Raw genomic sequence first — 57,671 nt, 5'->3', positions numbered from 1 at the left:
AAAGCCTATGACGTCACCTGGAACAAACCCTACCTGATGAAAGAAAGCTTCGTGAAAAAGCAATTTCGGATTTGCTTTTCATCAGTGTGTTACCGTCGTCCGTCACGAACCATCCTGTTCCATAAAAAAGGCCACGAGGATTTTTTATTCCTCTATGAATTATTCGACCAGTATAAACAGGCAAGAGTGATTGAACGTAATCTGGTCAATTATTATGAGCTGGGTGACTCACTGTCGCGTAACAAAAATAAGGCCGCGAAGTGGCATCTGGATTTATTAAGATTTATCTATAAAAACAATCCGCTAAAAGTGTATTACTATTATGCTTGGTACATGGTTAATGGGGTTCTGTTCACTTTGAAGCACAGATAAGTTGCCAGCTTGAAACGTTTCAGTCTTGCAATGACAAACGCAGTATCTGCACCTGGTCGTCGCCCCTGGCAGCGGTACGGGACAGATTTTTACATTGATGTGATTGAGGTGGCGAGTCCGCGATGAAAAAAATAGTGCTGGTGATAAAAGATGCTTATTCCTGGGCCGGAACCGAGAATATTTGCAACTTCATGTCGGAGTGTCTGGGCGACGAGCATGAGGTATTTGTTTATTCGCTGGAGGGGGCGGGTGAACCTTTTTATCCCTTCGAAAAGGTGAAGCAGATTGTCAGTTTTGCAGGTGAGAAGAATCCGATCCGCAGCGCAGTCCAGCGTATTAATCAGCAGAATTTTGATGCGGTCTTTTTGATCAGCATGGGTCGCCTCAGCGTGATGTTTGCCCTCTGGAGCCTGCTTTCTTTACGCAAGAAGAAAGCGAAAACCTATGCCTGCGAACATATTGCCATTAACTCCTTCAGCAAACCCATTAAGTTGCTTAAATACCTCTTCCTGCGTTATTACGACCGCGTGCTGGTTCTCACCGACAAAGATGAAAAGGTGTTAACGCAGTGGGGCATACCTGCGAAAACCATCCCCAATCCCATTGTTTATAAAAATTATCAGCGCACTGAACGCACGTTTCAGGCGCTGGCCGTCGGGCGTCTTGATTTTCAAAAAGGCTTTGACCTGTTACTGGACGTCTGGAAGGGGTTCCAGGCCACTAATCCACAGTGGAAACTGGTGATTGCCGGTGACGGCGAACTGAAAAATGAGCTGGTGGCGAAGGCGTCAGCGCTCGATATCAGTGACAGCGTCAGCTTTGTCGGCAAGGTCGCGAATATCAACGACTATTACCGGGACAGTGATATGGCGTTGATGACATCGCGCTATGAGGGGCTGCCGCTGGTATTGCTGGAGGCAAAATCCTGGGCACTGCCGGTGGTGGCTTACGACTGCCCGACCGGCCCACAGGAAATTATCAACAATAATCAGGATGGCTTTCTGGTGGCGATGAACGATCGTGCAGGCTTTATCGAAAAGATGAATCAGCTTGCTCATAACGACGAATTGTTCTTTGCCATGAGTGAAAAAACCAGAAACACTGCGCTGAAATTTGACGGCAACGTGATTAAGCAATCCTGGCTCGCGCTTGTTTAGTTTAACTATCTGAATCTCTGCCTTTAATTGCCAATATACTCATCTTCACTCCCTGTTCCGACAGGCGTCCGCCAGCAGGCGCATCGGTATGGGCGGGTGTGGCAGTTAGCAGGCGAGAGTGCCTCTGGAAATCACATTTATGCTTATCGGCACATGACTACTATGGGATTACATCAATGAAAAGAAGAGAATTAATTACCGGGTTCTCGTCGATTCTTGCAGCCCTTTCTGTGAGTTCGTTTTCCAGCCAGGCCGCAAAAAAGGACGCTTCCGTCTCCCTGACCGACGTGCAGGCGGGTGATATACCCAAGGGAGATGTCCCTGTCCTCACGCCGGAATCGGTGTACGCCATGCCACAACGTTTCTGGCAAAACTTCAGCGGCAAACTTTACATTGGCAAGGTCGGGACTGACCCAACCCAGCCGGGTAATCTGACCGACCTGTTTCTGCGCAGTGCCAGCGGCAAACTGTCGAAAATTGCCCAACCCGTTGCGTTAAATAAAGGCAACTTTGAGCATTTTATTGCCGATAACGCGGCACTGATCGCTAACCCTGCGCACTCGATGGCGGTGGTGGATGATTCCGGTAGCGTCCTTTTCAATATTCCTGACGTCACCAAACCCGATGCGTCCGGGTTCAGCCAGCGTCTGTCCCAGCCAGCGGGCTACCAGCTGATTGGTGAGATCGCTTCTGTCGCCGACCTGCGTAAAACACGTCCGCTTTTTGAAGGCGCGAAAGTTAAACTGAGCAGCTGGCATGAAGGTCTTGAAGTGGGCGGCGGTGAATTTATTGGCAGCCTGAGCAATGGAACGGATGATGGTGGGCTGAATTTTGCCGGGGCAGGCTTTCACTGGCGCCGCGTTGTGCATGACTTTAACCGTCTGACACTGTTTGATTTTGGTGCCAGAGATGACGGCAAAACCGACACCGCACCGGCGATTAAAGCGATGTACAACTGGTCGGTAAAAGCCGATCAACCTATCTGTGTGCAATTTCCTGCCGGGACTTTTTTTGTCAGCAGCTGTGATTTTTCAGCGGAGTCAACGCGCTTTTTCCGCGTCTCCGGGGCGATGGTTAACTTTGGCTATTTCCCTGCCACTACGCTGGTTTCAGACGGTAAGTCTGAGTTTATTTTCCAGGTTAATTCACGCTGGGTAGAAATCAGTAATCTGATTGTTAACGGTCATACGGATAAACAGCCAAACAGTCAGGGCTTCTTCAGAAACAAATGCGCGGGTGGGCAGTTTTTCCGCGGCGCCTGTCTGCGTTTTGACAATATTGGCGGCACCTCGCTGCACCTGATGGATACGCTGGATTGTAAAATTGACCAGTGGTACGCCAGTAAATGTACCGGAGATGTGATTAAAGCCGTCTGGTCAGGTCAGAAACAGGGGAACTGGGATCACAGCACGGCGATTGAGCTCTCTAACTTTAATGCCCAGTACTGTACGAAAGGGATGGTGCTGAATCTGGATCGCTGTAGCCAGTCAATCATTCATAACGGCTGGATTGAGCATTCAGATAATCCGGGCAACATCTCCAACGGACAGTGGATTATTGATGCGCTGAGCATTGAAACCTGTAAAAACCCGCTGATCGCACACAATTCCCGTCTGAATATGCGCCAGACCAATTTGCAGGCTGGCAGCTGGATTGATAACTCTTCTGCCGAAGGTGCCTGGCTCTCGGCCTATGAACAGGGTTCAACCCGGGTTGAATCCTACGGCGTCGCTGTAGATGGCAGCATGAAGTACAACTATCTCACCTCACGCTTTCGCCTGGTTAACAACACCAACCAGGAAAAATGGTACGAACTGGGCAACATTTTTACGCCGGATGTGGGTGACAGCTGGGAAATTGAGATCTTTGGTCAGGCCGCTTTCAACAACGGCACCGATAAGTCAGCGTTGCAAAAAGTGGTTGGTGGAAGTACCACCGGCGGTAAAGCGATCATCAGCCTGCAACGCAAGGCTCACCGTGCTGAAGGAAGCTGGCATGCTGAAGGGTCCAGCCCGGTCCTTGATGTGATGATTGAAACCCCCTACGACACCGACACGCGGGTGTTTATCAAACTGGCAGGTTGGGTGGCTTCAGCGGGTGTGCTGATGAAGTCGACGGCGAAAGACCGTTTTCTGACCGGCAAATGCGCGCATTTTGTCAGCAAAATGCAGGAAGTCGCAAAGCCTTCCGGCTCCAATATGCACGACCTTGTGCAACGCTTTACGCTGCACAATGGTAAAGCCGGTATCGGCGCGAATGAGCAGGGCGATCTGCTGATGCAGTCGCGCCTGTTGAAAGCAAGTGAAGTGGATACGTCGCAGGCGCAGGGCTTTGTCTCGATGGTCATTAATGGCCAGCAGGTAGCAGTGCCCTATTTTGCCTTAAAAAAATAATCAGGCCGGAGCGGCGACCTTCTGGTTGCCGCGCGTCATGCCACGCAGTTTAACAGGGCTGCATGGGCTTTTTCAGACTCTGACTACGCCGTTATGTCTGGCTACAGAAGTAACCGGGTTAAAAAAATACTTATTATTTAGTTATTTATTATTTGTTCTTATCTGCGGTATAGCAGCTTTCTGGAGTGTTTTATGAAGATTTTATTAGTCGGCAACCATACCTGTGGTAACCGTGGTGATGGTGCTATTTTGCGCGGTCTAATCGATTCTCTCGGGCAGGTAAAAAACGATCTTGAGATTGATGTCATCAGCCGTTATCCCGTCAGTTCCGGTTATTTGCTTGGGCAAACTATTTTGCCGGATGAGCTTTTTCTGGAACTGAAAAAAGGTAAAAACAAGCTGGCTGACAAAGTCAGACGGCGGCTGATGCCAAAAATTATGATGGCGCATATCAGTGGTCGTGGCTGGCATAAACTTCTGCCCGTGCCGAAATATCTGCGTGATTTCAGCGACAAACTGCAACAGTATGATGCGGTGATTCAGGTGGGTGGGTCTTTCTTCGTTGATCTCTACGGTCCACTGCAATTTGAACATTCGCTTTGCGCTTTGCTGGCTAAAAAACCACTTTTTATGATCGGTCACAGCGTCGGGCCTTTCCAGAAAAAAAGTTTTAATGAGATTGCTAATTTTGTCTTTTCCCGCGTGGATCGTCTGGTGCTGCGTGAAAGCGTTAGTCTGGAGATGATGAAGCGGGGCAATATTACCACTCAGAAAGTTATTCCCGGTTCAGATACCGCATTTCTGGTACGCGCCCGTCAGGTTGAACAGCCCGGCCACAATCTGTTGCACTGGCAGCAGGTCATTGCCGCAAATAAAACCATCGCAATTACCGTGCGTAAGCTCGCTCCTTTTGACAAACGTCTTGGGGTAACGCAACAGCAGTATGAGATGGCATTTGCCAGGGTTGTTGATGCAATGATTGAACGCGGTTATCAGGTGGTTGCGCTCTCCACCTGTACCGGCATCGACAGCTATGGTAATGACGACCGTATGATAGCCATCACCTTGCGCGACCACGTAAAGCAAAAAGATAAATATCATGTGGTGATGGATGAGTTTAACGACCTCGAACTGGGTATGCTGCTGGCACAGTGTCATCTGACTATTGGTACGCGTCTGCACTCCGCCATTATCTCGATGACTTTCGGTACGCCAGCCGTTGCAATCAACTATGAACATAAGTCGCTGGGTGTCATGAACCAACTGGGACTGCCTGATATGGCGACAGATGTGAAAAGCCTGATGGATGGCACGATTATTAATAAAGTAAACGGCATTCTTGATAATTATGATGCCGTTAAACAACAAGTTAACAGCGCTGTTTCCGAAGAGCAGAAACGGGGCAATCAGATAACTGAAGATATCCTGATGGTGGGTTGACCAGATGAAAATAACCTTTTTCACCATGCGTTTTCCGGTGTCGTCTGAAACATTCGTCCTCAACCAGGTGACGTATTTCATCGACCAGGGATACGATGTGGAGATTATCTCCGTCTTTCCTGGCGATTTTGCCAACCGGCATGGTGCTTTTGACAGCTACAACCTGGCAGAGAAAACGCATTATTTGCTGCCGGAAGATAAGTCTTCCAACGCGGATAAACTCAAACAACGTCTGCAAATCGTTCTGCCGAAGATGCTGAAAGCTGACACGTTGCGTTCACTTAATTTCCGGCGCTACGGCAATCAGTCGAGCAAACTGCTGCTTCCGGCCATCGTCGCGCAGGCCGAAAAGCATTTCACTGCCGATCTTTTCCTGGTGCATTTCGGCTATGCCGGGGCGCTGGCGAATAAGCTCCGTGAACTGAATGTCCTGCGTGGCAAACAGGCCACGGTATTTCACGGCGCGGATATTTCCCGCCGTCATATTCTCGAAGAGCACAAGCTGGATTACAGCAATCTGTTCAGACAGAGTGAACTGCTGTTGCCAATCAGCCATTTATGGGAAAACAAATTAATCAGCATGGGATGTCCCCCGGAGAAGATTCATGTTTCACGGATGGGCATCGAGCCGGAAAAATTTAACTTCCAGCCGCGTGCAGGTTTGCATTCGCCACTGCGTATTATTTCCGTTGCACGCCTGACCGAGAAAAAGGGGCTGAATATTGCGGTGGAAGCCTGTCGCTTTCTGAAAGAGCAGGGGGCCAGTTTTGAGTACACCATTATTGGCAGTGGGGAGATGGAGGATCAGCTGCGCGACGCTATTCGTGCTGCCGACCTTGAAGATTGCGTCAGTCTGGTTGGTTTCAAGCCACAGGAAGAAATTAAACGCTATCTTGATCAGGCTGATATTTTCCTGCTGCCTTCACTGACCGCAGCGGACGGCGATATGGAGGGGATTCCGGTGGCGCTGATGGAGGCAATGGCGGTGGGACTGCCGGTGGTTTCCAGCGATCACAGCGGTATTCCTGAGCTGATTGAACATAATGTATCGGGCTGGCTTGCTCCTGAAGGCGATGCCCGTGCGTTAGGGGCGTTGCTGTTCAAACTGGCCAATAATGAGGTGGATATTGCACCGGTTGTTGCGGCGGCACGCAAAAAGGTAGAAACGGAATTTAACCAGCATATTGCCTGGCGACAACTGGCAACACTTCTGGAGCAATTTTCGTGAGTAGTTTTAAATCCCAGGCCGTATGGCTGTTCGGCGGTACCTGCTTTTCCGCCGTATTACAGGTAGCTCAGCTGAGTGTACTGGCCCGCAGACTGGAAGCCCATGAACTGGGTATTCTGGCGATCATCAATGCTATTCTGGCGGTGGCAATGGTGTTACAGGATATGGGGATGAGCAGTTATATTGTTCACCGCCAGAATATCACCCGCAAGGAACAGAGCACCATCTATTGGGTTAATGTCCTGCTCAGCCTGCTAACCGGTTTATTGTTAATTGCTCTCGCCTGGCCGATAGCCTGGTTTTATCACATTGCGCAGTTAACCTGGCTGATTATGTTGACCAGCCTTAACTTTTTGGTGCTGGGTTCATTATCACAATATCAGGCACATTTTATTAAAGCGAAAAGAGTGGTGACGCTGGCTAAAATAGAAATGGCGACGAAGTTGCTGGCATTTTTATTTACCGTCGCTTTGCTTTATTTCTCTTCGCTCACGGTTGCTGCGGTTATTCTTGGATTATTCGCCAGTGCGGCTATGCGTATTCTGTGCATGATTTGGTTTGGTGAAAAATCATGGCGTCCGACATTTGAATTTGATAAGGTGACCTTTTTCAGTTCTGTCAGATATGGCGTTTATCAGCTGGGTTCACAGACAATTAACCAGCTACGCACCCAGGCCGATTCATTGATTGTCGGCAAAGTGATGGGAGCGGATATGCTGGGGGTCTATTCTCTGGCTAAAGAGCTGATATTGCAGCCGTTGAAACTGGTGACGCCAGTGATCAATCGCCTTGCATTGCCGCGTTTTGCTGAGAAACAACATGAACCTGCGCAGCTTCAGCAGCTGTTTCTTAAAGGCACCTTTATGATCATGCTGTTCAGCAGCCTGATGTATCTGGCGATTGGCATCATGTCACCGGTGATTGTTCGGGTGCTCTATGGCAGCGCGCATGAGGCCGTCGCGCAGCTCATTCCGCTGATGCTGTTGTTTGGTATGCTGCGCCCAATGGGGGGACTGACGGGGGCTATTTCTCAGGCCAACGGACAGACCAATGTGGAATTCTGGTGGAACGTGGTAGCAAGCATCATCGTGGTGCTGGTGCTGGCAACCACCTGGATTTATCCTAACGTCTGGTATGTGGCGTTGACCCTCTCCATTTCTCAGATATTGATTTCTGCTTTTGCTCACCCGTTTTTTATCAAACCGGTGATCGGCATTCGTTTTATCCCTTACGCACGTCAGTGGATGTCGGTATCTGTGGTGTTTGTTGGGATAATGGCGCTGATTAATTATTGCAATTTATTTATCAGACCCGAATGGTTTAGTGGCTGGTTTTAAGTTGTCGTTAATATTAAAAGTGACTTCATTTCAGAAGTCACTTTTTTTTGCTGATGTCAGATACTTAACTCAAATGGCTTCAACAGAGAGCTTAATTTACGGACCAGCCGCTTCTAAATTTTCAGATTAAGATTATACTTGCTAATCATCTCTTTATTGCATAATCGCTTAACGTTTTTTACTTCATTTATATGGAAAAAATATGACCAAGCTTAAAGCAGTTATCCCCGTTGCGGGTCTGGGTATGCACATGCTCCCTGCTACAAAAGCCATTCCTAAAGAGATGCTGCCTGTCGTTGATAAGCCGATGATCCAGTACATCGTCGATGAGTGTGTGGCAGCGGGTATCAAGGAAATCGTTCTGGTCACTCATGCATCCAAGAATGCGGTTGAAAACCATTTTGACACCTCTTATGAGCTGGAAGCCTTGCTGGAGGCGCGCGTTAAGCGTCAGCTGTTAAGTGAAGTCCAGTCTATTTGCCCACCGGGCGTAACAATTATGAACGTACGTCAGCCTCAGCCGCTGGGTCTGGCAAACTCCCTGCTTTGCGCCCGCCCGATGCTTCACGACGACGCCTTTGTGGTTATCCTGCCAGATGTCTTGCTGGATGATTCTACAGCCGATCCACTGCGTTATAATCTTGCGGCGATGGTCGCCCGCTTTGAAGAAACAGGCCGCAGCCAGGTCCTTGCTCACCGTATGCCTGAAGCCGATCTTTCTGAGTATTCAGTTATCAAAACCCAGGAAGTGATGGATAATCCGGGACAAACCAGTCAGATTACTGATTTTGTTGAAAAACCAGAAAATGCGCTCACTCTGGGATCCGATCTGGCTGCCGTAGGACGTTACGTTCTTTCTGCTGATATCTGGGCAGAGCTGGAAAATCTGGAGCCAGGCGCCTGGGGCCGCTATCAGTTGACTGACGCGATTGCTAATCTTGCCGCTAAACAGCCGGTGGATGCGCATCTGCTGACTGGCAACAGTTTCGACTGTGGGCGTAAGCTGGGCTATATGAAAGCTTTTGTCTCCTGGGGACTGAGAAACAACGCACAGGGACGTGAGTTCCGTGAAGAGATCCAAAAAATTCTGGCTAAACAATAAGCAATCCCATAAGGGCCGTATCACAGGATACGGCTGCGAGGAGATACGATGGCTATTTTAGTGACGGGCGGGGCTGGCTATATCGGTTCGCATACCGTTCTGACGCTGCTTGAACGTGGCGATGAAGTGGTGGTTCTGGATAATCTGAGCCATGCTTCAGCCGAGTCTGTCAGCCGGGTTGAGCTGTTGACCGGCAAAAAAACCACCTTTATTGAAGGTGATATCCTCGATCGCTCGTGCCTGCGTGATCTGTTTTCCCGCCACAATATCAGTGCTGTGATTCATTTTGCGGGTCTTAAAGCGGTAGGGGAATCGACCCGCATGCCGCTGGAGTACTACCAGAACAACGTTACCGGGACGCTGGTCTTACTGGAAGAGATGCGCGCAGCAGGCGTGAATCAGTTTATTTTCAGCTCCTCTGCCACCGTTTATGGTGCAGATGCACCGGTTCCTTATGTTGAAACTACGCAGATAGGTGGCACAACCAGCCCTTATGGCACATCAAAGCTGATGGTTGAGTTTATTCTGCGTGACTATGCGAAAGCCAACCCCGATTTCAAAGTTATCGCGCTGCGCTACTTCAATCCGGTTGGCGCACATGAGTCCGGCCAGATTGGGGAAGATCCCAACGGCATTCCGAATAATCTGCTGCCTTACATTGCGCAGGTTGCCATTGGTCGTCTTGAAAAACTGGGTATTTTTGGTGATGACTATCCAACTAAAGATGGCACTGGCGTGCGTGACTACATCCACGTTATGGATCTGGCGGAAGGGCATCTGAAAGCACTGGATCATCTGCCAGCGATCACCGGCTATAAAGCCTATAACCTTGGTGCCGGGGAAGGCTATTCCGTGCTGGAAATGGTGAAGGCCTTCGAAAAAGCGTCAGGTCGTGCGGTGGCTTATCAGATCTCGCCACGTCGCGACGGCGACCTGGCAGCGTTCTGGGCGGATGCCTCGCTGGCAGATAAAGAGCTGGACTGGCGCGTCTCTCGTGGCATTGATGAAATGATGCGAGATACCTGGAACTGGCAAAGTCATAATCCCAACGGATATAAATAATCACCTTTCTGTCGATTATTCAGCGTCATATCTCTGTCGGTAGGACGTGAAGCAATCGTCCTGTCGCTGATGAGAAGTGCAGCAGTGTTTAGTGCTGTTGTATCAATGAGCGGAGTGTGTTCTCAGGCACACTCCGCTAACGTCATACCAGGTATTAACCCGCCTTAAATATCAGTCAGAACGACTCTCCCACAGATATCTGTTGTTAACTTTCAATATACTGGCCGATCGTCTTTAAAGTGACGGGGGCGATTTAAGCTCGCCATTTAGTCATCAGGTTGCAACGCCTTAACGGGTTGTATGGGCGAACCACTGGTGAACAGGTTAGCTCTGATAACAGACCGGATTCTGTACCGCAGGGTAATAGTGCAACAGGTTTGTTAAAAATGTCTGGCTGCTGAATAAGGCAGGGGGCCTGAATGCTTTAGTTATTCTGCAATCCTTCAGCCATTTGTGCTAACCTTCCCCCAGGATTATCCTTACATCCTTCATAACGCTAATGCTTATTTTAATTAGTTTTCATAATTGCTGAATGCTAGAATCACGCGGTGTCTTTCAGGGCTGAATTATGACCTGAATATGCTGAATCTGAAGGGCTGATGGTGTCTGGCTGGCAGGTTAGCTGCTGATATCACCGTGTGATATAAAATGTAGTCAGGACTACATACAAAATTAAGAATGCGCTCTGGGGACGTTAACCCAGGGGCGGTAGCATGTCTGAAATTTAATCCTTCGACCTGACGGTAAAACCCAATAATCTACGGTTATTGTTCCAAATTACTTCTGTTTTTAGAGACTTACTATGAAGATTTTGATCACTGGTGGTGCTGGATTCATTGGTTCAGCAGTTGTAAGGCATATCATCAAGAACACACAGGATTGCGTCATCAATGTGGATAAGTTGACCTATGCAGGCAATCTTGAATCCATTAAAGATGTCAGTGACAGTGAGCGTTATCAGTTTGTGCAGTTGGATATTTGTGACACCAGTGGCCTGATTAAAGTAATTAATGAATCGCAACCCGATGCCATTATGCACCTGGCTGCGGAGAGCCATGTAGACCGCTCAATTACCGGTCCGGCTGATTTTGTGCAGACCAATGTGGTCGGCACTTACAGTTTGCTGGAAGCCACCCGCCAGTACTGGAATGCCCTTAACGACGATAAAAAGAAAGCGTTTCGTTTTCATCACATCTCCACGGATGAAGTTTATGGTGATTTACCGCATCCGGATGAGATGAGTGGTGAGCTTCCCCTGTTTACTGAAACTACACCTTATGCGCCCAGCAGCCCTTATTCCTCTACGAAAGCCGCCAGTGATCATCTGGTCAGAGCCTGGGGGCGTACCTACAAACTTCCGGTCATCATCACCAACTGCTCCAACAACTACGGTCCTTTCCACTTTCCCGAAAAACTCATTCCACTGATTATCATTAACGCGCTGGAGAAAAAACCGTTGCCGGTTTACGGCAAAGGCGATCAGATCCGCGACTGGTTATATGTGGAAGACCACGCCCGCGCACTTTATAAAGTGGTAACCGAGGCAAAACCCGGTACGACTTACAACATCGGCGGACACAATGAGAAAAAAAATCTTGAGGTTGTGGAAACCGTTTGCGCACTGCTTGATGAATTGCAGCCCTGTGAAGGACGTTATGCAGATTTAATTACTTACGTTAACGATCGTCCCGGGCACGATCGTCGTTATGCCATTGATGCCAGCAAAATCCAGCAAGAGCTGGGATGGAAACCACAGGAAACGTTTGAAAGCGGGTTGCGTAAAACCGTTCAGTGGTATCTGGACAATAATGAATGGATTAACAACGTAAAAAGCGGTGCCTATCAAAGTTGGATCGAGCAAAATTACGAGAAGCGTAACGGATGAAAATTCTTTTACTGGGCAAAAATGGTCAGGTTGGCTGGGAATTACAGCGCGCACTGGCACCTCTGGGTAACTTGATTGCACTCGATCGTCATTCGAGCGAATACTGCGGTGATTTAAGCAATCCGGCAGGTATCGCAGAGACAATCAACGCAATAGCACCGGATGTGATTGTGAATGCAGCAGCCCATACGGCGGTGGATAAGGCCGAGTCAGAACCTGAAATCGCTGCTGTGCTTAACACCACGTCTGTCGCTGCTATTGCTGAAGCAGCTGAAAAAGTTGGGGCATTGCTGGTTCACTATTCAACAGATTATGTCTTTAACGGTGATGGCGAAGCGCCCTGGTCAGAAGAGGATCACACTGCGCCACTTAGCGTTTATGGTAAGACCAAACGTGATGGTGAACAGGCGATTACTGCGGTGTGCAGCCAGTATCTGATTTTCCGTACCAGCTGGGTCTATGCGGCAAAAGGTAATAACTTTGCCAAAACTATGCTGAGACTGGCTGCCGAGCGGGACGAACTGTCGGTGATCAACGATCAGTTTGGCGCGCCGACCGGAGCTGAACTCATCGCTGACTGTACGGCCCATGCCATACGTCAGGCAAGAGGCCATTCGCAGCTATCCGGGATTTATCATTTGATCGCCAGTGGCACCACCACCTGGCACGAGTATGCATCCTATGTAATTGCCATTGGACGGGAAAAAGGGCTGGATTTAAAAGCGAGCAAAATTAATGCCGTTGCCACCAGCGCATTCCCCACCCCGGCAAAGCGGCCTGCAAACTCGCGGCTTAATACCACTAAATTTCAGCAGCAATTCGCACTGACCCTGCCAGACTGGCGTATTGGTGTAGAACGTATGCTCACTGAAATACTCAGCTAAATTACATGCAGCATCACAGAATGCTGTTCAAACTGGTGTAAAGCATTATGACGAAGAATAAAGGCATCATCCTTGCAGGCGGTTCCGGTACAAGGCTCTATCCGGTCACCATGGCGGTAAGTAAACAGCTGCTGCCAATTTATGACAAGCCGATGATTTATTACCCGCTAAGTACACTGATGATGGCAGGTATTCGCGATATTTTAATCATCAGTACTCCTCAGGACACCCCCCGTTTTACCAGCCTGCTGGGCGATGGTTCCCAGTGGGGTTTATCCATCCAGTATAAAGTGCAGGAAAGCCCGGATGGACTGGCTCAGGCCTTTATACTGGGTGAAGAATTTATTGGAGATGATCCCTGCGCCCTGATACTGGGGGATAATATTTTTTACGGCAACGATCTGAACCGACAACTGGAAGAAGCCTGCCATAAGAAGCAAGGGGCTACGGTTTTTGCTTATCATGTTCAGGATCCTGAACGCTATGGTGTGGTTGAGTTTGATAAACAGGGCAAAGCCATTTCCCTGGTGGAAAAACCAGAGCATCCGAAGAGCAATTACGCGGTAACTGGTTTGTATTTCTACGATAATAGCGTGGTGGAGATAGCTAAATCGCTTAAACCCTCACCGCGTGGCGAGCTGGAAATAACCGATGTTAACCGCATCTATATGGAAAAAGGGTTACTTTCGGTATCGATTATGGGACGCGGGCATGCCTGGCTGGATACCGGTACTCATCAAAGCATGATGGAAGCTAACAACTTTATTCAGACGATTGAAACCCGACAGGGATTAAAAGTCTGTTGCCCTGAAGAGATCGCTTTCCGTATGCAGTTCATTGATGCCGATCGTCTGCGCCAGCTCGCCAAACCACTCTGCAAAAATGAGTATGGTAAATATCTGCTGGCATTAGCTGATGGGAAGCTCTGAAATGAAAGTTACTGAAACAGCTATACCTGAAGTAAAGATTATCGAACCTGCGGTATTTGGCGACGAGCGAGGTTTCTTTATGGAAACCTGGCAGCAGAAAAAATTTGAAGAGCAGGTTGCTCCACGAACATTTGTCCAGGATAACCACTCAAAGTCGGCGCAAGGCATTCTGCGTGGTCTGCATTATCAGACCGAAAATACGCAGGGAAAACTCGTCCGTGTTGTTGCCGGTGAAGTTTTCGACGTAGCTGTTGATATGCGTGAATCGTCGGCAACCTTTGGTCACTGGGTCGGCGTGTTTCTCTCGTCAGATAACAAACGGCAACTGTGGGTGCCTGAAGGTTTTGCCCATGGTTTCTACGTCACTTCCGAGTCGGCTGAGTTTGTTTATAAATGTACTGATTATTATAATCCAGGCCATGAACATACTTTGCTGTGGAATGACCCGTCTGTCGGCATTGAATGGCCGGTTATCGCGGGTAGTGAGCCATTGCTGTCTGCCAAAGACCAGACAGGCAAGTTATTTGCTGAAGCAGTTTATTTTAAATAAAAACTGAGTGCTGATGACTCTGTTAAATCTGTACCAGAGTCATTTATGCACAAGGAAAGTTTTTATTACAGATTTGAAGGTAATCATTAGAGTAGTGGCGTGATAATCTTTTGATAACCCAATGATAGTGCGGCACTGATATGTTAAATGATGATGTAAGCATCCTTTTATGTAGCTACAATGGCGAAAAATATCTCAGAGAGCAGCTTGATTCAATCGTAAATCAGAGCCATACAAACTGGACGCTTTATATTTCTGACGATGGCTCTACGGACTCTACCCTTGATATTATTAGTGAATATCAGAATCGATTGCCTGCTAATAAATTAGTCTTGCTCAAAGGTCCTGCAAAAGGTTTCGCCGAAAATTTCCTTTCTTTGTTAAAAAATCCTCATATACAGTCACGTTATTATGCTTTCAGCGATCAGGATGATATCTGGCTTAGCACTAAACTTGAGGTGGCGGTGAAAGCCGTACATGAAGTTGAAAATCGTCACGTAAGTGAATTTGTTTTATACGGTGGAAGAACTACGTTGATCAATGAATCAAGTGAAGTGATTGGTCAGTCAGTTGTTTTTAATCGTGAATTCAGGTTAGAGAATGCACTACTGCAAAGTTTTTCTGGTGGCAATACGATGCTGTTCAGTAATGCTTTGAAAAAGAAAATTGAAAAGCTTCCGGAAGGGATACCTGTTGTCTCTCACGACTGGTATCTCTACCTGATCTGCTCAGCTTTTGGTGGTGTCAATATTTACGACCCGGAACCTCAGATACTCTATCGTCAACATGCCAATAATCTTGTCGGTAGTAATCTGGGCTTGCTTTCGAAAGTTGAACGTCTGCGACGGTTATATCAAGGCCAGTTTGCGGAATGGAACCGAATTAACCAAATGAGTCTGGATTTTTACTATAGTGAGTTACCACGCAAGAATCAGCGGGTTCTTGACCATTTCTACAGTTGTAGAGAAAAAAGCGCCTTTACCAGAATTCGATGCTTTCATGCCTGCCGGAGCTATCGCCAGTCTGTAATTGAGACTTGTTTTTTCTATATCATGAATGCGTTTGGAAAGTTGTTTTAAACCATGCAAATCATAACTACGGTGAAAAAATGAAAGGTATTGTACGCTATTTTTATAATCTTGCTATGAAGATTGCTTTCTATAGTTGCTATACAGCCCTGTCTTTTCGTGACGAAATAAAAACCAGGAAATTTCAAAATCTCGTTCACAAAACGGATTTTATTGAAGGTAAAGTGATGTTACTTGCCTTGTATGAAAAAAATATGCTGAGAGATGACACCCTTGAACTTCTTAAAGAAGCAAAATCACAGGGTGTATATATTGTTGCCGTCAATACGCTAAAATTAAGTGCTGAAAATTATGCTCCCGAGCTGATTGATGCTTATATTGAGCGCGACAATTTTGGTCGCGATTTTGGTAGCTATCAGGCCGGTATGAAGTACATCTATGAAAACCATATCGCCGATAAATGTGAAAGACTCCTTATTGTTAATGACAGTATTTTCTTTTCTAAAAAAGGATTGAAAAACTTCATCTACCAGCTTTTCAACACCTCGGTAGAAGTCTTGGGCGCAACAGAAAACAGGGAGATTTCCCACCATCTTGGATCATTTTGTATTTCTGTTGTCGGCAATATTGTCCGCAAAGAGAAATTCAGGGACTTCTGGAAGTCCTATAAATCGTCGAATGTCAGGCCCTTTGTCATTAAGCGCGGTGAGTTTAAACTCAGCCAGGTATTGAAATCACTGGTTACAACGGAAGAAAACTTTAAGGCGCTGTACGATGTTAACTTCTTTGAGCACGCGCTAAGTCAGGATGAACTGTTATTTAAAAATTATTTCAAATTTCGCCGTGAAGGCGATCGCCAGTACTGGACGCGCACCCGTTTTCTCAGTGAATATTTTGAGTTCGATTTTGTCCTGAAGTCATATTATAAAAAATATCTGATCGATCTCGACGATGCAGAAAGACTGAATCATGACATCGAAATAAGGAGAAGAAGGAAGGACAAAGAAGATATTGTTGAAGAAAAAATGGATTTTGTCAGTTTCGCCACATTTATGTCCGGTGTTGATTTTGATACGCTGCCACATGGAAACGTGCTCCGGCAACGTCTGATGAGTATTTATCTTGACGATTTCACCCGGGGTTCTCAGATCCACAATAACTGTATCACCCTGCATTATCTTGGCTTACCTATCATTAAGCTTGATCTTGTGTACCGTGGTGTCTGCAACTTTAACGATCTGTTGAAACTGAAGGATCAGATTGATGAGTCACAACAGGATGAATTTATGGCGCTGATGATGAGCCGACTTTCAGGTGGAAAATTCCTGTTTGGCATTAAACGAAAAGCGTTCGAATGGGGTATTCTTTAAATGTCGTTTTTGCGAAATTCACCAGGTGTTGATGATCTTGTCAGTACCCTTAAATCGTTCCACGTTGTCAGAGTTATGGGAGGGCAGGATATTCGTCAACGTTACAAGCGTTCACGTTTAGGCCCGTTCTGGATAACCATCAGCATGGCGGTAATGATTACTACCATGGGACTGGTTTTTGCTAACCTTTTTAAAACTCCGCTGCACGATTTTCTGCCTTACCTTACCCTGGGACTAATAATCTGGGGTTTCCTTTCAGGTTGTATCACCGAGGGCTGCGATGCCCTTATCTCCGCTGAAGGTATTATCAAACAGCTCCCGGTTCCGTTACATGTTCATGTATTGCGTGTCGTGTGGAAGAATTTTATTATTTTTATGCACAACATCGTTATTTTTCCACTGGTCCTGTTTGCGGTATCAAAAGGAATCAACTGGCATGTCCTGTTGGTCATTCCCGGATTTATCCTGCTGGCATTAAACATTTCCTGGTTGCTGATGGTGATGTCACTGATTTGTGCGCGTTTCCGCGATATGACACAAATTATCCTGAGCATCATGCAGGTTATTTTTTACCTGACGCCGGTGATCTGGATGCCAAAACTGCTGACGCATAAAATTGGTGTTATGCTGCTAAATTTCAATCCTTTCTATCACTTAATGGAAGTGGTGCGCGCCCCGTTACTGGGAGAGGTGCCTTCTGTGACCACTTACTGGATTGTTGCCATAATGGCCGTGGCAGGCATCGCCTTTTCCACACTGATGACCAGTAAATTCAAATATCGCGTTCCCTACTGGGTTTAGGAATTTTATGGCTATTATCCAATTTAAAAATGTGGGCATCGATTTCCCCATATTTGATGCGGCATCTCGTTCGATCAAAAAGAATTTTATCAATTTTGCCACTGGCGGAAAGGTTGGCGAAAATAACGGCAAAGTTGTGGTTTCAGCATTAAATAATCTTAATTTTGATATCCATGATGGTGAGCGTGTTGGTTTAATCGGTCATAACGGTGCTGGTAAAACCACCCTTTTACGTATGTTCAGCCGTGTTTATCATCCCACAACCGGTACGGTTAATATCGAAGGTGAAATTGGTTCATTAATATCAATCTCACTGGGTATTAACCCTGAATTTACCGGACGTGAAAATATTTACATCCGGGGAGCATTGCTTGGATTGCGCAAAAAGGAAATTGACGGGAAAATTGATGAAATCATCGATTTCACCGATTTAGGTGATTTCATTGATATGCCCGTCAGGACCTATTCTTCAGGGATGCAAATGCGCCTGGGATTTAGTGTTTCCACCATTTTCACCCCTGAAATTCTGCTGATGGATGAATGGTTATCGGTTGGTGATGAAAGCTTTAAAGAAAAAGCAGAAACACGCCTGAGTAATATTATTAACGCTACGAAAATTCTGATTCTTGCCAGCCACAGTCATGAACTAATGGCTAAGGTTTGTACAAGGATCCTCTGGCTTGAACATGGTACGGTAAAAATGGACGGCAAGCCGGAAGACATTTTGCCCTTATATTTCAAAACCAATATCAGCAAGGCTGATTTGGTTTAAAAATTTCACGGATAGCCCTGGTAATGTCAGGTGTAATGTTGGCTAACTTGTTATTTTGCAACAAAGATTACCAATCGCACCAATCACTACCTTAACCGGCTATCCTGAGTTAACATGTTTGCCACTTTATGACGCGGCGTACCTGACATGCGCCGTGAGTGCCCTTCAGACAGGAGTATGTAATGTCCAAGCAACAGATCGGCGTTGTAGGTATGGCAGTAATGGGCCGCAACCTGGCTCTTAACATTGAGAGCCGCGGTTACACCGTATCCATCTTTAACCGCTCTCGTGAAAAGACCGACGAAGTTATCGCTGAGAATGCAGGCAAGAAGCTGGCTCCTTACTACACCATTGAAGAATTTGTTGATTCTCTTGAGAAACCCCGTCGTATCCTGCTGATGGTTCAGGCTGGTGAAGCGACCGACAAAACTATTGCATCCCTGACGCCACATCTGGATAAGGGCGACATTCTGATTGATGGCGGTAACACCTTCTATAAAGACACCATCCGTCGTAACCGTGAATTGTCCGATCAAGGCTTTAACTTTATCGGTACCGGCGTTTCCGGTGGCGAAGAAGGGGCGTTAAAAGGTCCTTCGATCATGCCTGGCGGTCAGAAAGAAGCCTACGAGCTGGTCGCGCCAATTCTGGATAAAATTGCCGCACGCGCAGAAGGCGAAGCCTGTGTGACCTACATTGGTCCGGATGGTGCTGGTCACTACGTTAAGATGGTGCATAACGGTATTGAATATGGCGATATGCAGTTAATCGCTGAAGCCTACTCTTTGTTAAAAAATGCACTGAATCTGAGCAACGAAGAGCTGGCGAAGACATTCAGTGAATGGAATGAAGGCGAGCTGAGCAGCTACCTGATTGATATCACTAAAGATATTTTCACTAAAAAAGATGCAGATGGTCATTACCTGGTCGATGTCATCCTTGATGAAGCGGCTAACAAAGGTACCGGTAAATGGACCAGCCAGAGCTCTCTTGACCTGGGTGAACCGCTGTCATTGATCACTGAGTCAGTATTTGCCCGTTATCTTTCTTCCCTGAAAACGCAGCGCGTGGCGGCATCGAAAGTGCTGAGTGGTCCACAGGTTAAGACTTTCAGCGGCGATAAAACTGAATTTATTGAGAAAGTGCGTCGGGCGCTCTATCTGGGCAAAATTGTTTCTTACGCTCAGGGCTTCTCTCAGTTGAAAGCTGCTTCAACCGAGAATAACTGGGATCTTAACTACGGCGAGATTGCCAAAATCTTCCGTGCGGGTTGTATTATCCGTGCCCAGTTCCTGCAAAAAATTACCGATGCTTATGCAGATAATGCTGATATCGCGAATCTGTTGCTGGCCCCGTACTTTAAAAATATCGCTGACGAATATCAGCAGGCCCTGCGTGACGTTGTGGCTTATGCGGTGCAAAACGGTATTCCAACGCCGACATTCTCTGCTGCCATCGCTTACTACGACAGCTATCGCTCAGCAGTGTTACCGGCAAATCTGATTCAGGCGCAGCGTGATTACTTTGGTGCTCACACTTACAAGCGTACTGACAAAGAAGGTGTCTTCCACACTGAGTGGTTGGAATAAAGTACCATCTGTAATAAAAGCTTCCTTCGGGAAGCTTTTTAGTTTGCTGGCCGCTGAGAAATTTGCAGCCATTTCCTGAGACGACTATTTCTTAAAAATATTTTTTCCCTTCCTGATTTACTCTTCATCCTTGTATCTTCATCATAGCCTGCTCAACTTTTATTCAATCCGTTTAACCAAACTTTATTGCCAATTTGATTTGATTCAAGCTTCGGGCAAAATTTTTACTTATTTGTTGTGCTCAGTGGACGCCACCAACCTTGCAGATTAAAATGTCCAGCAACTATCGCTTTTAACAAGCAGATTCGGATTAAATCAGTCATTACTTCAAATATCAGAGGATGGTAGCGTGCAGATTGTTATTCCAATGTCCGGTTTTGGTGAGCGCTTTCGTCGCGCAGGGTACGATGTCCCTAAACCATTAATCGAAATTGAGGGTAAACCCATCGTGGCGCATGTCATCGACATGTTTCCCGGTGAGTCCAACTTCATTTTCATCTGCAATCAGGATCACCTTGATAATCCTGATTACCGTATGGAAGCCATTCTGAAACAGTATTGTCCTGACGGGCAGGTTGTCGGCATTCAGCCGCATAAACTTGGCCCGGTCCATGCAGTGCGCCAGATAGAATCAATGCTCAACCCGGCAGAACCGGTGGTCGTCAATTATTGTGATTTTACCTGCTACTGGGACTGGGATCATTTCAAAGAATTTGTGAAAAAGACCGCCTGCGCTGGCGCTGTTCCCGCCTATAAAGGCTTTCACCCGCACTCCCTCGGCAACACGAATTACGCCTACATCCGCGAAACTCAGGGCTGGATGAATGATATTCAGGAAAAACAGCCTTATACCGATAATCGTATGGAGGAGTACGCCTCAAGCGGCACCTACTACTTTGCATCAGCGCAGATCATGTCTGACGCGTTTCGTAAGATGACCGAACAGAATCTGAATATTGGCGGCGAGTATTATGTCAGCCTCGCTTACAAGCCATTATTAGCAGAAAATCAACCTGTTGCGGTTTATCCCATCCAGCATTTCATGCAGTGGGGGACGCCTGAGGACGTTGCAGAATATAACGTCTGGTCGAGAGCGTTCCGCAAAGCCATCGTTTCCGATGCGCCGCACTCAGCTCCGCAGGGCGCGACCGTTATCCCTATGGCCGGTCTTGGTCAACGTTTTAGTAAAGAAGGTTACACCCTGACCAAGCCGCTTATTCCCGTTTCCGGACGGCCAATGGTTGCTCAGGCAGCACATGACCTGCCTGCGGCGGAACAACATGTGTTTGTTCTGCGTGCCGATATGCCAGGTTATCAGGATGTCACCAAAGAACTAAAAGCGCTTTATCCGGATGCGATTATTAAAACCATTGATAAAGTGACCGAAGGCCAGGCCTGTAGTGCATTGATTGGTTTTGATGCGCTGGCAGAGCAGGGTAAAGCGGTTTCTGGTGCCATCACGATTGGAACCTGCGATCACGGTGCACTGTATGATGCTGATAAATTTAATCAGCTGGCCAACGACCCGGCTGTTGATGTGATTGTCTGGGGCGTTCGTGGCTATCCTAATGCTGCACGACACCCGCAGATGTTTGGCTGGATTGATGCTGAGGATGGAATAATCCGCACAATTTCAGTGAAAACACCGCTGGAAAATCCAGCTACTGACCCTGTTGTATTGGGCACCTTTACGTTCCGCAAGGCAGAAGATTTTCGACGTGCGCTGGAAAGACTGATTGCCAGAGATGGACGTATTAACGGTGAGTTCTATATCGATTCGCTGATTGATGATGCGATTGCCCTCGGTCTGCGCTGTGCGCTGTTTGAGGTCGACAGCTATTTATGCTGGGGGACGCCAAACGATCTGCGCACCTTTGAGTACTGGCAGTCGTGCTTTACCAAATGGAACAGTCACCCCTATAAGCTTGAGCTTGACGGGCGTATTCCTGCGGATAAAGTCAGCGCGCTGGCATTACAATATCAAAAGACTCTGCCTGAGCTCCCCAAGGCAAAGGCATGATCAAAAAAGAGTTAGCGATATTCCTGATTGTTGGTAGCCTGACCGTACTGGTCGATTTTTCAGCTTATCGCATTCTGGTTGGCCTTGGCATATTCAATATCAATGTCGCAAAAGCAGCGGGGTTCCTGACGGGAACCCTGTTCGCCTACTTTGCTAATCGTTTCTGGACATTCGGTCACAAACCCCATCATTCGGGCAGCGCATGGCGGTTTATTGCCTTGTATGCCGTGACGCTGGGCGCGAATGTGTTAGTCAATTCTTTGGCATTGAGACTGTTTGCAGCCACTTTTGCGCCTGTGCAGCTGGCATTTCTGGTCGCTACCGGACTGACAGCCTGCCTCAATTTCCTCGGAATGAAGCTTTTTGTTTTCAGAATATCTACCCCTGTGGAGACGAAATGAGATTTTCACTGGTCATTCCCTGTTACAACGAAGCGGCGAACTTGCCTCTGTTGCTGGAGCGTTGTAAAGGCGTCATAGCGGCAAGGCCTGATGTTGAAATTATCCTCGTCGATAACGGTTCCACCGATGACAGTCCGGAGGTTTTGCATACGTTATTACCTCAGTACCCCGGCTGCCGCTCTGTACGTGTCGAGGTCAATAAGGGCTATGGTTTCGGTATTGTCAGCGGACTGCGCGCAGCGAAAGGCGACATTCTGGGCTGGACACATGCCGATCTGCAAACGGACCCTCAGGACGCACTGCGTGGTTTCGAGCTGTTCACCAGACATGGCGACAACATTTTTGTCAAAGGTAAGCGCTACGGCCGGCCATTTATGGATGTGCTGTTTACCGTCGGCATGAGCTTTTTTGAAACAGTATTACTGGCAAAACCGATGTGGGACATTAATGCGCAGCCAACGCTGTTTCCCAGGGCCTTTTTTGACGGCTGGCGTGGCGTGCCGGATGACTTTTCACTGGATTTGTTCGCCTATTACCAGGCGCAACGGCAGGGAATGAAAGTCTATCGTTTCCCGGTTAAATTTGGTGAACGGGCGCACGGAGTTTCTCACTGGAACGTTAACTGGGCTGCGAAGCGAAAATTCATCCGAAGGACTGTCGATTTCAGCCTTCAATTAAAAAAGAATCTTGCAAAATGAACCTGATAGCTCATCGTCGTAATACCATCAGCGAACTCATCTCTACCGATCATAAATATGGCGTTGAAGTTGATATCCGCAGTCACGGACAGAAGATGATCATCGGCCATGATCCTTTTGCAGACGGCGCCTTTTTTGATGAATGGATTGACGCCTACCAACATGGCACGTTAATCCTCAATGTGAAAGAAGAAGGGCTGGAAGCGCGACTGATTGCCTTAATGGCAGAGAAGGGGATTACCGACTATTTCTTTCTCGACCAGTCCTTTCCATTCCTGATTAAGTGGTCAAATCAGGGTGAGTCACGCTGTGCCGTTCGGGTGTCAGAATTTGAATCAATTGAAACGGCGCTGACCCTGGCGGGCAAAGTCGAGTGGGTGTGGGTCGACTGCTTCACCCGTTTTCCATTAAGTGAAGAAGACGGTCAGCGTCTGAAAAAGGCCGGATTCAGACTTTGCATCGTTTCACCTGAACTACAGGGACGTGATGCGGCGACTGAAATACCTGCGATGGCTGCACTGATGAAGGCGCGTAACATTCATTTTGATGCTGTCTGCACAAAACGTCCTGATCTCTGGGAAGGAACGGAACTCACTCAATGAATAAATTGTACCGCCATCCCTGTTTTTTTCCCGGGCTTGCAATCCGCGTCGCGTTAATTCTTTTTATCGCGCCGTTAGCCGTCACGCAGTGGTTTGCGCCTTTTCTGGATAACAGCCTCTCTTCACTGACTCTCGATCCCTGGGCTTCCTGGATCAATTCGGGCGGGGTGCCATTAGCTTTTCCCTATGGCTATGCGATGTGGCTGCTGTTTCTGCCGCTGACGCTGCTGGCAAAGCTGACCGATATTCCTCTGCATTACGGCTATGAACTGACCCTGCTGGTGGCTGATTTTTGTATGCTGGTGACATTGAATCACCTGCTGCCAAATCGCCAGCGCCTGTTGATGATCATTTACTGGCTGTCGCCGGTGGTGATCCTTGCCAGCTATGTGCTGGGACTGAACGATCTCATTCCTGCGTTATTACTGGTGCTGTCATTACTCTTTATCCGCCGGGTACAGCTGAAAACGGCGGGTGTGCTCTGTGCTGCGGCGATATCAGCGAAACTCAGCATGGTGGTTGCGCTGCCATTTATTCTTATTTATCTCTATAACAACAAAGCGTTACGGCAGATTATTTCGCAATTTTTACTGGGTCTGATCGTCGCCGCTGTTATTCTGGGACTGCCTTTCCTGTTCTCCGCTGCCGGTCTGAAAATGCTGTTTGGCAACCCGGAGATGGGCAAGATTTATAATGTGGCGATGAATCTGGGAGAAAACTTCTCCATTTATATCGTCCCGCTAATCTACTTTGTGCTGATGTATGCCGCATGGCGCGTCAGACGGCTGAATTTCGACCTGTTCCAGACGATTACCGGCATGGCTTTCTTGTTAATCGTGCTGATGACGCCTGCTTCGCCAGGCTGGTTTGTCTGGGCGCTGCCTTTCCTGGTGCTTTATCAGGCAAGAAGCGGACGCCTTGCCGGCATGTTTATCACCGTATTCTCGCTGATTTATGTCTTCAGTACTCTGCTGGTCAGCGAGGTTCAGCTGGTAAACGGCCAGATTATTGATTTTGCACAGCTGCTCAATGCCGGTGGCGTGACCGGCGACCATGCGGTTTCACTGCTGCACACCTCAATGGTGGTGATCGGCGTGGTGCTGGCCTTACGTATCTGGCGTGAAGAGATCAGCCGCAATGACTTCTTCAGGCTCAGTCGCAGACCTTTCGTGGTGGGCATCGCAGGCGATTCCGGCGCGGGCAAAGATACCCTTGCGGATGCGATAAGCGGACTGTTTGGCAATCACTCGGTGGTCAAGCTCTCTGGTGATGATTATCACCTCTGGGACCGTCAAAAACCGATGTGGCAGGTGATGACCCACCTGAATCCGATGGCCAACGATCTGGAAGGATTTTGTAGCGATCTGATTTCGCTGACCGATGGAAAATATATTCACTCCAGACATTACGACCATCAGACCGGCAAGATGAGCAGGCCATTTCGCATTGCCAGTAATGACATTATCATTGCCAGCGGCTTACATGCCCTTTACCTGCCGCTACTCAGGGACTGCTATAACCTGAAAATCTATCTCGATATCGATGAAGGATTACGGCGTTATCTGAAAATAAAGCGTGATGTGCACGAGCGCGGGCACACGCTGGAAAAAGTGCTTAGCTCCTTTGAGAAGAGAGAGTCGGATTCCGAGCGTTTCATTCGCCCACAGCTGGGTTTTGCCGATCTTGCGCTTTCGCTGCAACCCATCCATCCACGGATACTGGAAAATCTGGAGGATAAACAGCCTCTGCGTCTGAAGCTGGTGGTCACTACGCGGCATGGCTTCAATGAACTCTCATTAAGCAGGGTGCTGGTGGGGGTTTGCGGATTACATGTCGATATCGTCGTCAGCGACGACGGCGCGGAAATCCTTATCAGTATTGAGGGTGAAACCTCTGCGGCAGACATAGAACTGGCGGCAAGGATACTTTGTCCGAGCGTAATCGAATTTTTGGATATTACCCCTGATTGGCAAGATGGCATGGTTGGACTGATGCAGTTAATCACTCTTTCTCACATCAGCCAGGCGATGACTAAGCGATTTGTAAAATGAAGATAATTAATCCAGAGTGTTTTACCCGTTTACCCGATGCAATTTTATTCGATACTGACAATACGCTCTATCCTTATGACCCGGCTCATGCTGCTGCACAATCGGCGGTACGTGACAAAGTGGTCAATATGTTTTCAATCTCACCTGATGAGTTTGACAAGGCCTTTAAACAGGCCCGCGATCAGGTTAAAACGCGCCTGAAACACACTGCATCCTCCCACAGCCGACTGCTTTATCTTCAGCGGATGCTGGAGATCATGGGATTAGGTTCTCAGGTGCTTCTCGCGCTGGACTTTGAGCAGACCTACTGGCGTACTTTTTTAAGTAATGCCGTGCTGTTTGATGGCGTTAAGGAGTTGCTGGACGATCTGCGTTTGCTGGGTGTACCCACGGCAATCGTCACCGATCTGACCGCACAGATTCAGTTCAGAAAAGTGGTTTACTTTGGGCTGGACCACTACTTTGATTTTATCGTCACCAGTGAAGAGGCGGGTTTTGACAAGCCTCATGAAGCCCCATTCCAGATTGCGCTTGAAAAAATGCGCCCCAAAGGCGACTGCATCTGGATGATTGGCGATAATCCGGTCAATGACATTCTGGGTGCGCGGGAAAAAATCAACGCGGTAACGCTGCAAAAAGTTCATGCGGGCGTTGACATGGGGACCGACATGAACACGCCTGATGCTGCCTTTAATGAGTTCAGCGAATTACAAAAACTGATTGCAAAACTGGGAGTTCAGCGATGATTCAGCCCGATGGGAAAACCGCCAGTCAGGTTAAAGCCTGCTGCGCCCGTTTAGGTAAAGACCCGCTGCTGGTTCAGGGAGCGGGAGGCAATGTCTCCTGGAAAGAAGGGGATGTACTCTGGGTAAAAGCTTCCGGCACCTGGCTGGCGCGTGCTGAGCAGGAAGAGATCTTTATTCCGGTCGATCTTGCTCACGTCAGGCAGGAGATCGCCGCAGGGAATTTTTCGGTCACCCCTGTGGTGCTGGGTGATTCCACTCTGCGTCCATCGATTGAAACTCTGATGCACGCGCTGATGCCGCAGCCCATTGTGGTGCACCTTCATGTGGTGGAAATTCTGGCTAATCTGGTGCGTGAGCGCTGCGACATTTCTGCCGCAGCGCTGCCGGAAGCGGTTCTGCCACTGGCCGTGGTTGACTACTTCAAGCCGGGTGCTGAGCTGGCAAAAGAGATTCATGCTGCGCTGGCGAAGGAACCCACTGCCAGAGTTCTCTTTTTGAAAAATCACGGCGTGGTTATCGGCGTGGAAAATACCGGACAGGTTGAACCGCTGCTGACCGCCCTGATTGAGGCAATGAAAATTGCCCCTGTCGCGGTCAGCCCGACAGCGGATAGCCCGGCCAAAAGCCAGCATAGCGAGCTGGTCCCGGTTGCTGATAAGGAAATTCATCAGCTGGCGTGTAATCCGACGCTGTTTAACCGTCTGAGCGCAGACTGGGCGCTCTACCCGGACCATGTGGTCTTTTTAGGCCCCAAGCCCTTTATCTTTGATTCATGGCAGGCATTGAATGACTACACGACGTCAGCCCCCGTGCCTGAACTGGTGTTTATTCGTGATGCAGGGGTGTTTGTCAGCGCGTCTTTTAGTGAGGCCAAACACTTGCAGTTACGTTGCTATCTGGATGTGATGGTGCGACAGGACGTGGATCAGCAGCTCAGTTCACTGTCCGGCGACAAGATTGCAGAGTTGCTGAACTGGGACGCAGAGCAGTACCGGATGAGTCTTTCGGTGAAATCTTAGCCTCCAACCTGAAGAGCCAGTGTGATGAATATATTGCAGTATTTAAAAAGCCAGCGTGAATGGTTTTTTGAAACCAGTGCAGCAGAACCTCTTGGTTATCAACAAAGTAAAGCGCCTGCCATTACCCTGTTCTGGTTAGTGACGCTGTTTTACCTTGTTTATCAGCTTCTGATGCAGCCGGGGTTTGTCCTGGACGGTGAAATGTGGGCAGAGATGGCCACTAACTATTTTTTAAATGCCAGCGCGCCGTCCCTGCTGCAAAACCTGTTATCCACGGATGCCGGATATATTCCTGTGCCCCAAAGGATAATTGGCCTGATTGGCAATCAGCTGAATATTCCTGCCGCGTCTGTTCCTTATTTCTATACCTGGTCAGCGCTTATCTTTACCGGCATGATGGTGGGATCATTCTGCCTGCCCGCTTTCCGTAAAGTGGTCAGAAGTGATGCACTGCGTTTTCTGGTCGCGATAACCATCCTGATGGTGGCGGATTTTGAAACCCGCACCTACATCAACTTCACCTATTTCTCCGCTTTTTTTATTGCCATCGTTACCGCGCTGGCGCTGGTTGATGACAGTGAACAGGTGCCGTGGTGGAGCTGGTTTATCCCGGTTTTGATTATCTCCAAGCCTGCGGTGCTGTCTGCGTTCCCGGCGATGCTGGTGGTTGCTCTGGTAAGCAAATCGCGATTCCGCTGGATTACCGTGGTTGCCATTCTGCTTTGTCTGGGGCAGGTCTTACAAATGGCGCTCAGCGCCAGTGCCGGGACCATGCCATTCAGAAGCAACGATATTACGCTTTTTTCTAAAATTCTCGCCGCCATTGAGTATTTTTTTGGTTTTCTCGGCGGTTATATCCTGGGGCACTCGTCCCATCTGTCGCACCATCCGCTGATGCTGGTTGGATTGGTGTTTCTGGTGCTCAGTGGCCTGGCAATGGCGTTCTGGCGGGGCAATGCCAGAGCGCTGATCCTGGTGGGGCTGTCGCTGTTACTTTTTAATGCATTCCTCAATACCTTTGCATTAAGTGACATGTGGAACCGCGACATGTCCAAACTTGATGGCCTGCCGGTCTACCGGCACATTATTGTCGGATTCTTTGGTTGTGTGCTGGTGGTCACCGGCCTGTTTGCGGAAGTGACTGAGCGGCTCTCCGATAACGGGCGTCGTTGCTTTCTGAAACATGGCGCAGCGGTGCTGTTCGTGGTGTGGTTTGTCACTACCGGCTGGCTGAGTTCTGCCGGAAGAATGAGCAGGGAACCGGGTTCTCCCGCCCTGAATAATTCACAATGGCAGCAGATGGCGGAAAACATTGACTCCCCTGCGTCGCCACTTTGTGTACCCATCGATCCCATTGGCTGGATGTATCAACGTAACTGTAATTTCCTTAAACCGGCACCCACCTGGGTTAACGGTTCGAAGGTCATTACCAATCCGTTGATCCTCGAAGAAACCGCACCGCCAGCGCTGAGCGGGAAAAACCTGGTGTCGGCGGCAGTGATGGCCAGACCTTTCTCGATGCAAAAAACGCATGTTGAAGTCAATATGCACATCACCCTGGTTGATGGCAGCAGCCGATACTATTCCGGTTCGCGGGATCTGAAACCGTCCGGTGGCTTAATCATGCTGAAGGGCAGAGATATTGTTGCGATGAAAGATATCGCATCAGTCAGGCTGGAATTCAATACGCCTGTCGATGTTGCGCTTTCTCCTGAACAAACTGCCGTGGTCTGGATGGGATTCTGACGCTTACCCGTTTTCACTTATTGCCAGGCGGCTGATGCTGCCTGGCAACCTTTCCTCAGTAAACCTGCCACAGAGCCGTGTTACGGCACCAGTAAATTCCCTTCGCGAATCGTCCCGCTTCCGGCCAGTCGGGTTATCAGCATCCCGGCAGTGGCAAAACGCATCCAGTGGCGGGCATAAAGTAATCCTCCATGCTCAGCTTTCAGCGGCGTCAGACGATCGGTGGTGGGGTCGAGAATTTCGGCAACCACCTCGCCTGGCTTGATCCACTCACCCGGCTCCCGGCAGTGCAGGATCACCCCGGAGTGGGGCGCGGAAATATATTCACAGGCGGCCAGCGGCACTGCCGGATTACGCAATTCGGGTAGCGCGTGGCAGGGACCGCTGATATAGCCACTGTAAATCAGCGCATTAACAATCGCCTCTGCGTCGGCTTCCGCCTGAGAATGGCTGACGTCCCGCACGCCACGGAGTTCCAGGGTGACGGGTTTCAGTCCTGGCGGCAAAGGAAAACGGTTCCCCAGCGTACGTTGCAGGTGCAGCCAGGGTTCACAACAGGCTTCATCAAATGGCTCGCCACCTGAAATTTCGGCGGTCAGCTGGACTTCACTGCCCAGATAACGCGCCAGCGGTTCAATTTCCGGCCAGGCCTGCGGGGTGGTGTAAAGGTGAACGATTGCCTCCCAGTCACAATGCAGGTCGATCATCAGGTCGGCCTGACAGGCCATGCGCATCAGGGTATGGCGCTGGGATTCAAGCTCAGTGCGCGGCAGATGGTGGTCAAAGTAGTCGACGATGGCGCGTCGGATATGCTGACGATTCTGTTCCACATCATCGGTCAACACGTCAGCCAGCCGTGTCGCCAAAGCCGGACCCAGGGCCGGAAACTGGCGATTGAAATCCTGACCTGAAGCGGTATCAAAGCGCCCAAGATGAGTACCATGCCAGTGCTGCCCCAGCGCCAGCGGATTTGCCACCGGCACCAGCGTGATGTCAGCCTGCAAACGGCTGGCGGCCTCCAGCTCGGCAAATTTCTTTTTCAGATACCAGGCAACGGTCACGCCGGGAAGTTCATCGCCGTGCAGCCCGGCCTGAATATAAACCTGGCGCGATGAACCAGCGCCAAAATGGTAGCTGATAATCTCACGCGTGGTGCCTGGTGAGGCGCTGAGCAGGGGATGTTGCTGTTGTTGCATAGTCAGAAAACTCAACTGCGGCAGAGGAACGCCGTGCCAGGCGGCACGGCTCTGAGGTTACTGCTTAATGGAGATATCGGTCGCAAAGTATTTTTTTTGCAGCCTGTCGAACGTCCCGTTGCTGCGGATTTCAGCGTAAGCTTTATCCAGCGCAGTTTTCAGCTCGCTGTCGCCTTTACGCAGCCCAATAGCGGTGCCGGGACCAATAATTGGATCCTCTACCGTCGGGCCTGCCAGCTCAAAGTCTTTACCCTGCGGATGTTTCAGAAAGCCCATTGCGGCCTGAGCGGCATCGGTAAACACCGCATCCAGACGTCCGGAAACCAGGTCGCTCTCTACCTGTGCCTGATCGCCGTAAGGCACGACAGTGACGCCATAGGGTTGCCATTTGGCACGGGCATAACGCTCCTGGACCGTGCCCTGTTCCACGCCCACCGTTTTACCTTTCAGCGCCTCTGCCGTCGGCAACAGGCCAGAGCCTTTACGGGCAATCAGCTGGGTTTTGGTATCGTACAGCGGTACGGTGAAGTCAATCTGCTTCAGACGTTCTTCTGTTATGCCCATATCGGAAAGGATGGCATCAAATTTACGTGCCTTTAGCGCCGGGATCATGCCGTCAAACTGGCTTTCAACCCAGACGCACTTTGCCTGCATTTGCGCACAAAGCGCATTGCCCAGGTAGATGTCAAAGCCCACCAGCTTGCCCTGCGGCGTTTTCGATTCAAAGGGAGGATAGGTCGGGTCGACGGCAAAGCGAACCTGCTCAATCTTCGCCTGTGCGCCAAAAGCACAGCCCGCCAGCAGAACCAGCGCCGCAGCCTGGCGCAGAGAGGTGGAAAACGTCATTTTTGCCATAATTCCTTTCATCTCAATAGCTTTACACAAGCTGACAGAGTACCCCTTCATCGGCACGCTGTGAATCACTGTTTGATAATATTTGCCGCCAGAAATGTGCAGATACGCTGGTAGTCCCGTGCATTCAGGATCATCGACTTCTCCAGTAATCCGGCGTTAAAAGCAATCTCGTCATTACGCTCGCACAGTGTGGGATCGACCACCAGTTTCAGCTCCGGATGGAAACTGAAAGGGGGAATGGCACCAAACACGCAGCCGGTGAGTCGCTCCACTTCCGCCGGGCTGGCCAGCGAGGCCCGCAGTGCCCCCACGGCCTGAGCGACCCGGGTTAAATCAGCCTGCCGATCGGCGGGGAGTACCGCCAGTACATATTGCTTAACGCCGTTGCCCTTGACGTGACACACCAGCGCTTTGGCTCCCTGGCCCACGGATGTGCCTCGTATCGCCGCCACTTCTTCACATTTTCCCGTTGGCTGATGCGCCATCAGCGTATAGCTGGCCTGCTGGCTGTCGAGCAGGGCGGTGAGTTTCTCAAAGGTGGTCATGGTTTCTCCCAAAGAAAAAAGGCCGGTTCACCGGCCTCAAAGGGTTTGCTGTCTTTATTTGTGCCGCTGGCGCAGATTATTGATAACAGCGCTCAGGTCGAGATCCTGATCCTGAAGCAGCACCAGCAGATGATAAATCAGATCGGATGCCTCGTTGGTCAGCTCATGGCGATCGTTCACGGTAGCAGCCAGCGCCGTTTCCACGCCTTCTTCTCCCACCTTCTGCGCAATTCGCTTGGTGCCACTGGCATACAGGCTGGCAGTGTAGGAGCTTTTCGGATCGGCATGTTTGCGCTCTGCCAGCAGTTGCTCCAGCTGGTAGAGGAACGTCCAGTCTGATGCCGCTGGTGAGAAGCAACTTGAGGTGCCCAGATGGCAGGTGGGGCCAACCGGATTAACCAGCAGCAACAGGGTATCGTTATCACAATCTGCGGTGATGCTGACCACATTAAGAAAATGCTCAGAGGTTTCCCCCTTGGTCCACAGACGCTGTTTGGTGCGTGACCAGAAGGTGACTTTGCCACTTTCCAGCGTCTTCGCCAGCGCCTGTTCATTCATGTAGCCATGCATCAGTACTTCACCGGAAACGGCATGTTGCACGATGGCCGGCATCATGCCGCCGGTTTTCACCCAGTCCAGCCGGGCCAGCTGTTGTTCTGTTAGCACGCGCGAATCTCCACACCTTTTTCAATCAGGAACCTTTTCAGTTCACCGATATTAATAATCTGCTTATGAAATACGGAAGCGGCGAGTGCGCCATCCACATCCGCATCGCGGAAGGCCTGATGGAAGTGTTCCATGGTGCCTGCGCCGCCGGAGGCGATCAGCGGCACTTTGCACACTTCACGCACCTTTTGCAGCTGGAGCAGGTCGTAGCCGTTGCGCACGCCGTCCTGATTCATCATGTTAAGAACGATTTCACCCGCGCCGCGCCGGATGACTTCCTGCACCCAGTCGAGGGTTTCCCAACTGGTGACTTTGGTGCGACTTTCATCGCCGGTATACTGATTGACCTGATATTTACCGCTTTCGCTGTCATACCAGGTATCAATACCCACCACGATGCACTGCACGCCAAAGCGCTCTGCGAGGCGGGTGATCAGTTCAGGATCGGCCAGCGCCGGAGAGTTAATAGAAATTTTATCGGCACCAAAAGAGAGGATCTGCGCCGCATCTTCAGCGGATTTGATGCCTCCCGCCACGCAAAACGGAATATCAATCACTTCCGCCACGCGGGATACCCAGCTTTTATCCACCACCCGGCCATCAGATGAGGCGGTGATATCATAAAAAACCAGCTCGTCTGCACCTTCCTGCGCATAGCGCTGGGCCAGGGGAACGATATCGCCAATAATTTCGTGATTACGAAACTGAACGCCTTTAACCACCTGACCGTCGCGGACGTCCAGGCAGGGAATTATCCGTTTTGCCAGCATGAAATAGCCTCCGACACGGTAAATTTATCTTCCAGCAGGGCGCGACCGACAATCACGCCCCGCGCACCAGAGCCGCGCAGGGCAGCAATATCCGCCAGTGAACCGATGCCGCCGGAGGACTGAAATGCAATCTGTGGAAAGCGGGCGGAGACTTCCTGGTAAAGCGCCACATTAGAGCCGCTCAACGTGCCATCGCGGGAGATATCCGTACACAATACGTGCCTCAGTCCTGAGGGCTGGAAGCGGGCAATGACCTCTTCCAGCGTAATGCCCGCGGCTTCCTGCCAGCCGCTGATCGCCACTTCTTTACGGTTATCGCCATCGATACGCACATCCAGTGCCAGCACGATGGCGTCTGCGCCATATTCTTTAAACCACTGCTGCACTTCCTCTGGCTGCTTTACCGCCGTGGAACCCACCACCACCCGACTGGCACCGGCTTCCAGTAGTGCCGCCACATCGTCGCGGCTGCGAATACCGCCGCCGACCTGTACCGGCACGTTGACCCCAGCCAGTAGCTTCTTCAGTAGCGGGATCTGCCGTGCGGCAGGATCTTTCGCACCGGTCAGATCAACCAGATGCAGCAGTGTTGCCCCCTGAGCCTGATAATCCTGAAGGCGGGGCAGGGGATCGCTGCCGTAATCGCGCTGCTGGCCGTAGTCGCCCTGATGCAGACGCACCACCTTGCCATCAATCAAATCTAGTGCGGGAATAATCATGCCCGTTACATCTCCAGGAAATTTTTCAGCAGCTGTGCGCCTGCGGCACCGGAACGCTCCGGGTGAAACTGCACGCCGAAGAAATTGTCTTTTTGCACTGCGGCAGTAAACGGCTCGCCGTAGTTACACTGTGCGATAGTGCAGGCGTTGACCGGCATGGCGTAACTGTGGACGAAGTAAAAATAGGATCCGTCCGGGATACCGCGAAACAGATGGTTACCGGCCTGCGGGGTGATCTGGTTCCAGCCCATATGCGGCAGTGGCAGACCATGATCCTGCATACGGGTGACCGGCTGGTCGATAATACCAAGGGTTTTTATCCCGCTGCTCTCATCGCTTTCGGCACCCAGTAGCTGCATCCCGAGACAGATACCCAGCACCGGCTGGGTGCAGGCTTTGATCAGCGCCAGCAGATCGCGCTGCTGCAACTGCGCCATCGCAGCCTGTGCGGTGCCGACGCCAGGCAGAAACAGCTTGTCCGCCTGGAGCACGATATCCGCATCGCGGCTGACCTGCGGTTGATATCCCAGTCGCTCTATCGCCCATTTTACCGAGGAGAGGTTGGCACAACCGGTATCCAGGATCACCACATTCATTTACAGCACTCCTTTCGAGCTGGGCAGGGTATTGCCCTCAACGCGGATCGCCTGACGCAGCGTGCGGCCAAAGGCTTTAAACAGGCTTTCCACCCGGTGGTGATCGTTCTTACCTTTGGTTTTCAGATGCAGCGTACTGGCCATCGAGTAGGAAAGAGAGCGGAAAAAGTGCTCGACCATCTCGGTGCTTAAATCACCCACGCGCTGGTAACTGAATTCGGCTTTATATTCCAGGTGCGGACGGCCAGAAATATCCAGCGCACAGCGTGCCAGACACTCGTCCATCGGCAGAATAAAGCCAAAGCGACCAATGCCGCGTTTGTCACCCAGGGCTTTCAACAGGGCTTCGCCCAGCGCCAGTCCGGTGTCTTCTACCGTGTGGTGATCGTCGATATACAGATCGCCTTTCACCTCAATATTCATCCGGAAACCACCATGGGTGGCAATCTGATCCAGCATATGGTCAAAAAAGCCGACGCCGGTATTGAACTGGCTGTTGCCTTCGCGATCCAGCCACACCTCAACACGGATTTGCGTCTCTTTGGTGTTGCGCTCGACCAGCGCATGACGATCGCGCCGGGTCAGTTGGTTACCGATTGCCTGCCAGTTGAGGCCCTCTTTGGAGTAGTGCAGCCCCTGAATGCCCATATTACTGGCCAGTTGCAGGTCGGTAGTGCGATCGCCAATCACATAGCTGTTGGCGGTATCGAGCAGGTTGTCGGCCAGCCAGGCGGTGACCAGCGCGGTTTTGGGCTTACGGCACTCACAGTTATCTTGCGGCATATGCGGACAGATCAAAATGTCGTCAAACTGAATCCCCTGTGACGTCAGCACCTGCATCATCAGGTCGTGCGGGCCATCAAAATCCGCCTGCGGGAAGCTGTCGGTGCCCAGTCCATCCTGGTTGGTTACCATCACCAGTTTAAAACCGGCTTTTTGCAGTGCCAGCAGGGTGGGGATGACATCCGGCTCAAAAGCCAGCTTGTCCATACGATCCACCTGAAAATCCTGCGGTGGTTCGCTGATAATGGTGCCGTCACGATCGATAAAAAGAACTTTAATACTCATGCTTGCTCCAGAGAAACGGATGCGCCAGGCAGTGCCATCAGCGCCGCGACAGCGCGGTCACACTCTTCACGGGTGCCGACAGAGATGCGCAGGCACCCTGACAGCCCCGGCTGCTTATTTTGATCACGCAGAATAATGCCCTGGTCCCACAGCGTTTTAAAGACCAGGCTGGAGGCAGAAAAACGCGCCAGCACGTAGTTGGTTTCGCTGTTGAAGACGTGTTCGACGCAGGGACACTGGCGCAGATCGGCAATCAGTTTTTCGCGGTTGGCAACCAGGGTGCTGACATGCTCACGCATCAGCACCAGCCCCTGTTCACTGAGTGCCTGCGCGGCAATATCCGCCACCGGTGTTGCCAGCGGGTAAGGGGCGATGACCTTCATTAACAAGGTGATCACCTCGGCATTGGCCAGCGTGAAGCCACAGCGCAGGCCGGCCAGCGCGAAAGCTTTCGACAGGGTGCGCAGAATAACCAGGTGAGGATATTCCTTCAGCCAGCCGCTCAGCGAGGCCTGGGGGCAAAATTCAATGTAGGCTTCATCGGCCACCACCAGCGCTTTTCCACGGGTCATTTCCAGTAGCTGACGGATATCGTCCGCATTGATGATGTTGCCGGTGGGATTGTTCGGACTACAGACATACACCAGCTTGACGCCATCCAGCTTTTCGGCAATCGCCGGCAGGTTCAGTTGCCAGTCCTGTTGGGCGTCTACCGTGCGGTATTCCACGCCGAAGGTTTCAGCACTGACGCTGTACATACCGTAGGTCGGCGGGCAGAACAGCACGGCATCTTTACCCGGCTCGCAGAAGGCACGGATCAGCAGCTCAATGCCTTCATCCGCACCACGGCTGACCAGCAGCTGATCGGTGCTGACGCCAGCGTAGGCGGCGTAACGTTCAATCACCAGCTTTGGCTGACATTCGGGATAGCGATTCAGCGTCTGCTGGCTGAGGTTAAACGGCACGGCAAGCGGATATTCGTTAGCATTCAGCCACACATCGCCATTGCCACCCAGTCGGCGGGCGGAAAGATAGGGGGTCAGCGCGCGGACATTGGCACGAGCCAGCTGTTCAATGGTATTGCTCATGGCTTCTCCTTCAGCGCGTTGAGGCGCAGGGTAACGGCATTTTTGTGGGCGGTCAGTTGCTCGGCCGCCGCCAGAATTTCAATGGTCGGGGCCAGGCTGATAAAGCCCTGCCGTGTCAGTTCCTGCACCGTCATGCGCTTCTCGAAATCGGCCAGCCCCAGGCTGGAGCAGGTCGAGGTATAACCATAGGTCGGCAGCACGTGGTTAGTGCCGGAGGCATAGTCACCGGCTGATTCAGGTGACCAGTCACCAAGAAAGACAGAGCCCGCGTTAGTGATGCCGTCAACAAGGTCACGCGCCTGACGGGTCTGGATAATCAGGTGTTCAGGCCCGTATCGGTTGCTGATCTCCACGCACTGCGCTAAATCTTTCGCCACGATCAGGCGGCTGCCTGCCAGCGCTTTACGCGCTGTTTCAGCGCGCGGCAGGGCGCTGAGCTGTTGTTCCACCGCGACCGCGACCGCTGCCGCCATCTCTGGCGACGGGGTCAGTAAAATCACCTGAGAATCAGGGCCATGTTCCGCCTGCGACAGCAGGTCGGAGGCGACAAAATCTGGCGTGGCCCCTTCATCGGCAATCACCAGCACTTCGGAAGGTCCGGCAGGCATATCAATCGCCGCGCCGTCCAGTCGCTGGCTGACCTGACGTTTGGCTTCGGTGACATAGGCATTACCCGGCCCGAAAATCTTATCCACTTTGGGTACGGATTCGGTTCCCAGCGCCAGCGCGGCAATCGCCTGCGCACCGCCAACCTGGTAAAGCTCACGCACCCCGCACAGCTGTGCCGCGTAGAGAATTTCATCGGCAATGGGAGGGGGAGAACAGAGCACCACGCGGCGGCAACCGGCGATGCGCGCCGGGGTGGCCAGCATCAATACCGTAGAAAACAGCGGAGCTGAGCCGCCCGGAATATACAGACCAACAGAGGCCACCGGTCGTGTCAGCTGCTGGCAGCGCACGCCAGGCTGGGTTTCAACATCCACCGGCGGTAACCGCTGTGCCAGATGGAAGTTTTCAATGTTACCAACCGCCACCACCATTGCCTGTTTGATCTCATCACTCAGGCGTGCAGTGGCTTCTGCAATCTGTTGATCGCTGACGCGCAGCGCGTCGACCTGCGTTTTATCGAAGGCGGCACTGTAGTGACGCAGTGCTTCGTCGCCCTCTGCTTTTACCTTGTCCAGAATCGTGCGTACGGTAAGCGCAATATTTTCGGATGCAGCGATCGCCGGGCGGGTCAGCAGCGCCTGTTGCTGCTGCTCACTGCATGCCTGCCAGTCGATGGGGGTGGCAAAGTCAGTCATCATTTACTCCATCATCTTCTCAATCGGCAGCACCAGAATGGAGCTGGCACCCAGCGTTTTCAGTTTTTCCATGGTTTCCCAGAACAGCGTTTCGCTGCTGACCATGTGCATCGCCACCCGGCTCTTGTCTCCAGCCAGCGGCAGCACGGTAGGACGTTCGGCCCCCGGCAGCAGAGAGATAATCTCTTCCAGACACTCGCTCGGCGCGTGCAACATGATGTATTTTGACTCACGCGCCTGAATCACCCCCTGAATACGGGTCATCAGCTTGTCGATCAGTTCCTGTTTCGCTGCGGGCATTTCACCATCGCGCTGGATAAGGCAGGCTTTGGAACGGTAAATCACTTCGACTTCACGCAGACCATTTGCCTCAAGCGTTGCGCCGGTCGATACCAGGTCACAGATCGCATCGGCCAGACCGGCACGGGGAGCCACTTCAACAGAACCGTTCAGCAGACATGACCTGAAAGCCACGCCCTGTTTGTCAAGATACTTCTTCAGCAGGTGAGGATAAGAGGTGGCGATACGGGCATTTTGTAAACATTGTGGCCCGCTATATTCATCATCCACCGGCATCGCCAGCGACAGGCGGCAGCCGCCGAAATCAAGACGACGAAGCGTGAAATAACGTGGGTCTTCCCCCTGAGCACGGCGGGTCAGCAGCTCTTCCTCCAGCACGTTCTCACCGATGATGCCCAGATCAACCACGCCATCCATCACCAGTCCGGGAATATCGTCATCACGCACCCGCAGGATATCAATCGGCATGTTCTCGGCGAAGGCAATCAGACGCTGTTGTTGCAGATTAATTTTGATACCACAGCGGGCCAGCATTTCGCGTGAATCATCGCTTAAACGGCCAGATTTTTGCATAGCTATGCGTAAACGGGTGTTATCTAACATCGGTCATTATCCTCTTTTCCTGTAACCAGTTCTGCCTTGCAGTTCATCCATACGGGCTGAAAGTGTCCCAAAAAAAAGCCCCCGGAAGATGATCTTCCGGGGGCTTCTGTTGCGTTCTGCACCACTGGAAGATCCTGAATGTCTTCCAGCACACATCGCCTGAAAGACTAGTCAGGGTGATGGTGATGATGGTGGTTGAACTGAACGCGAGTCATAAAATAATCCTGGATGAATGAGTATTCATATCGTGACGACTAACCTAACCAGATTGCAGGCCGCGTGCAACGTTTTTTTGTCAACGTTGAAAGATTCTCTCATCATCTGCTGATTGTCACCGAATAATGGCTGGCGTAGTTTGGCGGTTATCGGTACGGATGGTCACAGGAGTTACAGGATGAAAAGAGTTGCGATAGTGGGTTTAGGCTGGCTGGGGATGCCGCTGGCCATGTCTCTGATGGCGCGTGGCTGGCAGGTGGCTGGCACTAAAACCACCGCCGACGGCGTGGAGGCCGCGAGAATGTGCGGCGTGGAAAGTTACTGCCTGCGACTGACGCCGGAACTGATTTGTGAGGCGGATGAGCTGGAAGCGCTGTTAAAAGCCGATGCGCTGGTGATTACCTTACCGGCCAGTCGAACGGCGCAGGGCGGGGAAGCTTATCTGCTGGCAGTCCAGCAAATCGTTGACAGTGCGCTGGCTTATGGTATCCCCCGCATTATTTTTACCAGCTCTACCTCTGTTTATGGCAATGGTGGGGTAATGAAAGAGAGCAGCCCGCTTGAGCCAGTTACCGCAGCCGGTAAGACGCTGAAGGAACTGGAAACCTGGCTGCATCAACTGCCGGGAACCTCGGTGGATATCCTGCGCCTCTCCGGGCTGGTGGGGCCGGGACGTCATCCGGGGCGCTTTCTGGCCGGAAAAACTGACCTGACTGAGGGGAGCCATGGGGTAAATCTGGTGCATCTGGATGATGTCACCGAAGCTGTCACGCTGTTGTTGCAGACGCCAAAGGGCGGGCATGTTTACAATCTCAGCGCGGCAGAACATCCTGCCCGCAATCAGTTTTACCCCGCTGTTGCCCGTCAGCTGGGACTCGCAGCCCCCACCTTTGTCGCTGAAGAGCAGACCAGCAGGGGAAAAATTATCGACGGCAGCAAAATTTGTCGGGAGCTGGGGTTTGAATACCAGCATCCCGATCCCGCCAGGATGCCCTTACAGTAATAAGTCATGCGGTCACCCGGCTGACATGCCTGCCGGTGACCCCCTGTCTGCCCTGCGGACGCGGTGGCCGGGATGGCGGGCATTAATGTCAGCCCACTCCCGGTGCTGCTTGCATTGGGTTCACCACTGCCCGCAGCTGAATACGCCTGATGGGGCAAGTTATAAGTAACATGTCGTTATTATTTATTCCGGGGAATGTGCGGGGTGTCATTATCGTTAATCTGAATATTACCCGTCGGTAAATAACAGTTGATTTACTTTTCTTCTTTCAATGCCAGGCACCCTACTTTGGCTGTTTTATTTCCAGACCTGAAAGTCCCGGTCTGCTCTGCGGTATCAATAAATGCACGGTGGCAGAAACCGCTATCCTCAAAACTGCTTTCCATTTCACCAGTAAAACCGGCTGCCGGTCAGCGTGTTTCAGCATTATGGGCGGGGGATAAAAAGTCAGCCCGCCATTAGCGAACGATGCAATTCAGCTACCTGTACATGCCGGGAAAATCACCGCAGCCACCGCCATTTAGCGCTTTGTAAAGGGGATCGGCCCGGCGGGTATTTTCCTTATGGTTTACAACAGCGTTTTAATATTTTAACTACATGAAAATCAATAAATTGTATGATTTGTTGTGTGTGTTTCTGGCATGTTTCATTTCTTTACATTCTCTTTTCAAATCACAGCGATTATACTGCCTCTGTTACGCAATTTCTTGAAACATATTCCGGTTATTAATTTTGACACACAGAGTTCTGAACAATGTCTGTAAGTAAACATCCCAACATTGTTATTGCAGGAGGGGGCTTTTTTGGTCTTTATATTGCAGAACAGCTGGCATTAAAAGGATGTCACGTCACCTTATATGAGATGGCGAAGTCATTAATGTCGAGAGCGTCATATGTTAACCAGGCGCGCGTCCACAATGGTTACCATTATCCCCGAAGTGTTCTCACTGCGCTGAGATCGCGTATTTCGTTCCCTCAATTTGTTAATGAATTCAGAGACTGCGTAGACAGTGATTTCGAAAAGTATTATCTCATCTCCAGTCACCTGGGGAAGGTCAGCGCAGCGCAGTTCAGGCAGTTTTGTGGCCGCATTGGTGCTTATTGTGAAAATGCACCAGCAAAAGTTCAGCGGCTGGTTAATCCGGCGCTGATTGACGCGGCTTTCAGCACGACAGAATACGCATTCAATTCCCATAAGCTGCGTGACATGATGTTGGAACGTTTACAGGCAGCCAGGGTTAATGTGGTTAACGAAGCTGCGGTAAAGAGAGTCACGCAGCGGGGTGCAGGTCTGGCCGTCACGGTAGCAAGAGGCAATGAAGAGGAGGAGGTTTATGCCGATCATCTCTTTAACTGCACCTATTCCCGCATTAATTATCTGCTTGATGCTTCAGCCATCGAACTCATCCCGTTTCGACATGAAATGACAGAAATGTGCCTGGTTGATGTGCCGGATGAACTGAAAAAAATGGGATTTACCGTGATGTGCGGGCCGTTTTTTTCGGTGATGCCTTTTCCGTCAACAGGCTGTCATTCCTTCAGCCATGTGCGCTACACGCCTCACTATCAATGGGAAGACCAGACCAACGCCCCTTACCATGATGCCGGGCAGAAATATGACACCGCCCGTAAAAGCACCGCGTGGCGATACATGATTGCCGATGCCCAGCGCTACATCCCTCTGTTAGGTGAGTGCCAGTATAAAAAGTCCATCTGGGAAGTGAAGACGCTGTTACCCCGCAGTGACTCCGATGATTCACGGCCAATTTTGTTCCGCGCCAACCATGGATTGCAGGGTCTTCACTGCATCATGGGGGGGAAAATAGACAACATCTATGATGCCCTTGCGGAAATTGAGCGGGTGATAAGGTTGAATTAACGTGATGAAAAGTGAATCTTTTGTATCAGTTGTGATTGTAGTTCAGTCTGCTTTACAGGATTTACATCCGACCCTGTTGCAGGTGTATCAGGTTCTCGACCACCATTACAGCGACTATGAAATAGTGATTATCGCGGCGGGGATCCATTCCACCAGCGCGCAGGCTGAAGATGCCGTGCTAAAAAACATCCCAGGCGTGCGTATCATTCATCTTTCAACCGAAGTCAGCATCGATGTTGCGCTGGCTGCCGGTCTTGAGAATGCGATTGGTGATTTTGTCGTGCTGTGGAATCCCTGTGCCGATCCGCTGGAGGCTATCCCGGAGATGGTCAGTCAGTGTCGCAGCGGCAAGGATGTGGTAATTGGGGTGACAACGCGCACCAAATCGCTCTCATACCGTTTGATGCGGATGGTGGTAAACAAGGCGCTGCGCGCAATAGGTTATGATTTGCCGGAAAATTCTACCGCCATGCGTTGCCTCAGCCGTCGGGCGGTCAATGCGGTCACCCGCGTCGGACGTTTTCATCACCAGTTCTATTTACGTATTCAGAAAACAGGCTATCCCGTAGGTATTTACGCCTACGTTCCACTTCGTGAAGCGGAGGGGATGGGGATGTTTAAAACGGTCCGGCGTCTGCTGCGTCTGATGGTATTTAATTCATCGAAGCCTTTACGCTGGATGTCCGGTATTGGATTTTGCGGCAGTCTGGCCGCATTTATTTTTGCCACTTACAGTGTGCTTATTCATTTACTGGATGGTCACGTTGTTGAGGGATGGACGACACTGGTTTTCTTCATGTCGCTGCTGTTTAACCTGCAGTTCATCATGATGGCCTTTTTTGGCGAGTACCTGGGACGGCTGCTGGATGAAAGCAGCGCTCAGAGCGAATATGCGGTGGTATATGAACGTCACAGCGATGTGATGCTGAATGCCGATCGTGTCAATGTATTAAGTGATGCCGTTTCGCCAGAAAATAACTGGGTGCAAACGGGTCGCGACAATTGATTTCGGAGTGTTGAATGGATGCTTTAATTGGATTTACGGGTTTTGTTGGTTCAACCCTGCTGAGACAAAAAGCGTTTCAGGCATTATTCCGCTCAACAAATATTGCTGATATTTGTGGTCAGTCTTTCGACACCGTGGTTTGTGCCGGTGCGCCTGGACAGAAATGGCTGGCTAATAAACAGCCTGAAAACGATCGTGCCTGTATCGATTCGCTGATTGAAAAAATTAAAACCGTCAGCTGCAAACAATTTATCTTGATCAGCACCGTGGATGTTTTTAACAACCCACAAAACATTGATGAGCAGAGTCCGGTTGATGAGGCGCAGTTACAACCTTACGGTTTACACCGTCGTGAGCTGGAAAAATTCGTGGAAGCGCATTTTCCGCAGTCACTGATTGTCAGACTGCCCGGTCTGGTGGGGCCTGGTCTGCGGAAAAATATCATTTTCGACTTCCACAATAATAACAATGTCGAACAGATTGAAAGTCGAAGTACCTTTCAGTTCTATCCGATGATAAATCTTTGGTATGACATCGAAATTGCATTAAGCAATCAGCTGAAACTGCTGCACCTGACTGCTGAGCCGGTCTCCGTTGCAGAAATCGCCAAAGCCGGATTTGGCATGGCGTGTACCACGCAACTGGACGGCAAGCCGGCTGATTACAATATGCAAAGTCGCTATGCCCATTTATTCGCTGATAAATATGAACACTATCAGTACAGCAAGCGTGAAACATTAATGGCGGTTAGAGCCTACGCGCAGTCGGAAAGTAAAAAGGGATAACGCCAGGTGACAAAATTATCTTTTTCGAATATAGCCTGGGATGTCTCTGAAGATAATCAGGTTGCCGCGCTGCTCAATCAGTACCAGTGTGATGCCATTGATATTGCACCGGGCAAATATTTCCCGGATGTCGTCAACGCGACTGATGAGCAAATAAAGACGGTCAGTGGCTGGTGGCGCGAGCGGGGAATATCCATTGCCGGCATGCAGTCGCTACTTTTTGGCACACAGGGGCTTAATCTGTTTGACGCGGCTGATGTCCGTCAGCGTATGCTCACTCATCTTGAGGCAGTCTGCCGCATCGCTGCGGGCCTGGGTGCCACACGGCTGGTATTTGGTTCACCGAAAAACCGCGACCGAAAAAATCTCTCCGATCAGCAGGTAGCCACCATGGCTATTGATTTCTTTCGTGCTCTGGGCGATATCGCCAGCAAATATTCCGTCATCATTTGTCTGGAACCCAACCCTGCCTGTTATGGGGCGAATTTTATGACCACCACCCATGAAACCGCTGAGGTGGTGATGGCCGTTAATCATTCTGCGATCCGTATGCAATTTGATACCGGTGCGGTGACGATTAATAATGAAAATCCTCTGGCGCTGCTGGCGCAGTATCATCAACTGATTGGTCACATTCATATCAGCGAACCAGGCCTGGTGCCTGCGGGTATGGGCGAGGGTGACCACCCTGGTTTCAGTCAGGCAATCAGTCGTTATTTGTCCTCTGACTATGCCACTATCGAAATGCTGGCGACGGAACAACAGCCTCATCTGCAAGCAATTGAAAAGGCACTGGCGTTTGTCACCACGCACTACGGAGCCATCAGATGAAGTGGTTGATTCTGATATTAGGTATTGCCTCAAATGGTTCTGCCAGCGTGTTGATTAAACTCGCCATGACGCCACCGAGAAAATTCCCATCGCTGACTGAGCCGCTGGCGGCATTACATAACTGGCCTTTCTGGCTAGGCCTGGGGCTGTATGGCATGGCATTTGTTTTATATGCTGCCTCGCTCGCCTTTTTGCCCCTGAACGTCGCCCATCCCGTTCTGACATCGGGTGCCGTGGCCTGCGTGGCTCTGCTCTCATTCCTGATCTTTCGTGAACCGTTCTACTGGACCACGGCAGCGGGAATAGCACTGGTGATTGTCGGAGTTATTTTAATAACAACTAAAGTGAAATAAGGCATTAAAAAATGGAAAGAGTTATCTCCGATAAAAGCTGGCAGGTGCCTGATTATCAGGTCACGTTTTGTCAGGACAAAAAACATGCATATTGTGTTGTTATTCCTGTTATCAACGAAGGCGAAAGAATTACCAGCCTGTTAAGCCGTATGACCGCGATTAATATTTCCTCTCTTGCTGATGTGATTATTATTGACGGTGGCAGTAACGATGGTTCTCTGGCAGAAGAAAAATTAAAAAACAACCATGTCCGTACACTGCTGCTTAAAACCGGTGCGGGTAAATTAAGCGCACAGCTGCGCTGTGCTTATGCTTTTGCACTTGAGCAGGGCTATGAAGGCATCGTGACCATTGATGGCAACGATAAAGACGATCCTGAGGCGATACCTCGTTTAATCGATGCGCTGCAACAGGGCTATGATTTTGTGCAGGGCTCACGGTTTATTAAAGGCGGCGTGGCAGAAAATACGCCTGTGTCACGTTATCTGGCTATTCGCGGCATCCATGCGCCATTACTCTCTGTCGCGTCGGGATTCCACTGGACTGACACCACGCAAGGCTTCCGCGCCTACAGCAGTAAAATGTTAGCTGATGCCAGGGTTGCTCCTTTTCGGGATATCTTTAACAGCTATGAATTACTCGCTTATCTCTCCTACCGGGTGCCGAAACTGGGATATCGCTGTGCTGAGTTAGCCACGGTGCGGAAATATCCTAAAGGAGAAGTGCCGACTAAAATAAGTAGCTTCAGAGGGAATTATGCGGTGTTCGAGACATTGCTTTCTGCCTGCCTGGGTAAATACAATCCGAAAGGACAGTAAATCATGTCGCAACCAATCATTCATTCTGATAATAAAATGTCAGATTTTAAACTGTTTGCCATTATTTTTGGCGTGATGTTTGCCTATCTGCATCCTGCACAATTTAATGGCAGTACGCTTCAGACCCTGGAACAATGGATGAATATGACCAACCATATGTTTCAGGGGCAGCAGGATTTTCTTTTCAGTTATGGCCCACTCTTCTGGATAACCGGTGGGACCGTGGCGCAGTACAGCGAATTTTCATACTGGATTTCGCTGGTATTTATGAGTCTGGTGGCCTCACTGTTCTGGTTTTATTTGATCAGATTATCGGCATACTTTTCTGCATGGATCCCCTTTGTCGCGGTGGTTTTTCTCTATCTTTATCAGATAATCATTCCGACAAACTTTTTTATGCTCACGCCTTTCCTGGTGGTGGCCTGGTATGAATGCGTACGCAAAGGCGTGTTAAGTCCGGCAACGGTGGTATTACTCGCTGTTATTGCGGGAATGTTGTTTTACGTCAGATTTGTTTACGGAATGACCGCAGTGCTGACTCTCGGCGCGTATCTTTTTTCCCGGGCGGTTTTTGACAGAAAAATAAAAGCGCTGTGCCTTTTCTCTCTGTTTGTGTTATCAGCCTATCTGGTTTTTGGTCTGTCAATTTTTCATCATCTGCACAGTATAAAAGATTATGCCATTATCAACTCCCAGCTCAGTTTTGGTAATGCTGTTGATATGACATTTGATAATGTGTTGGGGGAAGATGTCTGGCTGGCTATCTTTGTCATTTTCCTGGTAACCAATATATTCTTAATCCTGAATTACCCGGCAATGGTATTAAGTTTTAATATTTTGCTGTTGGCTATGGTCAAATTAGGCTTTGGGCGTGCCGATCATTATCCGGGTTATTTTATTATGCCCGTTTCCGTCATGGTGATGGTGATTTGCTTTCACTACAAAAAACTGTGGCGCGGCGTGTTTGCGATAACAATATGTTCTCTGATTTACATATTAAGCGTGCCCATCGTTTCCGGTTATTTACCTGCGGTTCCATTTTTTACCCATGAAGATTTTTTAGTCTCACCGGAGGCAAGGGCTGCACAAAAATATCATGACTATCTGTTGCCAGACGATGTTACTCATCTGATTGGTGCAAAGTCTGTTGATGTTTATCCGTATAATAATGAGTTCCTGCTGGCTAATAAATTGAATTACCATCACCGACCTCTTTTCCAGAATTTTATGACGCTCACTCCGAAGCTGGATAAATTAAATCAGGCGTTTTTCGAGAGTGACGACAAGCCAGACTTTGTATTATGGCACGCCTCGACATTCTGCCCGGGTCAGAACTGCAACAGCTTTGAGGGTTTTGATCATAAATATGCGCTCAATGAAGATCCGCTGACCAGCACCGCTGTGATGCTTAATTATCATGTGGTGAAGAGTTTCTATGTTAATAACAAGCCGGTGATGTTACTGCAACGTAATGCGGATACCCGGACTTTCCAGCCGCCTGCTGAAGAGAACCACCGTGCCGCTTTCGGTCAGTGGATCACCATACCTGACAGTGCGGACGGCCTGGTCAAAATTTTCCCGGTGTTTAAACTGACCGCACTGGCCCGGTTACAAAATACCTTTTATCGCGGAGGTGTGCTCTACGTGCACTATCTGATGGCCAACGGTGAGGAGAAGAGTTATCGCCTGAATATCCTGAACTCCGTCAGCGGCGTGGTAGCTTCACCGCATTTAGATGCGTTTCCTTATCACGGAGAGAGGGTAAGGAAAATTAAATTTACCGTTACTTCAGATGACTATTTTGCCAGCGATTTCAGTTATGCCTGGGGTGAAGTCCCGCTGGAGGGAATCAACATTGAACCTTCGGCAGGGGAAAGGTTAAGCCATTTGCAATACGACAGCGAAGTCGGTGTAAACCAGTGCACAGGCGTGATCGACTCGGCGAAAGTGTCCACTGAGAACGGCGAGTCTGAAATATCGATACAGGGCTGGCTGGCACTCACCTCGCCAGCGTTATCTTCTCCTGACCGGGTGTTTATTCGTGGAACAGATGCTAAGGGAGAGGCGTATTTTATTACCACACAAATGGTGGCGCGGGGGGATGTTGCGGAGAGTTTAAAAGAGAAATCCTTACTGAACGCCGGCTATAAAGTCTTGTTCTCTTTGCCTGCCACAGCCAGTAATAACGTGCTGAGTCTGGTGGCGCTGAAGGATAAAAAACTCTACCGCTGTGACAGCATTAACTACCACTATTAATTAAACACAGGCAGCCCTTTACAGCGGGCTGCCGTTTTTCACCGGCCTAATCTGTCGCGAAGCGAATACCATGCGGCGCCCATTGCGGTCAGCGGGACGCGGAGCCGACGGCCGCCGGGGAAGGGCAGATGAGGAAGTCGGGCAAAAGCGTCAAAACGCTGTGGATTGCCTTTTAACGCCTCTGCCACCAGTTTTCCTGCCAGATGAGTAAAGGTGACACCATGACCGCTGTCGCCCTGAATATAAAACACCTCATTCTCCAGTCTGCCAATCTGTGGCATCCGTGAAAGCGTCAGCAGGAAATTGCCGCTCCAGGTAAAGTCAAATTTGATCCCCGCCAGCTGGGGGAAGGTTTTCAACAGCTTTGGCCTGATTAATGACTCAATATCCTGCGGTTCGCGTCCGCCGTAAATCACTCCGCCGCCATACAGCAGCCGGTTGTCTGCGGTCAGCCGGAAATAGTCCAGCAGATAGTTGCAGTCCTCAACGCAGCGATTGTTGGGGAGCAGCGCCAGCGCCTGATCGGCGCTGAGGGGTTCGCTGGTGACAATCTGCGAGCCACAGGGAATGCTCATGCGCGACAGCCTTGGCTCGAGGTGGGGGGCGAGGTATGCATTTCCGGCAAAGATAACAAATTTTGCCGTGACGGAGCCGCGAGCGGTGGTGATGCGATGCGGGCGTCCGTAATTAACGGCGGTGACTTCAGACTGCTCATAAATACGGCCACCGTGGCGACGGATAGCCTCTGCCTCTCCCAGCGCCAGATTCAGCGGATGCAGATGTCCACCACGATGATCCAGCAATCCGCCCACATAACGTTCGCTGGCAATTTCCCGCTTAATGGCGGCCTGATCGAGTATTTCGAGTTCGTGATTGCCATAGTGTTGCCAGCTTTTGCGCTGTGCTTTCAGATGTTGCAGCTGCCGTTGATTCAGTGCGGCGAAGATGCCGCCGGAACGATAGTCACAATTGATGGCATAGCGCTCAATCCGGTCGCGGATCACCGATGCTCCCTCAAACATCATACTGCCAAGCAGTCGGGCGCTCTCCTGACCATAGCGTTGCTCAATGACATCCACATCACGGCTGTAGGAGTTGACCACCTGGCCGCCATTCCTGCCGCTGGCACCAAAGCCGACTTTAGCCGCTTCCAGCACCACCACATCGTATCCGGCTTCGGTCAGAAACAGCGCCGATGAAAGGCCGGTAAAGCCGCCGCCAATAACGCAGACATCACACTGGATATCGTTGACCAGCTGCGGCCAGGGAGCGTGAGGATTTGCGGTTGCGGCATAGTAACTCTTCACGTGATCCATAACTCCCTCCTGGTGATTAGCGCCGGTTCATAAGGTGGCCGGCGTATGTGCGCTGATAATCCGGCATCGCTGCGCCGAAGAATTGGTAAAACTGTGAGGATTGCCGGTATCAATGACGTAGCTTTGTCCGGCATGCAGGTGAAAACTCTGACCGCCTATGGTCAGGGTGATTTGTCCCTCCAGCAGGGTGCCTGTCTCTTCGCCCTGATGACGGATTTTTTCGCCGGTGGTGGCGCCTGGCTCATAGGTTTCCAGTAGCATTGCCAGCGTACGCTGTGGATTGCCGTTGTGGATCAGCCGCAACGACACGCCCTGACTACCAATATCAATCAGATCCTGTTCATCAATCACCACCTTAGGTGTTTTAGCCTTCACCGGCTCAGAAAAAAATTCCGACAGCGAAAGGCCGTAAACTTTTAACAGCTTCTGTAAGGTACTGACCGCCGGACTGACTTTGTCCTGCTCAATGGTGCTGATAGCACTGTGCGTCAACCCGGAAAGCTCTGCGACGCGCCTCTGTGACAATCCCATCTGCTGCCGGATTTCTGATAAACGACGTCCGGGAGCCAGACTGCCTTCGTTCATAGCCCGGTTTCCTTTTGATAACGGCCGCAGGCGTGAATAAATCCATCAAACAGCCTGCGTGACAACGCCGATGTTTCACTTTGCCATTCCGGGTGCCACTGCACCGCCAGCGCAAAAGGATGTTGCCGCAGGCTGACGGCCTCAATCAGGCCATCGGCAGCCCGTGCCTCGACGCGCAGAGGTGGCCCGGGCGTGCGGATCCCCTGCTGATGCAGCGAATTGACGCAAAATTGCTCACTGTCGCCAACCAGCTCAGACAACAGACCGCCCGCTTCGATCCACACTTCGTGACAGGGTGCGTACTGCTGGTCGAGTGGCAGTGCTTCGTCTTCACGATGCTCCTGATAACTTCCCAGCAGATGCAGCTGACGATGCAGGGTGCCGCCGGTTGCCACTACCAACTCCTGCAAACCCCGGCAGATAGCCAGTAGAGGCATTTTTCTGGCCGTCACCGCATCGATCAGCGCAAATGCCAGGCTGTCGCGACCAGGGTCGGCATACGCTTCATCACCGCTTTCACCGTAATGATGGGGTTCAATATTACTCGGACTGCCGGTGAGTAAAATTCCGTCCAGCCGGTCCAGTGCGTTGTCCAGCAGCCCGGCTGCTGACATCAGACCGTGGGGAAGGGCAACAGGTATGCCCCCGGCCTGCAATATCGCGTCAAGGTATTTGTTGTGTACCGTCAGCGTGGGATGACCCTGATAGTTTATCTGGCACATCATCACGCCTATCAATGGCTTGCTTACTAGAGTCTCCATGCCGCGTCCCCCGTTTTGTTCAATATATCAACCAGAAAAAGGTGCTGCCGGTACTGTGCTGTGCAAAGTAATGTCAATCTTAACCTTGACAGAGCAATATTTAAACGGATTTACTGGCAAAATAAAGACTCATGTAACATTTGCACACTTTTTGTGTTAGCGCTATGTTAGACGAGTGGCTGTTATTTTGAGCATGACTGATAACTAAACGAAGCGGGTGAGACGATGACGAATCTTGTCGAAGTGGAAGATTTCACGAGGCACAGTGAAGAGAAACGAACCAGCGCGTTCCAGCATGAAGTTAACGCTTATCTGGAACGCCATCCTGAAACGCAGCATGTCGATATCCTCCTTAACGATCTGAATGGTGTCTTTCGCGGTAAACGCATCCCTGTCTCTAATCTCCTCAAACTGGAAAAAGGCTGTTATTTCCCTGCCTCCGTCTTTGCGATGGATATCCTCGGCAACACGGTGGAAGAAGCCGGCCTGGGTCAGGCGCTGGGTGAACCGGATAACATCTGTCTTCCCGTAGAAGGGACTCTCATTCCTTCCGCCGCCGATCCGCAGTATCTTGCGCAGGTGCTGCTCACCATGCGCAATCAGGATGGAACTCCCTTTGACGCTGAACCCCGGAATGTGCTGAATCGCCTCTGGCAGCAGTTGCGCAACAGAGGACTGTTTCCGGTGGTAGCGGTAGAGCTGGAGTTCTATCTGGTGGACAAGCAGCGTGATGCGGAAGGCTATATTCAGCCACCCTGCACGCCGGGAAGTGACCAGCGTAATATGCAGAGCCAGGTTTACTCCGTTGATAATCTTGACCACTTCTCGGCGGTGCTTAATGAGATAGATGAACTGGCAAGAGAGCAGGGCATCCCGGCAGATGGCGCGCTGGCCGAGGCGTCCCCCGGACAATTTGAAATCAATCTGCATCACACGCAAAACGTACTCAGTGCCTGCGACCATGCGGTGCAGCTGAAGCGGCTGGTACGCCAGGTGGCGGAAAAGCACGGCATGAATGCCACCTTTATGGCAAAACCTTATGAGGAGTACGCCGGCAGTGGGATGCATATTCACGTCAGTATGCTCGATGCCGCTGACCATAACGCCTTTATTAATGATGACGGCAGCAACTCCCCGCTGCTGAAGCGGGCGCTGGCCGGAATGATTGACCTGATGCCCGCCTCAATGGCGTTGCTGGCACCCAACGTCAACGCCTTCCGCCGCTTTCTGCCGGATGCCTTTGTACCGTTACAGGCGTCGTGGGGCCATAACAATCGCACCGTGGCGTTGCGTATTCCCTGTGGCGACAGCGACAATCACCGCGTGGAGTATCGCGTGGCGGGAGCCGACGCTAACCCCTATCTGGTGGTGGCTGCGGTGCTGGCGGGTATCATCCATGGTCTGGACAACCCGTTGCCGTTGCCGCCTGCGGTTCAGGGGAATGGTCACGAGGTGGAGGGCAATCCGCTTCCCACCCGCCAGAGCGATGCGCTTTATGAGTTTGAACAAAGCTACCCGCTGCAAAAATTGCTGGGAGAGCGTTTCGGTTTTGTCTGGCACAGCTGTAAGCACCATGAACTGATGCATTTTGAGCGGTTGATCACCGCCACGGAAATAGACTGGATGCTGAAGAACGCCTGAAAAAACTGCGCCCGTTGCACCTTCAGTCAGCAAAGAAATTGCGCCTGGCTGGCTTAAGCGCTTGTCTTCCTGCCTGTCGGTGGGGCAGAATGTGCCCCCTGCAAAATATCCGTAACCGACGCTTATTGATTGCGTCGGTTATTTTTTTGTAGCCGGCATCACCGGGCAGCACATAGCCATTTACGTTAAACACACACACACTTGTGTCTTGTTGAGGAATAAAAGATGGGACAGCATTTCATTACTCCGGCAGCGGCCGGAAAGCATCTGCGTGACGATTACGGCGCAACAGCGGCTTTCACTTTCATCCCCGCCTGTCTGTCCATTAATAAAATAAAGAAAAACAGTCGCCTGACGCGAAGTTTCCCTGTGATTCAACCGACAAAGGTTGAAGCTCAAGGGAGGCTGAATCATGTCGCTTAATCCTCAGTCATCCGCTGCCGCGCCGCGTGCGCAGTTGAAAAAATCGCTGACGTTGCTCCCCGTAGTGATGATGGGGCTGGCCTATATGCAGCCAATGACCCTGTTTGATACTTTCGGCATCGTATCCGGCCTGACCGATGGTCACGTGGCCACCGCTTATGCTTTCGCGCTGATCGCGATCCTGTTTACTGCACTGAGCTATGGCAAGCTGGTTCGCCGCTTCCCCTCTGCCGGCTCGGCCTATACCTATGCGCAGAAAGCCATCAGTCCGCACGTCGGTTTTATGGTGGGCTGGTCATCGCTGCTCGACTACCTGTTTATGCCGATGATCAATATTCTGCTGGCTAAAATCTATTTTGAAGCGCTGGTTCCGGGCATTCCGTCATGGATCTTTGTGCTGCTGCTGGTTGGTTTTATGACCTTATCCAACCTGAAAGGCATTAAAACCGTCGCCAATTTCAACAGCGTGATTGTGGTGTTGCAGGTGGTGGTGATGGTGGTGATTATGGCAATGGTGATTTATGGCGTCGCCCACGGTGAAGGTGCCGGGACGCTGGTCAGCAGCAAGCCATTCTGGTCTGACAATGCCCATGTGGTGCCGATGATCACCGGAGCCACCATCCTCTGCTTCTCGTTCCTGGGTTTTGACGGTATCAGTTCACTGTCTGAAGAAACAAAAGACGCCGGTCGGGTGATTCCGAAGGCCATCTTCCTCACTGCGCTGATTGGTGGGGTGATTTTTGTGGTGGTCTCCTATTTCCTGCAACTCTATTTCCCGGATATTTCCCGCTTCAAAGATCCGGATGCATCCCAGCCGGAGATCATGCTTTACGTGGCGGGCAAGGCCTTCCAGTTTGGCATCCTGATTTTCTCCTGCGTCACCGTGCTGGCTTCCGGTATGGCGGCTCACGCCGGTGTGTCGCGTCTGATGTATGTCATGGGCCGTGATGGTGTCTTTCCGGAGCGCTTCTTCGGCTACATTCATCCGAAATGGCGCACGCCAGCACTTAATGTGCTGCTGGTGGGGGCGATTGCGCTCAGCGCTATCACCTTCGATCTGGTCACCGCCACGGCGCTGATCAACTTTGGCGCGCTGGTGGCTTTCTCCTTTGTGAACCTGTCGGTTATTTCACAATTCTGGATCCGCGAAGGTCGTAACAAGACGTTGAAAGATAATATCAACTTTCTGCTGCTGCCACTCTGTGGCGCGCTGACGGTCGGGGCACTGTGGGTCAATCTTGAGGAAAGCTCAATGATCCTTGGCCTGGTGTGGGCTGCGATTGGCCTGATTTATCTGGCTTTTGTTACCCGCAGCTTCCGTAATCCGGTGCCGCAGTGTTCTGAAGAGCCGATGTAACGTCGTTTACCTTACCCGCCATCCCCGGGGATGGCGGTTGTCTGCCTCAGGACACCAGTTCGCGGGCGTACTCAAACAGCGCCTTCAACTGATTCATTTTCACTTTATCCCCTTCATACTGCGTAAAGAGCATTTCCAGCTGTTGCAGATAATCCTGTACCCGTTGCGGGCTGAGTGCGTCGCGGCGATGCTGCAACCAGCGATGCTGTTCAGCTTCATCCAACGTACCGGGAAAATTACGCGCGCGATAACGGAAAAGCAGCTTTGCGATCCGCGGATCATTGAAGGTTAAATCGAGCGCCGGTAAATGCTCGGGCGCAGTCTGCTGAATAATATTCATTGCAGTGCGGTCAGCGTCGCTGAAAAAACCGTCATACAGTTGAGCATCGACATTGTCTGACGAGATAAAAGGCTCCGCACCGGCAAACAACGCCACCACTTTCTCGCGGATTTCCGGGTGCTGACGTAACAGGGTAAGGTTATCGAGGCAGCGCTGGCGCTCAATGCCCAGCCGTTCTGCGTCCTGCGGGCGCAGGGTGTTGCCCGGAGCCAGTACCGGGCATTTATTGATATGGACCAGCTTGAGTGGCACCGGAGAAGCATCCCCCAGCCGATCCCTGCGGGTATAAAGGCGTTCACGCAGCCTGTCAGCATCCAGTTCCAGTAACGGTGTAAGATCGCCCGCCAGATCGCAGGTGATTAATGCATTTTTATTGACCGGATGCCACGCCAGCGGCGCTATCCAGCTGGTGTTACCCCGAAATGCGCCGAACATGCCGGAGATATGCACCAGTGGTTTCATCTGCGGGATATCGATAAGCTGCATGATTTTCTGTTTGTTACGATGGCTGAACAGAAAATCATACAGGCGGGGTTGTTGCTCTTTTACCCGCTTTGCCATGGCAATGGTGGCCCAGACATCGGACATGGCATCGTGCGCGTTTTGATGGGCCACGCCGTTCGCCTGGGTCAGATGCTCCAGACGAAAGCTGGGAAAGCCATCATCATTTTCCGGCCACTCAATTCCTTCGGGACGTAACGCATAGCAGGCACGCATCACATCCAGCAGGTCCCAACGGCTGTTACCCTGTTGCCAGCTCCAGCCGTAGGGGTCGTAAAAGTTGCGATATAACAGATTACGGGTGACTTCATCGTCAAAACGCACGTTGTTATAGCCCACAATACAGGTGCCCGGCTGGGTAAAAAGCTGGTGGATCCGGCGGGTGAATGCCGCCTCATTTGTCCCTTTCGCAAGGGCTTCCTGCGGCGTGATCCCGGTAATCATCACCGCCTCTGGCTGCGGCAGATAGTCATCCGCGGGCTGACAGTAAAAGACCTGCGGCTCACCGATGACATTAAAATCCATGTCAGTGCGCACAGCAGCGAACTGGGCGGGGCGGTCCAGCGACGGGCTCTGACCAAAAGTTTCATAATCGTGGAAGAGGAAGGTTGGCTCTGTTTGCTGGTCTTTCACTGTATTTAATTGCCCACGATGGTTAGTTTATGTTGTTGTTCTACCTGGTTTTTCACCCCTGCTTATTGTACGTGGCACATTGAGTACAGGGTGAGCACAAAATATTATCATGGCTGTCAGCGACACCAGGCAGCGTTCTTTCTATGGTAAACCATATTCTGGCGCACCGGAAATAACAGATTCCGGCGCTGCGGGGACGAGGATAACAGCAGGTGGGGTGACTGACAGGAATCAGGCAACCGCCTGTACCGGTGCGTTCTGTAATCAGCTGCTGCATAAGGTGCCATTTGGTTGCCGCCTGATAAACATCAGCCTGAAGGATGCTGGCGTCAGGCCATCGGCGGGGACGTTATCCTCACCCGTTATCAGCGGGCAAAGATATGGCTGGCTGCCGCGTGTGGCCGACAGTTGATTCAGCAATATTTCAAAGCGGGTGCCGGGCAGAAAGCATAAGTTGTCAGAGGGCATAATCCGCATAAAATTTCAGATGGCTGAGGGTACTTATTGATGTGTGTCTGTCGATGCCTGATACAGCGCTGGATAATTAATCTAATGCAGTAAGCAGCCCACAGAGTGGGCTGTTAAATTTGGGTAATACTCATCCAATGCTTCATCTGATGATATACAAAATCAATACAGCCACGCCGGTTATAAAATAGCATATCCCAGTAAACATCCACATCCTTGACAGATATAACATCCAACGACTCACAGTGATTTCATTTTCACTAAAAAATGAGTAAGCAGGATTATCACGGCTGAAGAAATATATGCGTTTATTTTTACTCAAATTAATGAAAAATCTGCACACCTGGTATGCGCCAAAAAAACCAACCATATGATAAAAAGAATATGGGGGAGGGAACTCATATTTCTTCAGGAAAAGCGATATCAGATGGTCATATTTACCTCTGTTGAACGCGTACAAAAAGAAAGATATGAAAATGAAAAAGCTACCCAACAGTCCGGCAAACAAGCCAGCTCTGGATATGTAAAATTCAGTCACCTGTCGATCCCAGTAAAAAATCCACCGCTTTTTCCCCCGCCTTACTGCCTATATAACCACCGGCAAGAGAACCCACAACAGCGCAAGCAACACCTCCGACACCCGCGGTCATTATACCTATAGCGGCACATCCTGCTAATGCGGCAGAACCACCCCAGGCACCACCATACATTCCCGCACCGGTACCAAGAGCAAATTTTGAATATCTTCGCACAGCTATTTTTCCGCACTCACTTTCCCGCCCGATCGTACAGGCTTCAACCACATCATTCGTCACCCCGGCAAACGAAAATCCAATGCCGATATACCCACCCATCTTAAGAAACCGCGCCGCTCTGGCTGCATTACCCACGTAGTAAGAATAACCGGGAATGCCACCCAGCCCGGCTGTTGACCACTCATGCACAATCGATTTACTGGAGAGGTTTAACGCCCGCTTCAGATTCTCATACTGTCGGAATTTAACCGTATAGCGCGCAAGGGATTTTAACAGCGGTTTATTGACCAGCTCTTTTAGCTGACTGAGCAACTGATTACGCTCGACGAAAAACTGCTGGCCGATCAGGGTGCCTTGAGTGCGGAACTGGTTCTGGTAGCTGACCTCAATTTTTTTCAGGGTCTGCTCAATGGCCCTGAAATAGCGTTCTCCGACATCGCCCGCGGTGCTGAAAATCTTGTCTCCGGCACCGGTCAGCGCGGCAATCAGCCCGTAATGTCGGTGCATAAAACCGGCGTCGTCACTATTAACGCCGATAAATGCGGCATTGGTTTTATTCTTAGCCTGTCTCAGCGTGTTAAGCATATGCATTGTCAGCCGGGGTGGGGTATCCGGGTCAGCCACAATTAAAATCTGGCCGGGCCTGAGGTATCGGGTATCCGCGTTGAGTTTCATAAACAGCTGGGTGGCAGGGGAACGAGTGTCCCTGAACAGTTCCCGCGCCTGATAATCCAGCGGGCCGGGTCGATTCACCACACAATATCCGGGGGCTATATTACGCGCCATGCTTCCGTGCTCCGTTCGTTATTAATTAACGTTGTTGATTGCCGTCAATGGCAGTACCAGAGGTGT

Annotated in this window: 53 protein-coding genes, 1 pseudogene and 1 other annotated feature (1 of these 55 running past the window's edge); of the genes and pseudogenes, 37 read left to right on the top strand and 17 right to left on the bottom strand. The window is 50.6% G+C overall.

The window, feature by feature from the left end:
- From BG55_RS11600 to BG55_RS11480, 25 genes are all read left to right on the top strand, one after another.
- Window positions 1-372, top strand: partial view of a glycosyltransferase family 2 protein gene (locus tag BG55_RS11600; protein ID WP_034937782.1) — the final stretch only. Its footprint begins 381 nt before the window's first position; only the last 372 of its 753 coding nucleotides appear in the window; its start codon lies beyond the left edge, outside the window; its stop codon occupies window positions 370-372.
- Window positions 373-494: 122 nt separating this feature from the next.
- Window positions 495-1,529 carry a glycosyltransferase gene (locus BG55_RS11595; RefSeq protein WP_034937780.1) on the top strand — a complete coding sequence of 345 codons (1,035 nt, stop codon included), beginning with the start codon at window positions 495-497 and terminating at the stop codon, window positions 1,527-1,529.
- 176 nt (window positions 1,530-1,705) lie between these two features.
- Window positions 1,706-3,922, top strand: coding sequence for a phage tailspike protein (locus BG55_RS11590; RefSeq protein ID WP_034937777.1), 2,217 nt, complete (start codon window positions 1,706-1,708; stop codon window positions 3,920-3,922).
- Between the two features lie 192 nt (window positions 3,923-4,114).
- Window positions 4,115-5,362, top strand: a complete 1,248-nt coding sequence (wcaK, locus tag BG55_RS11585) for a colanic acid biosynthesis pyruvyl transferase WcaK (RefSeq protein ID WP_034937775.1) — start codon at window positions 4,115-4,117, stop codon at window positions 5,360-5,362.
- A gap of 4 nt (window positions 5,363-5,366) precedes the next feature.
- Complete coding sequence (locus BG55_RS11580; RefSeq protein WP_034937772.1) at window positions 5,367-6,590, top strand: glycosyltransferase; 1,224 nt, start codon at window positions 5,367-5,369, stop codon at window positions 6,588-6,590.
- Entirely contained in the window at window positions 6,587-7,927 is a 1,341-nt protein-coding gene (locus BG55_RS11575; protein ID WP_034937770.1) for a lipopolysaccharide biosynthesis protein, read from the top strand. Before BG55_RS11580 ends, BG55_RS11575 begins: the two co-directional genes overlap by 4 nt.
- 202 nt (window positions 7,928-8,129) lie before the next feature.
- The gene (galF, locus tag BG55_RS11570) at window positions 8,130-9,029 is read left to right on the top strand and encodes a UTP--glucose-1-phosphate uridylyltransferase GalF (RefSeq protein ID WP_034937767.1); all 900 of its coding nucleotides are present in this window, start codon (window positions 8,130-8,132) and stop codon (window positions 9,027-9,029) included.
- A 48-nt stretch (window positions 9,030-9,077) separates the two neighbouring features.
- Window positions 9,078-10,091: a UDP-glucose 4-epimerase GalE gene (galE, locus tag BG55_RS11565; protein ID WP_034937764.1), complete on the top strand. Its 1,014-nt coding sequence runs from the start codon at window positions 9,078-9,080 to the stop codon at window positions 10,089-10,091.
- Between the two features lie 802 nt (window positions 10,092-10,893).
- Entirely contained in the window at window positions 10,894-11,976 is a 1,083-nt protein-coding gene (rfbB, locus tag BG55_RS11560) for a dTDP-glucose 4,6-dehydratase (RefSeq protein ID WP_034937762.1), read from the top strand.
- On the top strand, window positions 11,973-12,860 hold the full coding sequence (rfbD, locus tag BG55_RS11555) for a dTDP-4-dehydrorhamnose reductase (protein WP_034937759.1): 888 nt from the start codon (window positions 11,973-11,975) through the stop codon (window positions 12,858-12,860). The genes rfbB and rfbD overlap by 4 nt, the downstream gene beginning before the upstream one ends.
- A 47-nt stretch (window positions 12,861-12,907) precedes the next feature.
- Window positions 12,908-13,789, top strand: coding sequence for a glucose-1-phosphate thymidylyltransferase RfbA (gene rfbA / locus BG55_RS11550; RefSeq protein ID WP_034937758.1), 882 nt, complete (start codon window positions 12,908-12,910; stop codon window positions 13,787-13,789).
- A 1-nt stretch (window position 13,790) separates the two neighbouring features.
- Window positions 13,791-14,339, top strand: coding sequence for a dTDP-4-dehydrorhamnose 3,5-epimerase (gene rfbC / locus BG55_RS11545; protein ID WP_034937892.1), 549 nt, complete (start codon window positions 13,791-13,793; stop codon window positions 14,337-14,339).
- Between the two features lie 140 nt (window positions 14,340-14,479).
- Complete coding sequence (locus BG55_RS11540; protein WP_052018802.1) at window positions 14,480-15,418, top strand: glycosyltransferase family 2 protein; 939 nt, start codon at window positions 14,480-14,482, stop codon at window positions 15,416-15,418.
- Window positions 15,419-15,447: 29 nt separating this feature from the next.
- A complete protein-coding gene (locus BG55_RS11535) occupies window positions 15,448-16,737 on the top strand; it encodes a rhamnan synthesis F family protein (protein WP_034937756.1) in 1,290 nt (429 codons plus the stop codon).
- A complete protein-coding gene (locus tag BG55_RS11530; protein ID WP_034937754.1) occupies window positions 16,738-17,538 on the top strand; it encodes an ABC transporter permease in 801 nt (266 codons plus the stop codon).
- Between the two features lie 7 nt (window positions 17,539-17,545).
- The gene (locus BG55_RS11525) at window positions 17,546-18,310 is read left to right on the top strand and encodes an ABC transporter ATP-binding protein (RefSeq protein ID WP_034937752.1); all 765 of its coding nucleotides are present in this window, start codon (window positions 17,546-17,548) and stop codon (window positions 18,308-18,310) included.
- A gap of 182 nt (window positions 18,311-18,492) precedes the next feature.
- Window positions 18,493-19,899, top strand: a complete 1,407-nt coding sequence (gene gndA, locus BG55_RS11520; RefSeq protein ID WP_034937750.1) for an NADP-dependent phosphogluconate dehydrogenase — start codon at window positions 18,493-18,495, stop codon at window positions 19,897-19,899.
- Between the two features lie 349 nt (window positions 19,900-20,248).
- Window positions 20,249-21,919, top strand: a complete 1,671-nt coding sequence (locus BG55_RS11515) for an NTP transferase domain-containing protein (protein ID WP_052018801.1) — start codon at window positions 20,249-20,251, stop codon at window positions 21,917-21,919.
- On the top strand, window positions 21,916-22,320 hold the full coding sequence (locus BG55_RS11510; RefSeq protein ID WP_034937747.1) for a GtrA family protein: 405 nt from the start codon (window positions 21,916-21,918) through the stop codon (window positions 22,318-22,320). Before BG55_RS11515 ends, BG55_RS11510 begins: the two co-directional genes overlap by 4 nt.
- Entirely contained in the window at window positions 22,317-23,018 is a 702-nt protein-coding gene (locus tag BG55_RS11505) for a glycosyltransferase family 2 protein (RefSeq protein ID WP_034937745.1), read from the top strand. Before BG55_RS11510 ends, BG55_RS11505 begins: the two co-directional genes overlap by 4 nt.
- Window positions 23,015-23,620 (top strand): phosphatidylinositol-specific phospholipase C/glycerophosphodiester phosphodiesterase family protein, encoded by a 606-nt coding sequence (locus tag BG55_RS11500; RefSeq protein ID WP_034937743.1) that lies wholly within the window; start codon window positions 23,015-23,017, stop codon window positions 23,618-23,620. Before BG55_RS11505 ends, BG55_RS11500 begins: the two co-directional genes overlap by 4 nt.
- Window positions 23,617-25,671, top strand: a complete 2,055-nt coding sequence (locus BG55_RS11495; protein ID WP_160170850.1) for a uridine kinase — start codon at window positions 23,617-23,619, stop codon at window positions 25,669-25,671. The genes BG55_RS11500 and BG55_RS11495 overlap by 4 nt, the downstream gene beginning before the upstream one ends.
- On the top strand, window positions 25,668-26,417 hold the full coding sequence (locus tag BG55_RS11490; RefSeq protein ID WP_034937741.1) for an HAD family hydrolase: 750 nt from the start codon (window positions 25,668-25,670) through the stop codon (window positions 26,415-26,417). The genes BG55_RS11495 and BG55_RS11490 overlap by 4 nt, the downstream gene beginning before the upstream one ends.
- A complete protein-coding gene (locus tag BG55_RS11485) occupies window positions 26,414-27,436 on the top strand; it encodes a class II aldolase/adducin family protein (protein ID WP_052018800.1) in 1,023 nt (340 codons plus the stop codon). The genes BG55_RS11490 and BG55_RS11485 overlap by 4 nt, the downstream gene beginning before the upstream one ends.
- Window positions 27,437-27,457: 21 nt before the next feature.
- Window positions 27,458-29,182: a hypothetical protein gene (locus BG55_RS11480; RefSeq protein ID WP_152542756.1), complete on the top strand. Its 1,725-nt coding sequence runs from the start codon at window positions 27,458-27,460 to the stop codon at window positions 29,180-29,182.
- An 80-nt stretch (window positions 29,183-29,262) separates the two neighbouring features.
- Here BG55_RS11480 and BG55_RS11475 read toward each other — a convergent pair whose 3' ends face one another.
- The 12 genes from BG55_RS11475 to hisL all read right to left on the bottom strand — a co-directional run bounded on the left by BG55_RS11475 (window position 29,263) and on the right by hisL (window position 39,107).
- The gene (locus BG55_RS11475) at window positions 29,263-30,378 is read right to left on the bottom strand and encodes a succinylglutamate desuccinylase/aspartoacylase family protein (protein WP_034937737.1); all 1,116 of its coding nucleotides are present in this window, start codon (window positions 30,376-30,378) and stop codon (window positions 29,263-29,265) included.
- Window positions 30,379-30,435: 57 nt separating this feature from the next.
- Window positions 30,436-31,233 (bottom strand): ABC transporter substrate-binding protein, encoded by a 798-nt coding sequence (locus BG55_RS11470; RefSeq protein ID WP_034937881.1) that lies wholly within the window; start codon window positions 31,231-31,233, stop codon window positions 30,436-30,438.
- A 65-nt stretch (window positions 31,234-31,298) separates the two neighbouring features.
- A complete protein-coding gene (locus BG55_RS11465) occupies window positions 31,299-31,778 on the bottom strand; it encodes a YbaK/prolyl-tRNA synthetase associated domain-containing protein (protein ID WP_034937735.1) in 480 nt (159 codons plus the stop codon).
- A gap of 54 nt (window positions 31,779-31,832) precedes the next feature.
- Window positions 31,833-32,444: a bifunctional phosphoribosyl-AMP cyclohydrolase/phosphoribosyl-ATP diphosphatase HisIE gene (gene hisIE, locus BG55_RS11460; protein ID WP_034937733.1), complete on the bottom strand. Its 612-nt coding sequence runs from the start codon at window positions 32,442-32,444 to the stop codon at window positions 31,833-31,835.
- A complete protein-coding gene (gene hisF, locus BG55_RS11455) occupies window positions 32,438-33,214 on the bottom strand; it encodes an imidazole glycerol phosphate synthase subunit HisF (protein ID WP_034937731.1) in 777 nt (258 codons plus the stop codon). The genes hisIE and hisF overlap by 7 nt, the downstream gene beginning before the upstream one ends.
- A complete protein-coding gene (gene hisA / locus BG55_RS11450) occupies window positions 33,196-33,933 on the bottom strand; it encodes a 1-(5-phosphoribosyl)-5-[(5-phosphoribosylamino)methylideneamino]imidazole-4-carboxamide isomerase (RefSeq protein WP_034937728.1) in 738 nt (245 codons plus the stop codon). Before hisA ends, hisF begins: the two co-directional genes overlap by 19 nt.
- A 5-nt stretch (window positions 33,934-33,938) precedes the next feature.
- The gene (hisH, locus tag BG55_RS11445; RefSeq protein WP_034937725.1) at window positions 33,939-34,529 is read right to left on the bottom strand and encodes an imidazole glycerol phosphate synthase subunit HisH; all 591 of its coding nucleotides are present in this window, start codon (window positions 34,527-34,529) and stop codon (window positions 33,939-33,941) included.
- Entirely contained in the window at window positions 34,530-35,597 is a 1,068-nt protein-coding gene (gene hisB / locus BG55_RS11440) for a bifunctional histidinol-phosphatase/imidazoleglycerol-phosphate dehydratase HisB (protein ID WP_034937721.1), read from the bottom strand.
- A complete protein-coding gene (gene hisC, locus BG55_RS11435) occupies window positions 35,594-36,685 on the bottom strand; it encodes a histidinol-phosphate transaminase (RefSeq protein ID WP_034937718.1) in 1,092 nt (363 codons plus the stop codon). Before hisC ends, hisB begins: the two co-directional genes overlap by 4 nt.
- A complete protein-coding gene (hisD, locus tag BG55_RS11430) occupies window positions 36,682-37,989 on the bottom strand; it encodes a histidinol dehydrogenase (RefSeq protein WP_034937877.1) in 1,308 nt (435 codons plus the stop codon). The genes hisC and hisD overlap by 4 nt, the downstream gene beginning before the upstream one ends.
- Before the next feature lie 3 nt (window positions 37,990-37,992).
- Window positions 37,993-38,892, bottom strand: coding sequence for an ATP phosphoribosyltransferase (hisG, locus tag BG55_RS11425; protein ID WP_034937716.1), 900 nt, complete (start codon window positions 38,890-38,892; stop codon window positions 37,993-37,995).
- 70 nt (window positions 38,893-38,962) lie between these two features.
- Window positions 38,963-39,084, bottom strand: a sequence feature (His leader region).
- Window positions 39,060-39,107: a his operon leader peptide gene (hisL, locus tag BG55_RS22580; RefSeq protein ID WP_100396937.1), complete on the bottom strand. Its 48-nt coding sequence runs from the start codon at window positions 39,105-39,107 to the stop codon at window positions 39,060-39,062. Its footprint overlaps the feature before it by 25 nt.
- 179 nt (window positions 39,108-39,286) lie before the next feature.
- Here hisL and BG55_RS11420 point away from each other — a divergent pair, with 179 nt between their 5' ends.
- The 8 genes from BG55_RS11420 (at window position 39,287) to BG55_RS11385 (ending at window position 48,039) form a co-directional block, all read left to right on the top strand.
- Window positions 39,287-40,111, top strand: coding sequence for an SDR family oxidoreductase (locus tag BG55_RS11420; protein WP_034937713.1), 825 nt, complete (start codon window positions 39,287-39,289; stop codon window positions 40,109-40,111).
- Between the two features lie 754 nt (window positions 40,112-40,865).
- Window positions 40,866-41,990: an FAD-dependent oxidoreductase gene (locus BG55_RS11415; protein WP_034937710.1), complete on the top strand. Its 1,125-nt coding sequence runs from the start codon at window positions 40,866-40,868 to the stop codon at window positions 41,988-41,990.
- A gap of 4 nt (window positions 41,991-41,994) precedes the next feature.
- Window positions 41,995-42,996, top strand: coding sequence for a glycosyltransferase (locus tag BG55_RS11410; RefSeq protein WP_034937876.1), 1,002 nt, complete (start codon window positions 41,995-41,997; stop codon window positions 42,994-42,996).
- 14 nt (window positions 42,997-43,010) lie between these two features.
- A complete protein-coding gene (locus BG55_RS11405) occupies window positions 43,011-43,781 on the top strand; it encodes an NAD-dependent epimerase/dehydratase family protein (protein ID WP_034937707.1) in 771 nt (256 codons plus the stop codon).
- Window positions 43,782-43,787: 6 nt separating this feature from the next.
- Window positions 43,788-44,612, top strand: coding sequence for a sugar phosphate isomerase/epimerase family protein (locus tag BG55_RS11400; RefSeq protein ID WP_034937701.1), 825 nt, complete (start codon window positions 43,788-43,790; stop codon window positions 44,610-44,612).
- Window positions 44,609-44,965, top strand: coding sequence for a DMT family transporter (locus BG55_RS11395; protein WP_034937697.1), 357 nt, complete (start codon window positions 44,609-44,611; stop codon window positions 44,963-44,965). Before BG55_RS11400 ends, BG55_RS11395 begins: the two co-directional genes overlap by 4 nt.
- Before the next feature lie 11 nt (window positions 44,966-44,976).
- Window positions 44,977-45,783 carry a glycosyltransferase family 2 protein gene (locus BG55_RS11390; protein ID WP_034937686.1) on the top strand — a complete coding sequence of 269 codons (807 nt, stop codon included), beginning with the start codon at window positions 44,977-44,979 and terminating at the stop codon, window positions 45,781-45,783.
- A 36-nt stretch (window positions 45,784-45,819) separates the two neighbouring features.
- Window positions 45,820-48,039: a hypothetical protein gene (locus BG55_RS11385; RefSeq protein WP_160170849.1), complete on the top strand. Its 2,220-nt coding sequence runs from the start codon at window positions 45,820-45,822 to the stop codon at window positions 48,037-48,039.
- Window positions 48,040-48,077: 38 nt separating this feature from the next.
- Here the strand turns inward: BG55_RS11385 and BG55_RS11380 are convergent, their stop codons facing one another.
- From BG55_RS11380 to puuD, 3 genes are read right to left on the bottom strand one after another with little or no spacing between them, the layout of a single operon-like run.
- On the bottom strand, window positions 48,078-49,355 hold the full coding sequence (locus BG55_RS11380; RefSeq protein WP_034937684.1) for an NAD(P)/FAD-dependent oxidoreductase: 1,278 nt from the start codon (window positions 49,353-49,355) through the stop codon (window positions 48,078-48,080).
- Window positions 49,356-49,382: 27 nt separating this feature from the next.
- On the bottom strand, window positions 49,383-49,940 hold the full coding sequence (puuR, locus tag BG55_RS11375) for an HTH-type transcriptional regulator PuuR (protein WP_034937682.1): 558 nt from the start codon (window positions 49,938-49,940) through the stop codon (window positions 49,383-49,385).
- Entirely contained in the window at window positions 49,937-50,701 is a 765-nt protein-coding gene (gene puuD / locus BG55_RS11370) for a gamma-glutamyl-gamma-aminobutyrate hydrolase (protein ID WP_034937681.1), read from the bottom strand. The genes puuR and puuD overlap by 4 nt, the downstream gene beginning before the upstream one ends.
- Before the next feature lie 225 nt (window positions 50,702-50,926).
- Between puuD and BG55_RS11365 the strand changes: the two genes are divergently transcribed.
- Window positions 50,927-52,342, top strand: a complete 1,416-nt coding sequence (locus tag BG55_RS11365; RefSeq protein WP_034937680.1) for a glutamine synthetase family protein — start codon at window positions 50,927-50,929, stop codon at window positions 52,340-52,342.
- Between the two features lie 412 nt (window positions 52,343-52,754).
- Window positions 52,755-54,122 (top strand): APC family permease, encoded by a 1,368-nt coding sequence (locus BG55_RS11355; protein ID WP_034937677.1) that lies wholly within the window; start codon window positions 52,755-52,757, stop codon window positions 54,120-54,122.
- A gap of 46 nt (window positions 54,123-54,168) precedes the next feature.
- Here the strand turns inward: BG55_RS11355 and sbcB are convergent, their stop codons facing one another.
- Window positions 54,169-55,596 (bottom strand): exodeoxyribonuclease I, encoded by a 1,428-nt coding sequence (sbcB, locus tag BG55_RS11350; protein ID WP_034937675.1) that lies wholly within the window; start codon window positions 55,594-55,596, stop codon window positions 54,169-54,171.
- A 109-nt stretch (window positions 55,597-55,705) separates the two neighbouring features.
- On the opposite strand from sbcB, the pseudogene BG55_RS23450 reads away from it, so the two are divergent.
- Both BG55_RS23450 and BG55_RS22575 read left to right on the top strand, forming a co-directional pair.
- Window positions 55,706-55,816 (top strand): annotated as a pseudogene (locus tag BG55_RS23450) (hypothetical protein); the annotation flags it as partial.
- Window positions 55,814-56,008: a hypothetical protein gene (locus tag BG55_RS22575; protein WP_152542754.1), complete on the top strand. Its 195-nt coding sequence runs from the start codon at window positions 55,814-55,816 to the stop codon at window positions 56,006-56,008. The pseudogene BG55_RS23450 and the gene BG55_RS22575, both read left to right, overlap by 3 nt.
- A gap of 586 nt (window positions 56,009-56,594) precedes the next feature.
- Here BG55_RS22575 and BG55_RS11335 read toward each other — a convergent pair.
- Window positions 56,595-57,605: a membrane protein gene (locus tag BG55_RS11335; RefSeq protein ID WP_034937669.1), complete on the bottom strand. Its 1,011-nt coding sequence runs from the start codon at window positions 57,603-57,605 to the stop codon at window positions 56,595-56,597.
- Window positions 57,606-57,671: the final 66 nt, after the last annotated feature.

It is taken from the genome of Erwinia mallotivora, assembly GCF_000590885.1.
Classification (GTDB): domain Bacteria; phylum Pseudomonadota; class Gammaproteobacteria; order Enterobacterales; family Enterobacteriaceae; genus Erwinia; species Erwinia mallotivora.
Note: the sequence above shows the minus strand (reverse complement) of the source record. Positions and strands in the feature narration are given on the sequence as shown.

What these genes read in the sequence shown, in the direction of transcription:
- BG55_RS11365 (WP_034937680.1), top strand. Translation starts at nt 50,927, where the DNA reads ATGACGAATCTTGTCGAAGTGGAAGATTTCACGAGGCACAGTGAAGAG.
- hisA (WP_034937728.1), bottom strand. Translation starts at nt 33,933, where the DNA reads ATGATTATTCCCGCACTAGATTTGATTGATGGCAAGGTGGTGCGTCTG.
- gndA (WP_034937750.1), top strand. Translation starts at nt 18,493, where the DNA reads ATGTCCAAGCAACAGATCGGCGTTGTAGGTATGGCAGTAATGGGCCGC.
- BG55_RS11500 (WP_034937743.1), top strand. Translation starts at nt 23,015, where the DNA reads ATGAACCTGATAGCTCATCGTCGTAATACCATCAGCGAACTCATCTCT.
- hisD (WP_034937877.1), bottom strand. Translation starts at nt 37,989, where the DNA reads ATGACTGACTTTGCCACCCCCATCGACTGGCAGGCATGCAGTGAGCAG.
- BG55_RS11470 (WP_034937881.1), bottom strand. Translation starts at nt 31,233, where the DNA reads ATGGCAAAAATGACGTTTTCCACCTCTCTGCGCCAGGCTGCGGCGCTG.
- BG55_RS11415 (WP_034937710.1), top strand. Translation starts at nt 40,866, where the DNA reads ATGTCTGTAAGTAAACATCCCAACATTGTTATTGCAGGAGGGGGCTTT.
- wcaK (WP_034937775.1), top strand. Translation starts at nt 4,115, where the DNA reads ATGAAGATTTTATTAGTCGGCAACCATACCTGTGGTAACCGTGGTGAT.
- BG55_RS11410 (WP_034937876.1), top strand. Translation starts at nt 41,995, where the DNA reads ATGAAAAGTGAATCTTTTGTATCAGTTGTGATTGTAGTTCAGTCTGCT.
- BG55_RS11405 (WP_034937707.1), top strand. Translation starts at nt 43,011, where the DNA reads ATGGATGCTTTAATTGGATTTACGGGTTTTGTTGGTTCAACCCTGCTG.
- BG55_RS11580 (WP_034937772.1), top strand. Translation starts at nt 5,367, where the DNA reads ATGAAAATAACCTTTTTCACCATGCGTTTTCCGGTGTCGTCTGAAACA.
- BG55_RS11495 (WP_160170850.1), top strand. Translation starts at nt 23,617, where the DNA reads ATGAATAAATTGTACCGCCATCCCTGTTTTTTTCCCGGGCTTGCAATC.
- hisG (WP_034937716.1), bottom strand. Translation starts at nt 38,892, where the DNA reads ATGTTAGATAACACCCGTTTACGCATAGCTATGCAAAAATCTGGCCGT.
- BG55_RS11390 (WP_034937686.1), top strand. Translation starts at nt 44,977, where the DNA reads ATGGAAAGAGTTATCTCCGATAAAAGCTGGCAGGTGCCTGATTATCAG.
- BG55_RS11385 (WP_160170849.1), top strand. Translation starts at nt 45,820, where the DNA reads ATGTCAGATTTTAAACTGTTTGCCATTATTTTTGGCGTGATGTTTGCC.
- BG55_RS11335 (WP_034937669.1), bottom strand. Translation starts at nt 57,605, where the DNA reads ATGGCGCGTAATATAGCCCCCGGATATTGTGTGGTGAATCGACCCGGC.
- hisH (WP_034937725.1), bottom strand. Translation starts at nt 34,529, where the DNA reads ATGAATGTGGTGATCCTGGATACCGGTTGTGCCAACCTCTCCTCGGTA.
- BG55_RS11395 (WP_034937697.1), top strand. Translation starts at nt 44,609, where the DNA reads ATGAAGTGGTTGATTCTGATATTAGGTATTGCCTCAAATGGTTCTGCC.
- BG55_RS11355 (WP_034937677.1), top strand. Translation starts at nt 52,755, where the DNA reads ATGTCGCTTAATCCTCAGTCATCCGCTGCCGCGCCGCGTGCGCAGTTG.
- galE (WP_034937764.1), top strand. Translation starts at nt 9,078, where the DNA reads ATGGCTATTTTAGTGACGGGCGGGGCTGGCTATATCGGTTCGCATACC.
- hisF (WP_034937731.1), bottom strand. Translation starts at nt 33,214, where the DNA reads ATGCTGGCAAAACGGATAATTCCCTGCCTGGACGTCCGCGACGGTCAG.
- puuR (WP_034937682.1), bottom strand. Translation starts at nt 49,940, where the DNA reads ATGAACGAAGGCAGTCTGGCTCCCGGACGTCGTTTATCAGAAATCCGG.
- rfbB (WP_034937762.1), top strand. Translation starts at nt 10,894, where the DNA reads ATGAAGATTTTGATCACTGGTGGTGCTGGATTCATTGGTTCAGCAGTT.
- BG55_RS11490 (WP_034937741.1), top strand. Translation starts at nt 25,668, where the DNA reads ATGAAGATAATTAATCCAGAGTGTTTTACCCGTTTACCCGATGCAATT.
- BG55_RS11540 (WP_052018802.1), top strand. Translation starts at nt 14,480, where the DNA reads ATGTTAAATGATGATGTAAGCATCCTTTTATGTAGCTACAATGGCGAA.
- BG55_RS11420 (WP_034937713.1), top strand. Translation starts at nt 39,287, where the DNA reads ATGAAAAGAGTTGCGATAGTGGGTTTAGGCTGGCTGGGGATGCCGCTG.
- hisB (WP_034937721.1), bottom strand. Translation starts at nt 35,597, where the DNA reads ATGAGTATTAAAGTTCTTTTTATCGATCGTGACGGCACCATTATCAGC.
- rfbA (WP_034937758.1), top strand. Translation starts at nt 12,908, where the DNA reads ATGACGAAGAATAAAGGCATCATCCTTGCAGGCGGTTCCGGTACAAGG.
- BG55_RS11485 (WP_052018800.1), top strand. Translation starts at nt 26,414, where the DNA reads ATGATTCAGCCCGATGGGAAAACCGCCAGTCAGGTTAAAGCCTGCTGC.
- BG55_RS11380 (WP_034937684.1), bottom strand. Translation starts at nt 49,355, where the DNA reads ATGGATCACGTGAAGAGTTACTATGCCGCAACCGCAAATCCTCACGCT.
- rfbD (WP_034937759.1), top strand. Translation starts at nt 11,973, where the DNA reads ATGAAAATTCTTTTACTGGGCAAAAATGGTCAGGTTGGCTGGGAATTA.
- BG55_RS11465 (WP_034937735.1), bottom strand. Translation starts at nt 31,778, where the DNA reads ATGACCACCTTTGAGAAACTCACCGCCCTGCTCGACAGCCAGCAGGCC.
- BG55_RS11535 (WP_034937756.1), top strand. Translation starts at nt 15,448, where the DNA reads ATGAAAGGTATTGTACGCTATTTTTATAATCTTGCTATGAAGATTGCT.
- BG55_RS11505 (WP_034937745.1), top strand. Translation starts at nt 22,317, where the DNA reads ATGAGATTTTCACTGGTCATTCCCTGTTACAACGAAGCGGCGAACTTG.
- BG55_RS11590 (WP_034937777.1), top strand. Translation starts at nt 1,706, where the DNA reads ATGAAAAGAAGAGAATTAATTACCGGGTTCTCGTCGATTCTTGCAGCC.
- BG55_RS11510 (WP_034937747.1), top strand. Translation starts at nt 21,916, where the DNA reads ATGATCAAAAAAGAGTTAGCGATATTCCTGATTGTTGGTAGCCTGACC.
- puuD (WP_034937681.1), bottom strand. Translation starts at nt 50,701, where the DNA reads ATGGAGACTCTAGTAAGCAAGCCATTGATAGGCGTGATGATGTGCCAG.
- BG55_RS11595 (WP_034937780.1), top strand. Translation starts at nt 495, where the DNA reads ATGAAAAAAATAGTGCTGGTGATAAAAGATGCTTATTCCTGGGCCGGA.
- rfbC (WP_034937892.1), top strand. Translation starts at nt 13,791, where the DNA reads ATGAAAGTTACTGAAACAGCTATACCTGAAGTAAAGATTATCGAACCT.
- hisC (WP_034937718.1), bottom strand. Translation starts at nt 36,685, where the DNA reads ATGAGCAATACCATTGAACAGCTGGCTCGTGCCAATGTCCGCGCGCTG.
- BG55_RS11530 (WP_034937754.1), top strand. Translation starts at nt 16,738, where the DNA reads ATGTCGTTTTTGCGAAATTCACCAGGTGTTGATGATCTTGTCAGTACC.
- galF (WP_034937767.1), top strand. Translation starts at nt 8,130, where the DNA reads ATGACCAAGCTTAAAGCAGTTATCCCCGTTGCGGGTCTGGGTATGCAC.
- BG55_RS11475 (WP_034937737.1), bottom strand. Translation starts at nt 30,378, where the DNA reads ATGCAACAACAGCAACATCCCCTGCTCAGCGCCTCACCAGGCACCACG.
- BG55_RS11525 (WP_034937752.1), top strand. Translation starts at nt 17,546, where the DNA reads ATGGCTATTATCCAATTTAAAAATGTGGGCATCGATTTCCCCATATTT.